Annotated in this window: 44 protein-coding genes; 26 read left to right on the forward strand and 18 right to left on the reverse strand. The window is 64.2% G+C overall.

Annotation, left to right across the window (positions count from 1 at the left end; translation table 11 throughout):
* Positions 1 to 473: 473 nt before the first annotated feature.
* Positions 474 to 1,118, reverse strand: coding sequence for a hypothetical protein (locus tag IRZ31_RS01975; RefSeq protein WP_297148987.1), 645 nt, complete (start codon positions 1,116 to 1,118; stop codon positions 474 to 476).
* 879 nt (positions 1,119 to 1,997) lie between these two features.
* Here IRZ31_RS01975 and IRZ31_RS01980 point away from each other — a divergent pair.
* Positions 1,998 to 5,384 carry a glucodextranase DOMON-like domain-containing protein gene (locus tag IRZ31_RS01980; protein ID WP_297148989.1) on the forward strand — a complete coding sequence of 1,129 codons (3,387 nt, stop codon included), beginning with the start codon at positions 1,998 to 2,000 and terminating at the stop codon, positions 5,382 to 5,384.
* A 348-nt stretch (positions 5,385 to 5,732) separates the two neighbouring features.
* Here IRZ31_RS01980 and IRZ31_RS01985 read toward each other — a convergent pair whose 3' ends face one another.
* From IRZ31_RS01985 to IRZ31_RS01995, 3 genes are all read right to left on the reverse strand, one after another.
* Entirely contained in the window at positions 5,733 to 6,377 is a 645-nt protein-coding gene (locus IRZ31_RS01985) for a GerMN domain-containing protein (protein WP_297148992.1), read from the reverse strand.
* A 262-nt stretch (positions 6,378 to 6,639) separates the two neighbouring features.
* Complete coding sequence (locus tag IRZ31_RS01990) at positions 6,640 to 8,004, reverse strand: D-arabinono-1,4-lactone oxidase (protein ID WP_297148996.1); 1,365 nt, start codon at positions 8,002 to 8,004, stop codon at positions 6,640 to 6,642.
* Between the two features lie 191 nt (positions 8,005 to 8,195).
* The gene (locus IRZ31_RS01995; RefSeq protein WP_363325623.1) at positions 8,196 to 9,386 is read right to left on the reverse strand and encodes an amino acid deaminase/aldolase; all 1,191 of its coding nucleotides are present in this window, start codon (positions 9,384 to 9,386) and stop codon (positions 8,196 to 8,198) included.
* 579 nt (positions 9,387 to 9,965) lie between these two features.
* Here IRZ31_RS01995 and IRZ31_RS02000 point away from each other — a divergent pair.
* From IRZ31_RS02000 to IRZ31_RS02020, 5 genes are read left to right on the forward strand one after another with little or no spacing between them, the layout of a single operon-like run.
* Positions 9,966 to 10,691, forward strand: a complete 726-nt coding sequence (locus IRZ31_RS02000; protein ID WP_297148999.1) for a sigma-70 family RNA polymerase sigma factor — start codon at positions 9,966 to 9,968, stop codon at positions 10,689 to 10,691.
* A complete protein-coding gene (gene ribD, locus IRZ31_RS02005) occupies positions 10,684 to 11,886 on the forward strand; it encodes a bifunctional diaminohydroxyphosphoribosylaminopyrimidine deaminase/5-amino-6-(5-phosphoribosylamino)uracil reductase RibD (RefSeq protein ID WP_297149001.1) in 1,203 nt (400 codons plus the stop codon). The genes IRZ31_RS02000 and ribD overlap by 8 nt, the downstream gene beginning before the upstream one ends.
* 22 nt (positions 11,887 to 11,908) lie before the next feature.
* Positions 11,909 to 13,243, forward strand: a complete 1,335-nt coding sequence (ribA, locus tag IRZ31_RS02010) for a GTP cyclohydrolase II (RefSeq protein WP_297149003.1) — start codon at positions 11,909 to 11,911, stop codon at positions 13,241 to 13,243.
* Entirely contained in the window at positions 13,221 to 13,748 is a 528-nt protein-coding gene (gene ribH, locus IRZ31_RS02015; protein WP_297149005.1) for a 6,7-dimethyl-8-ribityllumazine synthase, read from the forward strand. Before ribA ends, ribH begins: the two co-directional genes overlap by 23 nt.
* 6 nt (positions 13,749 to 13,754) lie before the next feature.
* Positions 13,755 to 14,471: a riboflavin synthase gene (locus tag IRZ31_RS02020; RefSeq protein WP_297149007.1), complete on the forward strand. Its 717-nt coding sequence runs from the start codon at positions 13,755 to 13,757 to the stop codon at positions 14,469 to 14,471.
* A gap of 111 nt (positions 14,472 to 14,582) precedes the next feature.
* Here IRZ31_RS02020 and IRZ31_RS02025 read toward each other — a convergent pair whose 3' ends face one another.
* Positions 14,583 to 17,207 (reverse strand): hypothetical protein, encoded by a 2,625-nt coding sequence (locus tag IRZ31_RS02025; RefSeq protein ID WP_297149009.1) that lies wholly within the window; start codon positions 17,205 to 17,207, stop codon positions 14,583 to 14,585.
* A 518-nt stretch (positions 17,208 to 17,725) separates the two neighbouring features.
* Between IRZ31_RS02025 and IRZ31_RS02030 the strand changes: the two genes are divergently transcribed.
* Positions 17,726 to 19,513, forward strand: a complete 1,788-nt coding sequence (locus IRZ31_RS02030) for a DUF2079 domain-containing protein (RefSeq protein ID WP_297149011.1) — start codon at positions 17,726 to 17,728, stop codon at positions 19,511 to 19,513.
* Positions 19,514 to 19,684: 171 nt separating this feature from the next.
* A complete protein-coding gene (locus tag IRZ31_RS02035) occupies positions 19,685 to 20,365 on the forward strand; it encodes a GntR family transcriptional regulator (RefSeq protein WP_297149013.1) in 681 nt (226 codons plus the stop codon).
* A 115-nt stretch (positions 20,366 to 20,480) separates the two neighbouring features.
* Here IRZ31_RS02035 and IRZ31_RS02040 read toward each other — a convergent pair whose 3' ends face one another.
* Entirely contained in the window at positions 20,481 to 21,896 is a 1,416-nt protein-coding gene (locus IRZ31_RS02040) for an MFS transporter (protein ID WP_297149016.1), read from the reverse strand.
* A gap of 343 nt (positions 21,897 to 22,239) precedes the next feature.
* Here IRZ31_RS02040 and IRZ31_RS21330 point away from each other — a divergent pair, with 343 nt between their 5' ends.
* A complete protein-coding gene (locus IRZ31_RS21330; RefSeq protein ID WP_052890408.1) occupies positions 22,240 to 22,398 on the forward strand; it encodes a DUF5679 domain-containing protein in 159 nt (52 codons plus the stop codon).
* 239 nt (positions 22,399 to 22,637) lie between these two features.
* Here the strand turns inward: IRZ31_RS21330 and IRZ31_RS02045 are convergent, their stop codons facing one another.
* The 7 genes from IRZ31_RS02045 to IRZ31_RS02075 form a co-directional block, all read right to left on the reverse strand.
* On the reverse strand, positions 22,638 to 23,180 hold the full coding sequence (locus tag IRZ31_RS02045) for a VOC family protein (RefSeq protein WP_297149018.1): 543 nt from the start codon (positions 23,178 to 23,180) through the stop codon (positions 22,638 to 22,640).
* A 191-nt stretch (positions 23,181 to 23,371) separates the two neighbouring features.
* Positions 23,372 to 24,415 carry an SMP-30/gluconolactonase/LRE family protein gene (locus IRZ31_RS02050; RefSeq protein WP_297149019.1) on the reverse strand — a complete coding sequence of 348 codons (1,044 nt, stop codon included), beginning with the start codon at positions 24,413 to 24,415 and terminating at the stop codon, positions 23,372 to 23,374.
* 54 nt (positions 24,416 to 24,469) lie between these two features.
* Positions 24,470 to 25,507 carry a fumarylacetoacetate hydrolase family protein gene (locus IRZ31_RS02055; protein ID WP_297149020.1) on the reverse strand — a complete coding sequence of 346 codons (1,038 nt, stop codon included), beginning with the start codon at positions 25,505 to 25,507 and terminating at the stop codon, positions 24,470 to 24,472.
* 3 nt (positions 25,508 to 25,510) lie between these two features.
* Positions 25,511 to 25,840, reverse strand: a complete 330-nt coding sequence (locus tag IRZ31_RS02060; RefSeq protein WP_297149022.1) for a putative quinol monooxygenase — start codon at positions 25,838 to 25,840, stop codon at positions 25,511 to 25,513.
* Positions 25,841 to 26,027: 187 nt separating this feature from the next.
* Entirely contained in the window at positions 26,028 to 27,029 is a 1,002-nt protein-coding gene (locus IRZ31_RS02065) for an NAD(P)-dependent oxidoreductase (protein ID WP_297149025.1), read from the reverse strand.
* Between the two features lie 446 nt (positions 27,030 to 27,475).
* Positions 27,476 to 31,285, reverse strand: a complete 3,810-nt coding sequence (locus IRZ31_RS02070) for an NB-ARC domain-containing protein (RefSeq protein ID WP_297149028.1) — start codon at positions 31,283 to 31,285, stop codon at positions 27,476 to 27,478.
* A gap of 414 nt (positions 31,286 to 31,699) precedes the next feature.
* Positions 31,700 to 31,852: a hypothetical protein gene (locus IRZ31_RS02075; RefSeq protein WP_189362037.1), complete on the reverse strand. Its 153-nt coding sequence runs from the start codon at positions 31,850 to 31,852 to the stop codon at positions 31,700 to 31,702.
* On the opposite strand from IRZ31_RS02075, the gene IRZ31_RS02080 reads away from it, so the two are divergent.
* The 3 genes from IRZ31_RS02080 to IRZ31_RS02090 all read left to right on the forward strand — a co-directional run bounded on the left by IRZ31_RS02080 (position 31,851) and on the right by IRZ31_RS02090 (position 35,248).
* A complete protein-coding gene (locus IRZ31_RS02080) occupies positions 31,851 to 32,882 on the forward strand; it encodes a VOC family protein (RefSeq protein ID WP_112432088.1) in 1,032 nt (343 codons plus the stop codon). The two genes, IRZ31_RS02075 and IRZ31_RS02080, sit on opposite strands and share 2 nt — an antisense overlap.
* Before the next feature lie 53 nt (positions 32,883 to 32,935).
* Positions 32,936 to 34,075 (forward strand): FAD-dependent oxidoreductase, encoded by a 1,140-nt coding sequence (locus IRZ31_RS02085; RefSeq protein WP_297149036.1) that lies wholly within the window; start codon positions 32,936 to 32,938, stop codon positions 34,073 to 34,075.
* 180 nt (positions 34,076 to 34,255) lie between these two features.
* The gene (locus IRZ31_RS02090) at positions 34,256 to 35,248 is read left to right on the forward strand and encodes an amidohydrolase family protein (RefSeq protein WP_112432092.1); all 993 of its coding nucleotides are present in this window, start codon (positions 34,256 to 34,258) and stop codon (positions 35,246 to 35,248) included.
* A 288-nt stretch (positions 35,249 to 35,536) separates the two neighbouring features.
* Here the strand turns inward: IRZ31_RS02090 and IRZ31_RS02095 are convergent, their stop codons facing one another.
* Positions 35,537 to 36,955 carry an FAD-binding oxidoreductase gene (locus tag IRZ31_RS02095; protein WP_297149038.1) on the reverse strand — a complete coding sequence of 473 codons (1,419 nt, stop codon included), beginning with the start codon at positions 36,953 to 36,955 and terminating at the stop codon, positions 35,537 to 35,539.
* 877 nt (positions 36,956 to 37,832) lie between these two features.
* Between IRZ31_RS02095 and IRZ31_RS02100 the strand changes: the two genes are divergently transcribed.
* The 13 genes from IRZ31_RS02100 to IRZ31_RS02160 all read left to right on the forward strand — a co-directional run bounded on the left by IRZ31_RS02100 (position 37,833) and on the right by IRZ31_RS02160 (position 52,487).
* The gene (locus tag IRZ31_RS02100; protein ID WP_112432094.1) at positions 37,833 to 38,594 is read left to right on the forward strand and encodes an SDR family NAD(P)-dependent oxidoreductase; all 762 of its coding nucleotides are present in this window, start codon (positions 37,833 to 37,835) and stop codon (positions 38,592 to 38,594) included.
* A gap of 161 nt (positions 38,595 to 38,755) precedes the next feature.
* The gene (locus IRZ31_RS02105; protein ID WP_112432096.1) at positions 38,756 to 40,465 is read left to right on the forward strand and encodes an ATP-binding cassette domain-containing protein; all 1,710 of its coding nucleotides are present in this window, start codon (positions 38,756 to 38,758) and stop codon (positions 40,463 to 40,465) included.
* A gap of 169 nt (positions 40,466 to 40,634) precedes the next feature.
* Positions 40,635 to 41,849, forward strand: coding sequence for an amino acid ABC transporter substrate-binding protein (locus tag IRZ31_RS02110; RefSeq protein WP_297149042.1), 1,215 nt, complete (start codon positions 40,635 to 40,637; stop codon positions 41,847 to 41,849).
* Positions 41,850 to 42,073: 224 nt separating this feature from the next.
* Positions 42,074 to 42,943, forward strand: coding sequence for a branched-chain amino acid ABC transporter permease (locus IRZ31_RS02115; protein ID WP_189362041.1), 870 nt, complete (start codon positions 42,074 to 42,076; stop codon positions 42,941 to 42,943).
* Complete coding sequence (locus tag IRZ31_RS02120; RefSeq protein WP_112432102.1) at positions 42,940 to 44,022, forward strand: branched-chain amino acid ABC transporter permease; 1,083 nt, start codon at positions 42,940 to 42,942, stop codon at positions 44,020 to 44,022. The genes IRZ31_RS02115 and IRZ31_RS02120 overlap by 4 nt, the downstream gene beginning before the upstream one ends.
* Before the next feature lie 76 nt (positions 44,023 to 44,098).
* Positions 44,099 to 45,100, forward strand: a complete 1,002-nt coding sequence (locus tag IRZ31_RS02125) for a fumarylacetoacetate hydrolase family protein (RefSeq protein WP_297149046.1) — start codon at positions 44,099 to 44,101, stop codon at positions 45,098 to 45,100.
* A 387-nt stretch (positions 45,101 to 45,487) separates the two neighbouring features.
* Positions 45,488 to 46,411, forward strand: a complete 924-nt coding sequence (yhfZ, locus tag IRZ31_RS02130; RefSeq protein ID WP_297149048.1) for a GntR family transcriptional regulator YhfZ — start codon at positions 45,488 to 45,490, stop codon at positions 46,409 to 46,411.
* 109 nt (positions 46,412 to 46,520) lie between these two features.
* Positions 46,521 to 46,907, forward strand: a complete 387-nt coding sequence (locus IRZ31_RS02135; RefSeq protein WP_297149050.1) for a hypothetical protein — start codon at positions 46,521 to 46,523, stop codon at positions 46,905 to 46,907.
* 182 nt (positions 46,908 to 47,089) lie between these two features.
* A complete protein-coding gene (locus IRZ31_RS02140) occupies positions 47,090 to 47,461 on the forward strand; it encodes a DUF2620 family protein (RefSeq protein ID WP_112432109.1) in 372 nt (123 codons plus the stop codon).
* Positions 47,462 to 47,667: 206 nt separating this feature from the next.
* Positions 47,668 to 49,062 carry a YhfT family protein gene (locus IRZ31_RS02145; protein ID WP_297149052.1) on the forward strand — a complete coding sequence of 465 codons (1,395 nt, stop codon included), beginning with the start codon at positions 47,668 to 47,670 and terminating at the stop codon, positions 49,060 to 49,062.
* Between the two features lie 119 nt (positions 49,063 to 49,181).
* Positions 49,182 to 50,144 carry a hypothetical protein gene (locus IRZ31_RS02150; protein WP_297149054.1) on the forward strand — a complete coding sequence of 321 codons (963 nt, stop codon included), beginning with the start codon at positions 49,182 to 49,184 and terminating at the stop codon, positions 50,142 to 50,144.
* Entirely contained in the window at positions 50,141 to 51,259 is a 1,119-nt protein-coding gene (locus IRZ31_RS02155; RefSeq protein ID WP_297149056.1) for an aminotransferase class V-fold PLP-dependent enzyme, read from the forward strand. The genes IRZ31_RS02150 and IRZ31_RS02155 overlap by 4 nt, the downstream gene beginning before the upstream one ends.
* Positions 51,260 to 51,263: 4 nt before the next feature.
* Positions 51,264 to 52,487 (forward strand): alanine racemase, encoded by a 1,224-nt coding sequence (locus IRZ31_RS02160; RefSeq protein WP_297149058.1) that lies wholly within the window; start codon positions 51,264 to 51,266, stop codon positions 52,485 to 52,487.
* Positions 52,488 to 52,579: 92 nt separating this feature from the next.
* Here the strand turns inward: IRZ31_RS02160 and IRZ31_RS02165 are convergent, their stop codons facing one another.
* Entirely contained in the window at positions 52,580 to 53,020 is a 441-nt protein-coding gene (locus tag IRZ31_RS02165) for an SIP domain-containing protein (protein WP_297149060.1), read from the reverse strand.
* Positions 53,021 to 53,130: 110 nt separating this feature from the next.
* Entirely contained in the window at positions 53,131 to 54,387 is a 1,257-nt protein-coding gene (locus tag IRZ31_RS02170; protein WP_297149062.1) for a hypothetical protein, read from the reverse strand.
* A 252-nt stretch (positions 54,388 to 54,639) separates the two neighbouring features.
* Between IRZ31_RS02170 and IRZ31_RS02175 the strand changes: the two genes are divergently transcribed.
* Entirely contained in the window at positions 54,640 to 54,963 is a 324-nt protein-coding gene (locus IRZ31_RS02175) for a hypothetical protein (RefSeq protein WP_112432121.1), read from the forward strand.
* A gap of 231 nt (positions 54,964 to 55,194) precedes the next feature.
* Here IRZ31_RS02175 and IRZ31_RS02180 read toward each other — a convergent pair whose 3' ends face one another.
* Both IRZ31_RS02180 and IRZ31_RS02185 read right to left on the reverse strand, forming a co-directional pair.
* Positions 55,195 to 55,725, reverse strand: coding sequence for a hypothetical protein (locus IRZ31_RS02180; protein WP_112432123.1), 531 nt, complete (start codon positions 55,723 to 55,725; stop codon positions 55,195 to 55,197).
* Positions 55,722 to 55,948 (reverse strand): hypothetical protein (locus IRZ31_RS02185; RefSeq protein WP_297149066.1); only part of this gene is annotated, 227 nt, incomplete at its 5' end. The genes IRZ31_RS02185 and IRZ31_RS02180, both read right to left, overlap by 4 nt.

The following is a 55,948-nucleotide window of genomic DNA, read 5'->3' on the forward strand; positions in this document are numbered from 1 at the left end:
ATGCTCCCTTGCTTTCTCAGGGGAATAATATTCTGTCATATAAATCTACTGAATTTCAATATATAGATCTTAGCGTGTTCGAGGAAAACGGAAGCTGGCCCCATACGGACTTTACAGGCGACCCTGCCAACGGCTGCCCGGCTAGTGGCCTGTGAGCTGGGGCAGAACCGACTTTTGCCATCTGGAGGAGCAGCCTTGTCGGTAGAAAAAGCCGACGGCTAGCGTGGCCTAGCCGCCGGCTTCGAAGGCTCTGGAGGAGATCGCTTCGTGTACCCCTGACCCTTTAATGAGCGTAGAGCGGGCGCCAGACGCCGCCGTGACCCGAGCAGGCGCCTGAGAGGCCGCCCGATTTACTGTACATGCCGTCGCTGCATTCAACTACGTAGCCCCTGCCGTTCCAGAAACTAGCAATGCAGTTGAAGTAGCTGCAAAAATCGGCGGGAGGCGAGTAGATGAGGCTGCCATTGGTGGGATCAAAGTTGTAGCCCCAGGGATTGCAATCGACTCCGGGGCAGGGTGTAGGCGTAGGAGCGGTCGCCTCGGTAGGCGTAGGAGTAGGAGTCGGGGTTGGCCTGGGCGTAGGTGTAGGTGAAGGCGTAGGAGTAGGTGAAGGAGTCGGGGTCGGCCTGGGCGTAGGTGTAGGTGAAGGCGAAGGCGTAGGTGAAGGAGTCGGGGTCGGCCTGGGCGTAGGTGTAGGTGAAGGCGAAGGCGTAGGTGAAGGAGTCGGGGTCGGTGAGGGTGTAGGCGAAGGTGTAGGCGTGGGTATAGGTGAAGGTGTCGGTGTGGGTGTCGGGGTTGGGGTTGGCCTGGGTGTAGGCGTAGGCGCTCGGGTCGGAGCAACGGTCGTGCCCGGCTTGCGTGCTGTTGGGGTTGGGGTTGCGATGCCGGCGGCGACGGTGCTGCCAGCAGTCGGTGAAGCCGCCAGGGAGACGGCGCGATTCTCCGACGAGACCGTGGGGGAAGCCGGGGACGTGCTCGCCTGAATGAAACTCTGGGTCAGCATACCCGCCATGCAGGAGCAGAGTGCGCAGGCCAGCAGCAATATGCTTCCTCCTACTCCGAAGGCCAGACGCCGCCTCGCTCCCCAGCCGCGCCAGATTTGCAGCAGTGCTCTCCACTGGGTTGCGTTGTCTGCATCAGGATAGTCACGCATGGCCTGGCGCAGGTAGACCAGGGGCATAACCACGAGGAGCAAATAGAGCGCCCCTGTCAGCAGCCTGCGCCCCCAACCGCGGGCTGTCCATCCTGCTTCTCCTCCCAAACTCCAGAAACGGGGGCCATCGGTGAGTAGTATCATGATGTTCACAAGCAAAAAAAGGAGTAGGCTCAGGAGGCCAAAAAGCACAATGCTGAGGCTGGCCTCGCTGCCCAGAGTGACGCTGACCAGGCTCGCCGCTAGCGCCAGAAGGGCGGCCAGCCCATATAGCAGGTTGAGAAGCAGCAGCCACCCACCTCGCTGCGGTAGCCGTTGCCAGGGAGTATGCCCTGTCGCGCCAGATCCCTCCGGCGGATACGCTGCTCCTGCCGTCGGCCACGATTGCATACTAGTTCTCCTCTCCTCGGAAGTGCTTGCACGACAATTCCTCTACCATTCGCTCTGCCTGGCACGACAATGACGAAGATATATATGCCCAATATATTGGTAATTGTCAATGAATAAGATATAAGTATTTTTATCTAGTTATTGTAGAGATGAGGAATATTTGTGGTAAGAAGCAATAAGCATGAAAAAACTGTCTTGAGAGCCAGCGGCGTCAGAGCGTCCGCTGCCCAGCTGGTATGTTGTGCTGCCAGGCAGCTATCTGCCTTCTGGGCAGCTCCATGTGTGTGCTGTGTGTAGCACAGAAATGGGCACGATTCTTGCAACCAGGTCTTTCCAGCAGGAAACTGCCTCAGTGGGGAGCAGGGAGGGAAAGGGCAGAAGGAAGAGCGGCCAGGAGGAGAGAGACGCATCTGGACGGTGCAGCTCCCGCCTCCGCTGGAAGGTGAAAGCTGCTATGATTGCCGAAGAGGTTCAACGCATGCAGTGTCTGATGCATGGAAGGAGCCAGAACGCCAGTTCAGGCTATGGTGCCTGGCTGAGGCAGCCGGCACCGACGCGCCTGATCCTCGCGCTACTCTGCTGTGCGCTGTTGCTGGTTCTCCCTGGAGGCTCTGCCAGTGCCCAGGCCCGGCAGCCCTATCGTGTGGCCGCCGATGGACCAGGCGCGCTCTCCTATTTCGACCTGGCGCGCAAGGACTGCGTTGGCACGGCCCGCAATACTACCTCGAAGGTCTGGTTTACCCTGGCCGACGGCGTGCTCAGCGACGTCTATTTCCCCACCATCGATAACACCAATGTCAAGGCCCTGCAGTATATTGTGACCGATGGGCGCACCTTTACCGACCTGCAGGAGCGCGATACCACCTATAGTGTGCAGCTGCTCGACGGGGCGGCGCTGGATTGCCGTGTCATTACCACGGCCCGCAGCGGTCGCTATCGCATCGTCACTGATTATGTGACCGATCCCGAGCGCAACAGCGTCGTGATGCACCTGCGCTTTACACCCCTGGTCGGCAGCCTGAGCGACTATCATCTCTACCTGTATTTCGATCCAACGATCAACGGTAACGGAGGCGGCGGCTCCGCTAACGGCGGAGCTGACAGTGCTCTGATCGATACCTCGACCGGCCAGCCGCTGCCAGTGGCCTTCGACACCAACACCCACAGTAACGCCGCCAATCGCAGCTATGCTGTGCCGGTCTATGCGGCCCTCGCCGCCTCGCGACCCTTCTTGCAGGTGAGCAACGGTTTCCTCGGGGCGGCCAGCGATGGCCTGGTACAGCTTGAGCAGGCCCACACCCTGACGCAGATCTACGACGAGGCCGACAACGGCAACGTGGTGCAGACGGCGCAGCTGGACCTGAGCCACGGCGCCGAGCTAACGGTCGTCCTGGGCTTTGGCACCACGCGCACGGCAGCCCTGCAGGCGGCGCGCGGCTCGCTGACTGTTCCCTTCGCGCGCCTGCGCGCCGACTATGCCGCCGGCTGGCTGCGCTACGATGCCGCGCTGCGTCCGGCTCCGCGCTTGCCGGGCGTCAATGATGAACAATGGCAGACGCTGCGGCGCGAATACTATCTGAGCGCCAATGTGATCAAAGCCTCCGAAGACAAGACCTTCCCCGGGGCCATCGTCGCCAGTCTCGCCTCGCCCTGGGGTCAGGCTGTCTCCGCCGGCGATCCCAACAATCTCTTCTTCGGCTCCTACCGTGAGGTCTTTGCGCGCGACCTCTACGAAGCCTGGACCGGTCTGCTCCTGGATGGCGACCTGCAGACGGCCCGCGATGCGGTCACCTTCCTCTTCTACCGTCAGCAGCGCCCCGACGGCTCGATGCCGCGCAATAGCCTGCTCAATGGGCAGCTGGCTCCCGATTCCTTTGGAACCCAGCTCGATGAGACCAGCTATCCGATCCTGATGGCCTATCAGCTCCAGATGACCGATGCCGATCTCTATCAGCATCACATCAAGCCGGCGGCCTATTTTGTGATGAGCCACGGCCCGGCCTACGGTGTCGAGCGCTGGGAGGAGCAGAGCGGCTACTCACCCTCGACGATTGCCGCCGAAATCGCCGGCCTGGTGGCAGCGGCTCAGCTTGCACGGGCCAATGGCGATGAGGCCAATGCGCGGCTCTGGCTGGGGGTCGCCGACGACTGGCAGCGCTCCCTGGAGCGCTGGACCGTGACCACCAATGGGCCACTGGCCAATCATCCCTACTATATCCGCCTGTCGAAAACGGGTGATCCCAACGCGGCCATTAGCTATAACCTGGGCAACGGTGGCCCGACTCTCGATCAGCGCAGCGTCATCGACGCCGGTTTCCTGGAGCTGGTGCGCCTGGGCCTGAAGCCGGCCAACGATCCTGTGATCGCCGAATCGCTGCCGGTCGTTGACGCCACCATCAAGAGTCAGACGAGCAGTGGCCCGGGCTGGCATCGCTATAACGGCGACGGCTACGGAGATGCAGCCAGCGATGGGCACCCCTGGGCGCCTTCGGGAGTGGGAACGGGCCATGTCTGGCCAGTGCTGGACGAAGAGCGCGGCGAGTACGTCCTGGCCAATGGTGATGTGAGCACGGCGAGCGAGCTACTCGCCACCATGCAGCGCTTCGCCTCGGGGGTGGGCCTCATCCCTGAACAGGACTGGGAGCTGCCCGATCTGGCCCCCTCGCCCTATGGTACCGATCCGACTGTGGCCTCCATCGGCTTCCAGAACGGTCATCCTGCAGGCTCGGCCTCGCCGCTGACCTGGGCCGAAGGGGCCTTTGTGCGCCTCTTCCTCGACCTGGGCGCCCGCACGCTGCTGGAGCGGCCCGCCGCAACCTACGCCCGCTATGTGCTCCAGCACCCGGGCCAGACCACGCTGAGCATCGCCGCCCCCGACGATCTGACGGCGGTCGATGGCTCGCCCGTCACCGTGCGCGGCAGCTCGGCCCCGGGCAATAGAATCTACGTAGCCGGCACCAATACTGATAACAACAGTCAGACAACGCTGGTGAGCACCGTGGCCGCGGCGGACGGTACCTTCAGCGTCCAGCTGCCCATCAGCGGCGGCACCACCGTCATCACCGTTGTCGCTGTCAGTCCGCAGGGGGCCACGGCCCACGCCACGCGCACCATTGTCTGGGACTACACCCCCGGCACCGTGCTGCTCGGCGTCAGCGATCCCGCCGGAGATGACAATGGGCCTGGCAACTACGCCTATCCGACCGCTGCCGATTTCCACGCCGGCGCCTTCGACATCCTGGAATTTCGCGTCATCGATAGCGGCGACACGATTGTCTTCAAGCTCAAGGTGCGCGATCTGACGCCGACCTTCGGCAGTCCGCTGGGGGCCCAGCTCATCGATGTCTATGTGCACGATCCGAACGCCGCTCCTGCTGACACCTCAACGGCCCCGTCGTTCCCGCAGCGCAACTATACCATTGCTGCCACGGCGGCCTGGAGCCGGCTCATCGAAGTCCAGGGCTTTGGGCAGCGCTACATCGATGCCCACGGCACAACCCTGGGCAGCGTCAGCATCAGCGCAAACAGCATCTCGCGTTTTATTACCTTCAGCGTCCCGAAGGCGACCCTGGGCCAGCCTGGACCGGGCTGGGGCTTCACGGTCACCCTGACGGGCCAGGATGGTTTCCAGCCGGACCAGGCGCGGGCTTTCACCAGCACGCCTGGCCCCTATACCTTCGGCGTCTGCGCCACAGCCAGCAGCGACCCGCACTGCACTGTTGATCCGGCTACGGTGCCGAAGGTGATGGATACCCTGACGCCGCCCGGGGTGCAGCAAGCCGACGAGCTGGACTATACGCGCCATCAGCCGGTGGTCTTGCAAGATATCGTCATCCCTTAGCTGTGCTTCTTCCTTCGGGTCGTCCTTTCCTACGGGGGTCATAGAGGCGCTCCTCGGCTCGGAACCCCGGTCCGAGGACTGAGGGGCGCCTGCTCCCCCTCTCGCCGGCAGAATCTCACCCTATCCTGTACAGGTACAGAGCAGTCGGAGCCGTCCCATCCACGCGAGATGAGACGGCTCCGCTGCGTTGCGTAAGGAAGCAATCCCCCTGTACAAGACAGGAAAGGAGCACAGCGTGGAGAGATGAAGCAATCTGCAACGGTGCCTGTGCGGCGCATCTCTCCTGCTGGCTGGCGGCAGCTACTTGCCGGTGAGGGCGCAGTGAGCCGCGCAGCCTGGTCTCAGAGACTAATTCAGGCAGCGATCAAGTCCACTGCCGTCACCAAAACAGTGGCCATCGCGCGTCAGAATGACGACCCTCCGAATGCTAGAGAACTGTGTCAGGGTTGCCGTGATCTCAGCCCGCACGCGCGCATCTGCGCCAATGCCAGGCGAGTTGAGCTGACGGCAGAAGCGCACAGTGGCCGTGCCAGGCTCGCTGCGGCTGCCGCGCTGGTTCAGGGTGAGCGTGAAATCGGGACCACCGATCGGCAGCGGAGCCGTGCAGTTCGAGGGTCCGCTGAGCAGCGTGTTCAGCTCGCTGAAGAGACCGGCACTGCGCTCGCTGGGGGTCGGTCCGGCGATCAGCATTTGCAAAGCAAAGGTGCCCACAGAAAGCGTCGGCGAAGTGCGCTGCACTGGATAGACAGCGGTTGGGTCGCTGGCGACAGAAACAGGGTAGCGCGAGAAGAAGACCTTGATTGGGTAACCTCCTGGTTGGGAGGTGCTGACCGGCTGACCCTGCACCATCGGGGCAGCATTGGCCTGACTTTGGAAATGACCTGCTCCGCTTGTTGGCAGCAGCCAGGCCGCCAGCGCCAGGCTGAGGGCACTGAGAGCAAGCAACAACAGACGCGGCGAGGCAGGGCGCCTTTTGGCTATCTTTCTAATCATTCAATTTTTAGCCTTTAGTTTTTGAGAGATGCTTTAAAAGAGAGTATACATGACAAAACAAGAGATGGATGAGAGATCGCTCCTGCCTCGACCGGGCGAGTGGAGCAGGCCACGACGGACCAGACGCTGTGCGGCCCAGATCTGATAAGAGCTTGCTTCCTCAGTGAAGTATGCCTGTTGGTGCCGGGAGCCAGCAATGGAGCAGCTCACAGTCAGGCTGTGAACTGGATCACACTACTGGCTCCGCTCCTGCCCTGGCCGGCTAGAAGCCATCTGGGTCTGGCTGACTGACTGGGGCGGGGATCGGGTCATCGGCGGCGAATAGCTCGCGCAGATAGGAGTTCAGAAAGACGCCCTGGGGATCAAGCTGGGCACGCAGGCGGCGGAAGTCATGCCAGCGGGGATAGAGGGTCGCCAGCTCCTCGGCGCGGCGCGTGTGGATCTTGCCCCAATGTGGGCGCCCTTCGTAGCGTCGGAAAATGGCCTCCACATGGCGAAAATAGGGCTTATATTCCATCCCTTTGTACATATGCACGGCCACATAAGCCGAGTCGCGCCCATAAGCTGGGCTGAGCCAGATATCGTCTCCCTTCACAAAGCGGCACTCGACCGGGAAATGCACCTTAAAGCGATGCTCATCGATGCAGGCGCGAATCTCCTCAAGCACGGGTCGCAGCTGGTCCGCAGGGACGCTGTACTCCATCTCGACGAAGCGCACCAGACGCGGCGTGGCGAAGATGCGATGAGGATAGTCAATTTCGTCGACGCTGGCCACGCCCAGGGCTGAAATGCGGCTGACCGTCGCTGAAAGAGCCGGCACCAGGCGATTAGCCTCCGATAGCAGCCAGAAGACGCCGTTCTCCAGTACGAGCTGGTTCAGGTTGCTCCACAGGCGGCCCCAGCGGCTGTTCTGGCGGACAGCCTCCTCCGTGGTATTGATCCATTTGGCCTGGACCCAAGGGGTATAGGGGAACCAGAAGAACTCGAAATGCTCGTTTTCCTGGCGATAGCGCTCCAGATTGTTCAGGCAATCCTCCAGCGAGGCGCGGCGCCCAACGTAATGCAGGGGACGGGCCGGCACGACGCGCAGGGTGACCTTGGCGATGACGCCCAGGGTGCCGAGTGAGACCTGGGCCGCTTTAAAGAGGTCGCGGTTCTCCTCTTCGGAGCACTCGATGAGATCGCCGCTGGCGGTGACCAGTGTCAGGGCCACAACCTGAGTGGAGAGTGAGCCAAACTGGATGCCCGTGCCGTGGGTACCCGTGCTGATGGCGCCGGCAATGCTCTGCACATCGATGTCGCCCAGGTTCTCCTGGGCCAGGCCGTGGGCAAGCAGCAGCTCGCCCAGGCGCCCAAGACGTGTACCGGCCAGCACGACTGCCGTACCGCGCTCGCGGTCAACCTTCTCCAGGCCCTGCAAGTGATCAAGGGAGAGCAGGACGTCGTCGCTCTCGACAAGAGGGGTGAACGAATGGCCGGCCCCGGCGACGCGCAGGCGGCGCCCGGCGCGCGCACACTCGGCGACGCTACTGGCTAGCTCTTCCAGGCTCGCTGGTTGGATGATCTCCGGTCGACAGGCAACAGTGCCTGACCAGTTCTGCCAGCTCTCTTTCTCTCCGGCAATCATAGCCTGCTCCTTCCTTCTTGCTTCTCTGCTCTCTCGCTTTCTTTCCGTCTTCCTGGCTGCTCTTCTCCCCATCACTGCCTGAGTGTGGGGATTTCCTATAGTTTAGAAAGGCCGGGGCTGGCAAGGACCTGGGGCTACCTCACAGCCAGTGGCTTCCGGCCCTTCGTAGGTGATGCCTGCTGGGCTGATGCTCAGAGAAAACACTGGCCATCGCCGCGGTAGGTGGTGACCTCGTCAACGATGGCGCCTTTGCTCACCAGCAGCAGGTGAGTGAAGCGTTCGCACAGCTCCCCGGCCTTGGCGTGACGCAGAAAGATCGGATCGCCCAGGGAGAGCGCCACGGGTCCGCTGTAGCGGATGGGAGTCTGGACCTCGCCGGCGCCTTCGGTAGCGATGAGCTGTGCGCCCTGGGGCAGATACGGCTGTGGCAGCTTGTCGGACCCCGCAGCGCCAGAGGCGACGTAGCCCCCGCCGAGGCAGGTATAGATCTGCGGATGTGGGCGGCGCACAATCTCAATGGCGAAGCCTGCCGCCGGCTGATAGCGGAAATCGCGATAGTGATCGAAGAGGGCCGGGCCATAGAAGGCCGAGCCAACGGTGATCTCAGTGACGCTGGCTTCCAGGCGCGTTGTATGCACGCTGCCAGTCCCGCCGCCGTTGACGAAGCGTACCTGGGGGGCATACTCCTTGATCAGGGCCACCAGGGCAGCGCGGCGAGCGGCGATCTCGCCCAACGAGCGGCGCTTGAGCCAGGTCACCAGGGCGTTCTTGAGCGCCTGGCCAGGATAGCGATCTCCCACGCCGGCGATCTGGGCCTCATAGCCCATGATGCCGTCCAGCCAGACATGAGGCGAGGACATGATCCGCTCGATGACCGGGCGCACCTGTTCCGCCGCACGCAGCGGCGAGCGCCAGACGCCGAAGTGCAGACCAGGGAAGTCGACGGCCATGTCAATATCGAGGCAGAGCGGCAGACGCACACCGTAGCGGCGGGCAACGCTCTCGATCTGTTCTACGTGAGCCTGGCTATCGACCATCAGCGTGATGTGGGCCCCATCCGCAGTAGCGCGCGCCACCGCGGCGAGGTCCTCAGCGTGCCAGGTCGGGTAGCCGATCAGTAGATCGTCCAGACCCTGGCGGGCCAGATAGACGGCCTCGCGAGCTGTGAAGGCCATGATGCCCTGAAAGGTCGGCTCGGCGGCCAGAATGCGCTTGATGATGGCAACGCTGCGCAGCGACTTGGAGGCAATGCGCACCCGCGTGCCGCCGGCGCGCTCGCGTGTCAGACGAATGTTCTCCTCCAGCAGGTCCAGGTCTACATAGGCAAAGGGCATTGGACGCCCACGGAAAACCTCGCGGTAATACTGGTAGTCGCGGAGCATGGCTTGCGCCTGCGCAGGGTGGCTCTCAGGCGCGCTGGCCGGGAAGGCGGTGCCGTTACCGTTACTGGTGTCGGGCAAGGCAGAAGGCCGCTCCGCGTCGGCGGTTGGCAAGGATGGCTGGATTTGAGGAGACTGAGGCTCTGTCATTGGCGGTTCCTCCTTGGGCCGGCGAGGCGAGGCGAGGCGAGACGCAACGCGACGCGAGAAGGCGATAGGCAGCGCTCTCCTCTTCTGAAGCTCAGTTCAATCGTAGCATTGTCACCTCGGGGAAATCAAGCGTATTGCTGCCGTGCTGCGATGGCATGGCGGCGGCGCTCTGGACGGAAGGGCTGAAAGCTGTCACAGAACAGAGGTCTGACTCGTCTCCTCTAGTAGAACGAAGAAAAAAATAGAACGCTGTCTTCGGGGCAGGGTGAGGGAGACAAGCCGACGCTCAGCAACTGGGTGACGGTCTCTCCCAATTCCCGATCGGCGGTATAGCCCGTACGCCCCCGCGCTCGCTGTCGCATGGCAGCGCGAGGGCATGACCTGGGGAAGTTCCAGGGCCGACGGTATAGTCCGATAGGAGAAGACTGACGATTGGAAGAGTTCGATCGTTATTATCCTCTACTCTTCGCTACTGCGCGTAGCCTGCTGGGCAGCTGCGATGAGATCGAGGATATTATCCAGGAAAGCTATATCCGCTATGCTACGGCAGCGGCGCAGCAGATAGGCTCGCTACGCGCCTATCTCCTGACCATTGTGACGCGCCTCTGTCTGGATCGCCTCAAGTCAGCCCGCGTGCAGCGCGAGCAGCCCCTTGGCCTCTGGCCGCCGGCTCCGAAGGGAGGGCCGACGGCAGCACCAGAGCCAGAGCCGGAAGAGCTGGTCGTCGAGAGCCTTGAACAGCGTGAGGCCCTGGCGCATGCGCTCTGGCTGCTTCAGGAGCGGCTCAGCCCCGCCGAGCGGGCCGTCTTTCTCCTCCACGAAGCCTTTGCCTGTCCCTATGAAGAGATCGCTCGCCTGCTCAACAGGAGCGCCAGCGCCTGCCGCCAGCTCCTGCATCGAGCCCGTAGCCGGCTGCGCGTCTCCCAGGCCCGTGCACGCTTTAGCGTAAAGCCCGAGGAGCATCGCGCTCTCCTGAACAGCTTCCTGCTAGCGGCCCAGGGTGGCCCAGTGCAGCCCCTGGTTGAGACGCTGCTGCCCGCTGCAGAGGCCCCCGGGATCGAAGCGAAGGCTGCGCTTATACAAGGAGCGACGCCGGTGCCCGCTGCCAGTGAAGAGGAGCCGCTGGCGCTGCCCGCTCTGGAGGAATGCCATGCCTGAAGAGCCAACCATCGTGCTAAGCGAACAGGAGCGGTGGATGATGCAGCGAGCGCTGGCGCTGGCGCGGGCCGTCGAGGGACGTACCAGCCCGCGCCCACCGGTGGGGGCTGTGCTCGTGCGTGACGGGCAGATGGTGGGTCAGGGGGCGACGGCCCCGCCCTATGGGCCACATGCCGAGGCAGAGGCGCTGCGCGAAGCCGGCTCCCATGCTCGGGGGGCCGATCTCTATGTGACCCTAGAGCCGTGCTGCATCGCACTACACACGCCGCCCTGTACCGAGGCCCTCATTGCCGCGGGCGTCCGGCGCGTTGTGGTGGCCGCTTGTGATCCCAATCCTCGCGTCGATGGGCGCGGGCTGCAGCAACTGCGACAGGCCGGGATAGAGGTTGCGCTCCTCGACGAAGACGATCCCCTGGCCCGGCAGGCTCGCGAGCTGCTGCGTCCCTTTGCCACCTTTGTACGTGGCAACCGCCCCTACGTCACCGCCAAGTGGGCAATGACCCTGGATGGGAAGATTGCCGCGCACACGGGAGACGCCTTCTGGATCAGCGGACCGCAGGCCCGTGCCTGGGCCCACGAACTGCGCGATCGCGTCGATGGCATCCTGGTCGGGGCCGGCACAGCGCGCCGCGACGATCCCTTGCTCACCGTGCGCCTGACCACTGACGCACGCCGGCCACGCCTCCAGCCGCCGCGGCGACTGGTCATTACCAGCAGCGGCCAGCTCCCGCCAGAGCTGCGGCTGCTGACAACACCCGAAGCCGGAGAGACCTGGCTGCTGATCGGCGAGCGGGTTCCCGCAGAGCGACGCGCGGCCCTGTCCCGTCCGGGGGTGCGCCTCATCGAGGTGCCTTGCGAGCCGACGGGGCGTGTTGATCTCCGCCAGGCTCTGCAGCGTCTGGCCGCCGAGGGCCTGATACATATCCTTCTGGAGGGTGGGGCAGCCCTCACGGGCAGCGCCTTCGACTGTCGCTGCATCGACCATGTCGCTGCCATCGTCGCGCCCCGGCTGATCGGGGGTGCCAGCGCTCCCGTCCCTCTCGCCGGCCAGGGCCTACCCCGCTTGAGCCTGGCGGCTACGTTGGACGATCAGCGCACGCAGGCTCTTGGCGACGACCTGCTGATCGAAGGCGAGGTCTGCTATCACCCTTCCTCATCCGTCGCTAGAGAAGCGGCGGAGGAGCGAAGAACCTGACGAGAAAGTGAGAAACCAGGCGATGTCAATCAACCAGCTGTTAGAGACAGACGACCTGTGGCTCTCAGTGCCTGCCGCCGTACGCCGACTGCAGGCCGGCCAGATGGTCTTGCTCTGCGACGATGAGACGCGCGAGCACGAGGCCGACCTCTGCCTGGCGGCCCAGTTCGCTACCCCTGAGCGCATCAACTTTATGCTACAGCAGGCGCACGGCCTGCTCTGTGTGGCCCTGGCCGGCGAGCGGCTCGATGTCCTGGCCATTCCCCTGGCCGAGCGCGCTAACGCTCCCCTGCAGGACACCGCCTTTACGGCCTCCGTCGACGCCCGCCGCGGCACTACTACTGGCATCTCCGCGCGCGATCGCGCCATAACCGCTCGTCTGCTTGTCGATCCAACCGCACAGCCGGAGGACTTCGCGCGCCCGGGCCACCTCTTTCCACTGCGGGCCCATCCAGCCGGTACCCTGGGGCGCCGCGGCCACACTGAGGGAGCGGTCGACCTCATGCGTCTGGCCGGCCTGGAGCCAGGGGCAGTCATCTGCGAAGTGCTCGATGAAGAAGGCGAGCCGGCGCGCGGTGCCACTCTACTGCGCTTTGCCCAGCGTCACGGCCTGGGTCTCATTACTGTGGACGCCATTGCCCGCTTCCGCCGCCAGCAGCGCGTCATTCTGGTCAATGAGACGCGCCTGCCGCTGCCTGAAGGCGACTTCCGGCTCCGCCACTATCGCGACACACGCCGGGGGCGCGACTACCTGGCGCTCATTTTGGGAGAGCTTGATCAGGGTGACCTGCCGCCGCTGGTGCGTCTCCATTCGGCCTGCACTACCGGCGAGGTCTTTGGCTCACAGCGCTGCGACTGCCAGGCTCAGCTCAGGCAGGCCCTGGCTCTCATTGGACGCGAAGGGCGAGGTCTGCTGCTCTATCTTCCCCAGGAAGGGCGCGGCATCGGCCTGGCCGGCAAACTGCACGCCTATCGTCTCCAGGACAACGGCTACGATACTGTCGAGGCCAACGAGCATCTTGGCTACCCCGCCGATGCGCGCTCCTACGACGAAGCCGTCGCCATTCTGGTAGATCTGGGCCTGCATCGCCTGCGCCTGCTCACCAACAATCCGGCCAAGCTCCAGGCCCTGCAAGACGCCGACCTCCAGGTCGAGCGTGTAGCGCTAGAGATCCCTGCCAGCCCCGAGAACCGTGCCTATCTCGACACCCGTCGCCGGCGCCTGGGTCATCTCCTCACAGCCTCGACAGAGCCAGGCCCAAACGCGATTGCAGCTATCAAGGCCATCAGTCAGGCGGTAAGCCACAATGGCAGGCGAACAGAGGAGGAGCACCATGTCAGAAGCTATCAGCGTTGAAGAGCGGCCTGACGGCAGAGGGCTGCGCATCGCCCTGGCCGTGGCCCGTTACCACCCGCAGATCACCGGCGCCATGCAAGAGACGGCGCGGCGCAGCCTGATCGCCCACGGTGTGGCCGAAGAGGACATTGACATCTGGCAGGCCCCTGGCTCCTTCGAGCTTCCCCTCCTGGCCCAGGCCCTGGCCGCCAGCCGGCGCTACGACGCCATCATCTGCCTGGGCTGCGTCATGAAGGGCGAAACGCGCCACGACGTCCTTGTCGGCGACGCCGCCGCTCAGGGCATCCAGCGCGTTGCCCTCGACAGCGGCCTACCCGTGATCTTCGGCGTCATCTGTGCCGCCAATCGTCTCCAGGCCCAGGCGCGCATTCCCCGCGCCGCCGAGTGTGCCCTGGCTGCCATCGAGCTAGTCTCTACCCTGCGGCGCGTCCGTCATCCAGGCGCGATGCACGTCTGCCAGCGCGATCAACAAGATATGGTGAGCACCAGCGAAAGGAGCGGCTAAGTCCTCATGTTTACCGGCATCGTCGAAGAAGTTGGCAGCGTCCTGGCGACCGGCGCCACCACCCTGGACATTGCCATACCAGCCACCTGGTCCGACGTCAAACTCGGTGACAGCATCGCCGTTGACGGCGCCTGCCTCACTGTCGTCGCGCGCGGAGAGGACTGGCTGCGTGTGGAACTTATGCCCGAGACCCTGCGTCGCACGCGCTTCGCCTCCCTCATTGCCGACGAAAGGAGCGGGCAGGATGAGCGCGCCGTCAATCTAGAGCGCTCGCTCCCTGTAGGAGGGCGTTTCGGTGGGCATATTGTCCAGGGACACGTCGAAGCGGTCGTCACAGTCCTGAGCACGCGGGAAGAGGGCAACTCGCTGGTCTGCGAGATGGCCCTGCCCGTTGCCCTGCGCCCCTATATCGTTCCCAAAGGCTTTGTGGCCCTCAACGGCGTCAGCCTCACCGTAGTCTCCTGTCTGGAAGATCGCTTTTCCGTTGCGCTCATCCCTTATACAAGAACCCACACCAACCTTGGCCGACTGCGTCCGGGCAGCCTCCTCAACCTGGAAAGCGACATCCTCGGGCGCTACCTGGTTCAGCTTGTGGGCCACTATGCTTTCTCGACTCAGCTCCAGCTCCCAGAAGCTGCGAGCGACGCCCTGGATTGGGTTTTCCCAGAGAGGAACAAGGCGGGTGAGGGCGAGGGCGAGGGAGCAAAACGCCAGGAAGGGTAACGAGGGGAGCAGCCTCCTTGCTGGCTCCTCCCCGCTACCCTTCCAGCCGGGGTGAACGACGCTCGCTATGAGGTGGGTCTGCTAAGTGAACAGCTAGCGTTGGACGAGACGCTATTGCAAGGCGACGGCGAAGACATGCATCCTACCGCCGCTCACCGCTGCCGGCAAGGTCACACTTTTCACGGTTTTTCCCTGCGGCAGGGCGATGCTCACATAGAACAGATAGCACTTCATCTGAACCGGACCGTTGGGACTATTAAAGTAGGGCATGCTCACGGCCTGGGGACTGCCCGGCAGGGGACGAGAGCCGCCGCCGTCCAGGGTCCAATCGCTGAAGGTGATGGGCACGGTCTGCGTTGTCCCATCGGTAAAGGTGATCAAAAGCTGACCACGGGCCACGCCGTGATCGGCAGCCCCGAGCAGGCCGAGCAACTTCGCGCGTGGCTGGTGCTCCACTGGCAGCGTCTGGCCCGCCGCCAGATAGTTATCCGGCTCGCCTGAAAGTACATTGGGCCAGACGAAGACGAAGCCACCTGCAAAGACATGGTCGCCAGGATTGACACCGGCCCGCTGGAGGGCCTGCGCCGAGTAGCTATTGCCTCCCTGATCAAAGTTAGCCGTCGTCGGACGATCGTCGTTGCTGACCCCCACATTGTTGTAAGCAGGGGTCGTGCGTGGACCAGACTGAGCCGGAGCGGGGGCGGGCGAACCGCCGCGCGCAGAAGCGCCGGGCGTCTGCCCCGGCTGGCCTGCACCGGGAGCCGGCGACGGGCGAACCGCTGCAGTCGGCACTGGTATCGCCGAGGCAGTCCCTGAGCCGCTGGCCGGCAGCCCGGTCAGCGAGCGCGGATCAGCTCTTAGATCGCTGGCCGGACGCCGATCCGGTCCCGGCTCCGATTGCGGCCCAGGCCGATTTTGAGGGCCAGGCTGTGTCTGCGGTCCAGGATGAGGCAGGCGCAGCGGCTGGACCGGGTGCGGTTCTAGCTGCTGGGGACTCCCCTCCGTCTGACCTGGGGACGGCGAGAGATGCACCGTTGGCAGCAGGCCATAGATTACCAATGCCTTCCCGCTCGGCACAAAGACCCGCCCGTCGGCTACCGTCGGAACGCTGAATTTCACATACCCCGGTAGGGCGTCGCGCTCGGGACTCTGATCGCTGCTGTACAATTCACGAGCCAGATTGCTGGCATCATAGGCGCGCAGTACCCCGCGGGGATCTACCAGCCAGAGAATGCCCGTTCCGGCGCGGTTGCTGCTGGAGGTCACCACCACGTTTGCACCCGGGAAAGGCAGCTCCTCGGGCGTAGCCGAGACCGGCTGAGACGAGAGGCGGCCATTGATGAGGCGGTAGGCCACCACTGGACGGTTCACACTGGCGAAGTAGACATACTCTCCATCGGGACCGTTCCAGTAGGCAGGTGTACTGAAGAGGCCGCCGATTGTCGTCGGCGGAAACTCCTGCACGATCTGATCCACATCGTTGCGTGCCTGGTGGTTGCAGGCGTCAGCGATGGTGTGGTAGCGGCCCAGGCGATTACGGGCCAGGACATAGATCCGTCCCTCTTTGCCCGAGGCGATCAGCTCGCCGACCGTCGGCAGCAACAAAGGAGCGGCGGAGCCGAGGTCGGCATCGGCATCGTCCAGACAGCGCTCATTGAAGGGCGTGAAATAGTCGACCAGGCGCAGATCGGGCGAGAGCTTCCCCACCGAATCGCCAGCGTTACGACCGTTCAGATGGAGATTAAAGGAGCCATTGCCGCTCGTAAAATAGAGAAAGCCATGCTCATCGGCGGTCAGAGCGCCGCCAGAACCCCAGATACCGGCCCGTGCGCCATCGGGCGTATCGTTAAAGACCGCCATCTGGCGGAAGGCGCTGCCGTTATACTGGTAGCTCATGATCCAGCCGTGGTACGGCATATTATCGCAAAACGAGCCCCAGGCGATATAGATCTGCCCATTGGCCAGCACCAAGGCAGCGCGCTGGCGCTGGAAGCGAGGATCGAACGTGAGCAGACCGCGGCGACTGCCGGCGCCTGTGCCGCGCACGCTCGCCTGGATCGTTACCGGACTGCCCTTGCGCTCCTGGCCGGTGGTGATATCCAGAGCATGGAGGCGATAGACCAGGCGACTGCCCTCTTTAGTGAAAGCCACCACGTAGAGCGTACGAGTGGCGGCATCGATGACCGGCGTACCGGTGATGCCGATCTCGGGCACCAGGTCATTGCAGGCCACGTCGTGGTTTGTCGGAACCTGCGCGCCGCGTCCCAGGAAGCTCGTCCGCCAGAGCAAGGCCCGCTCGGGCCTGGTAGCATCGGCGTCGAAGGCATAGACGCTGTCGTGCTCGGTCGCCACGAAGACCACGTTGCGCACCCGACCCTGAATCGGCAGACTGGGCACATAGAGCGGCTGGGCGTAGACCTGGCCATCGACTGCCAGCGTCAGACGCTTCCCGAAGGTACTGGCATTGACATTGCTCGTTGTCAGCAGCACCTCCGCGGGGTTGTGGCCGCTGTGCCGGTTATTGTACTTGAAGGTCAGCACGGCGGTACCGCTCGCGGGGGCAGCGTAGGCGGCAGGTTGCGACCCGCGGCCTGTGGCCTGCTGGTCGGAGGAGGGCCTCCAGGCCAGCGCTCTGCCGGTTCCGCCGGGTAGCCAGGAGGAAAAGAGCAGGCCCCCGAGTAGCAGCAGGGGCAGTACTGCCGCTACTCGGGGCAACAAGCGAGAGAGGTTGATCATCACGTCTCCTTCACCACTGCAGTGATAAGCAAGCAGGGGCATGGCGTCTACTGCCCGTCGGCGATCAGGAACGGAGTAGCAGCTCTTCCTCTCCTCGTGCTTGCTTGCTTCTTCCTTGCTTCAACTTGCGTCGGTCAACCCTTTGCTGGAGGCGATTTCGTGCGTCTACAATCTGTGGTTACTTGCATCACAGCCCGTACACCGGCTTACTTTCCTCAGAAGCCCAAAGCAGCTTACGCGCTGCTTCCATTACTTATGATACTCAAGACACAAAATGAAAATCAGTATCTCAATCATGATCAATAAATTGACAGGGGCAGGAAGATGATCGAGGTGAAGGACATATGAAATCGTCTGGTTGCTCGCAGGAAGCATTAGCCAAACGTCCTGGAGACTGGTCTGTTGAAAAGGATTTATGCTATCATAACAGAGCCAATCGTCTGAAGAAAGAGGCCTTTCCCAGTCGGCTCGTATTCGTTGCAGGGGCCTCGTTTTCATCCCCTTGAGAGTCCTGGACTATGAACAAAATTGGCAAGTGGCTCCATCTGGCACTGCGGCGCTGGAGGGTGGCCTGTGGGAAGGAACTCTATCCCCCCCCTGAACCGCTACCTCGGGGACGTGCCTTCTGGCTGGCCCTGGGCCTGGTCGTGTTGGCGATGCTCGCCTACAGCGTCTACTTCATCATCTTTGTAACCAGCAAGCAGGATGCTTTTGCCACCAACGGCGAAGACCTGGGCATCATGGACCAGGCGATCTGGAATACTCTGCACGGCGCCATTCTGCATCAGACGATCTGCAATGTACTGACCGATACGAATTGCTATGGGCTGGAGGGTATCAATCGCTTCGCCATTCACTATGAGCCGATTCTCTTTTTAATTGCGCCCCTTTATATTTTTTGGGCTGATCCGAAAACGTTACTGATTCTTCAGGTTCTGGTGGTGGCCACAGGAGCGCTGCCGGCCTTCTGGCTAGCCCGCCTGCGCCTGCGCAACGACCTGGCCGCTGTTCCCTTCGCCCTGCTTTATCTGCTCTATCCTGCGCAGCAGTACGCCGTCGACTATGATTTCCACGCCGTGACGCTGACGCTGGCCTTGCTCCTCTTTACGCTCTACTTTATGTATACCCAGCGCAATGGCTGGTTTCTGGCCTTTGCGATTCTCTCGCTGGCCTGCAAAGAGGAGATTGCCGGGATCATTGCCCTGCTGGGGCTGTGGATGGCGATCTTCCAGCGACGCTGGCGCGTCGGCCTGATTGTCTTTGGACTGGCGGTCGGCTGGACCGCCATCGGCCTGCTGATCGTCCACTACGCCAGTCCGGTTGGTCACTCGCTGCTGGCCTCCCGCTGGTCAGAATATGGGGACTCGCCCGTGGAGGTGGCGCTGAACATCCTGCTGCACCCGCTGCAGGTGATCCGCCAGCATGTGCTGGAGCCGCAACATCGGCTCTACCTGCAGAAACTGCTCGCTCCGGCGGGCTACCTGCCGCTGCTGGCCCCCTGGGTCCTGGTTCTGGCCTCGCCGACACTGGCCCTCAACCTGCTCAGTTCCTCGCCCAACATGTACAGTGGCCGCTATCAGTACAATGCGGAGATCGTGCCGATCCTGATCTTCGCCACCATCGAGGCGACGGTGCTGCTGCTCTGGCTGCTGCGCCGCTGTCTGCGACTGGGCCACGCTCTGCTCGCTCACAAGGGGGGGCCCGCCCTCAGCGCCTTTCCTGTCGCTGCCGAGGGCCAGGGAGAGGAGCGCCCCGCCCGGTCACCGTTGTCGTCGTCGGCACAGCGCTGGTTCGGAACGCAGCCTGCCCCGTTCGCTGGCGGACAGCTCTGGCCCATCCTGCGGGCCCTCTTCCTGTTGCTCCTGCTGAGCTATGTCATGGGGCAGGTTATCAAGGCCACTGCGCGCTACGATGTCTATAGTGCCATGCCCTATGCCGCGGGCTTTATCTGGCCCTCTCAGGATGCTCATGACCGCCTCGCCTATCATTTTCTGCAAGAAATCCCGCCCACAGCTTCGGTCTCGACCCAGACAATGCTAGTCCCCCATCTGAGCGAGCGGCGCAGCATCTATCTCTTCCCCTATGGCGCGGGCTATGCCGACTATATCCTGCTGAATGCTCCGGGCTACTATTATCCCTTCAAGACCTACGCTGACTATGAACACACAGTCGACGCCGTGCTTAGCAGCGGAGAGTATGGCGTGATCGACATGCAGGACGGCTATATCCTGCTCAAAAAGGGCGCTGCTCCCACGGCTAATCAGCAGGCGGTGCACATGGTGGCCCAGTATCGCCACACCGATTGATGCGCTTTTACACAAAGGGCGTCAGGCTCTGCTCGATCTCTTCCCTTCGTCTCTGCCTTGACGCCCTTTTTCTCCCTGACCTATACTAATCAATAATCGATTGTGCCTCTTTGTAGGTGAGGAGCAGCGTCCCGGAATACGGGGCCAATTTCTGCAGGATTTTCGACACCGATGAATATACGTACACCCATTCTTGGCAGACGCGTTCTGCGCGAGGATATCAAAGAATTTCTTATCGATGCCATTGTCAAGGGCCAGTATCGGCCAGGAGAGCGCATCGTGGAGAGCCGTGTGGCGCAGGAGCTGGGGGTGAGCCAGGGGCCAGTGCGCGAGGCGCTGCGCGACCTGGAGCTACTCGGCTTCGTCGTCAGCTCGCCCTATCGTGGCACGCAGGTGCGCAAGGTCTCGCGGCGCGACCTGCTTGAACTCTATCCCATTCGGGCCGCCCTGGAGGGCGTGGCGGCTCGCGCGGCAGCGGTGCGCATTGACGAGGCGACACTGCATCAGCTAGAGGAGCTGCTCGCCGAGATGCGTGATGCGGCGGCGCGCAATGAGCTGCATGCCCAGACGGCAGCCAATATTGCTTTCCACCGCCTGATTGTGCAGGCGTCGGGCAATCGCCTGCTGCTGCAGTACTGGGACAGCATGCAGCTCTACACGACGACCTTTGTGACGGTGGCGATGGCGCAACGTACGCCCCAGGAGCTGGCCGAGCGCCATCAGATCATCATCGAGGCCCTGCGGGAGCATAATCCGCAGCGAGCCGAGCAGGTAATGCGGCGCCATATCGAGGAGGCCGGCGAGTGGCTGCAGGCAGCGCCTCCCTCCGAGGAAGAGCAAGAGCAGGAGTGAGCCGGGCCGGCCAGGGCTTCGGCCTGACTCAGCCCAGCCCAGCGGACAGGTTCACCCTCCTCAGCAGAGGCGACACAGAGGAGGCTGGCCTGTCCGCTGATTCTGTAGTGCTCCGTCAGAGCTGGCGCTGGGCAGCGGTCTCTTCCTGCACCTCTGCGGCGATCTGGCCGGCGAGCTGCTCAGCCGGATGGCTCTGGTCTTCAGGCGCGAGCGCTCCAAGGAGGCGCATCTCGGGCCAGATGAGGGCTACGCAGAGCACTACCAGGATGGTGCCCAGGCCGCCGCCGACGACCGCCAGTACGGGACCGAAGAGCTGGGCCGCCAGGCCCGACTCGAAGCCACCGAGCTTGTTAGAGGCGGCGATGAAAATGGTGTTGACTGCCGCCACGCGCCCGCGCATGTGGTCTGGGGTGCGTGTCATCACCAGGGTGCCACGAATAACCACGCTGATGTTGTCAAGTCCGCCCAGAATGAAGAGCATGAGCAGCGAGAGCCAGAAGGAGCGCGAGAGGCCAAAGACGATGGTGGCCAGGCCGAAGCCCGCTACCGCCAGCAGAAGAGTGCGTCCGGCTCGCGTAAAGGGCGGCAGGTGAGCCAGCAGGAAGGCCACGCAGACAGCTCCAATAGAGGGCGCGGCCTGAAGCCAGCCCAGGCCGGTGGGGCCAACCTTGAGGATGTCGCGCGCGTAGATCGGCAGCAGGGTGGTGGCGCCGCCGAAGAGGACGGCGAAGAGATCGAGTGTGATGGCTGCCAGGATGACCTGGGTGCGCCGCAAGAAGCGCAGACCCTCGGCCAGCGAGCGCAGGGTTCCCTCCTGGCCCTGATCATCGCCCCGAGAGGGAGCCGCGTTGACCGGCTGCAGGCGCAGGAGGGCCAGCAGCACGAGATAGAGGACAATGGCCAGGGCATTGAGGCCATAGACAGGCGTGGCCCCGCGGAAAAGGGCCACCAGGAAGCCGCCCAAAGCCGGCCCAACGACTGACGCAAGCTGCCAGGCGCTGCTCTCCCAGGTGGCGGCATTGGCGTACAGAGCCGCTGGCAGGGTCTGCGGCAGAAGCGCGGCGCTGGCCGGCTCGTTGAAGGCGGTGGCTGTGCCTATGAGCAGCAGACAGCCGTAGATGAGCCAGAGCGGGCCGCGCTGCCAGGAGAGGAGCATCAGCCCCAGGGAGCAGAGGGCAAGAACGGTCTGGGCCAGCATGACCATGCGGCGCCGATTCAGGCGATCCGCCAGATGGCCGGCCAGCAGCGAGAGGCAGAGCACGGGCAGCACCTGTACCAGGCCGACCAGTCCCAGGGCTAGCGCCGAGTGGGTGCGGTCGTACAGCTCCCAGCCAATGGCCACCGTGACCATCTGCTCTCCGATCGAAGAGAGAAAGATGCCAATAAAGAGCAGGCGAAAGTTGCGGTAGCGCAGGGCACGATAGGGATCGTGGCGGGCCTGCGCTGCGCTTTCTTCCGCGAGCGGCTGCCCACTCGCGGTACTGGAGGCGTCGGATGCGCCTCGTTCCGGGTCGAGATCCCTCACTGACATTCCTCGTATCTTGCCAACAGTAGCAGTAGAGTCACTTGTCGCCGTTTTCTTGTCGATTACAACAGTATTCTCTGTCTCTCTTGTTTTGAGGCATAATATGCCTTTTTCGGCTATCACAACCGGGCGGCAAGGCTCCGAATTTTACTATAGCACAGCGAGAGAGACACTTTGCATAGCCAATCCAGCCCTATGCTTTCGGGAAATGAACCAGAGAGAGTAATATTGTCGTGTACCTAGATAGCCTCTGTCCTTCGTGAAGTACGAAGGGCAGGGCACGATTAACTACCGTGACTGACGGTCGTTTGTCGTGTACATAAGTTTTAGACGGAAAGGATTGTGAGTTATGGCAGACATGGCGTATTGTGTCAAGTGCAAAGAGAAGCGGGAAATCAAGGACGCGCATCAGGTGACGATGAAGAATGGTCGGGCGGCGCTACAGGGTACTTGTCCCGTCTGTGGCACGCGCCTGAACCGCATTCTACCTGGTGCGAGCAAGAAATAAGGCCGCGAGGCTCGCGATTCTTCCTGTTGCGGGAAAGCGAGGGGGTGGCCCGACCGGTAGCGTCGCCGCCGCGTAGGAGGCCCTTACGTCCGCCTGCCCTGCTGAGGCAAGACGGGCCGGGGGTGAGCAGCCGCCCACGCCGCGGCGGCGTTTGGTTGGGCTGCTCCCTGCAGGGGAGCGGGCTGCCTGCCTCCCCTTCCTCTCTGGCTGGCCGGCTGGCGCCGTCCGGTGCGGTCCGGCTAAAAGTCGCCGCGGCGAATGCGCTCAAAGAGGGCGCGATTCTCTTCGTCGAGGGCGACCAGCTCAAGATAGGTGCCGCTGCTGGCCAGCGTGTCGAGAAAGGCGAAGCGCGTGCCCTGGCCAGCGATTCCACTCTCAATAATGGCCACTCTCTCCATCTCCTCTGGCTCCGACCCTCCCTGGAGCGCTCGTAGAACCTGCTCAAGATCGTCGACCTCTAGCCCCAGATGGTGCACTCCTGGACCGCGCTGGCGCAGGAACGCGGCCAGGCTATTCTCTCCTTCGAGCGGCTGCATCAGCTCGATCTGCAGAGGACCAGCGTAGCCAAAGGCCACGTTCTGACGGCAGAGCGCCGGCTGCCCGCGATAGGTATAGGCGCGAAACTGGATATCTTCAATGACGAAGAAGCGGGGTACGCCGAGGGTCGCTTGAAAGAAGCGCTGGGCCTCGGCGAGGTCATTGACGGCGTAGGCGATCTGGAACCAGCGTGCGCCTGCCGCTGTCAGGGCGGCGAGGGAAGACGGGGGTTGCTGCCTGGTCATGAGTGTTGGGCCTCTCCTTTTTTATGATGTTGCTGGTGAGTCTTTTGCCATTTTTGCCTGCGCTTTGGCTGGTCAGAGGGGCAAGGCGGGCTGCCGGGATTGACCAGGCTTGTTCGGGAAGATAGCGAAGGTGGCCTCTAGTCTGTTCCCAGCAGTCCGCTGGCTTCCTGTGCGCTGTCTGTGTTTGTGGCTTAGCGCCAATGGATCATTGGCTGGCCAGGAACCGGGCTGCGGAAATAGGGAATGGTTGTTCCGCGCAAGCTGCCAAGATAGACGGTGCGCAGGTCCGGCCCGCCGAAGGTCAGGCTGGCCAGCCAGGGGGCAATGGTGCCGTGGGTGGCTGCCAGGATCTCGGGTGTTAGCGTATGGCTCTCGTAGTGGGCGAAAAGGCGGGCCTGCGTCTCGGGGTTGCTGTCGTCGAGCAGGGTCAGGATCTCGCCCTCGGGGGTGATGGCGATGAGCTGGTCGGTGAAGATCAGCGTCACCCAGAGATTGCCGTAGGCGTCGAAGGCGAAGCCATCGGGAAAGCCGGGCAGGCGCGAGGGACCGTAGATCTCGCGATCGGTCAGGGAGCCGTCGGGTTGGACGCGCAGGCGGCTGATGCGCCAGGCCGTGCTTTCGACAACGTAGAGCCACTCCTCGCGCGCGTCGAAGCGGATTTCATTGGTGCCGCAGAAGCCCTCTGCGACGATACGAATGCCGCGCTCGTCGATGAGGGCGATGTAGCCGTCGGCGGTGCGTGTGTTCAGCTGGTTGGTCCAGGGGTGCTCGCGGGTGTTGACGCTGAGCCAGATACGATTTTTGCTGTCGCGCAAGACAAAGTTGGCCTTACCCAGCGGCTGGCCGTCGATCTCGCGGTAGAGGGTGCGCAGGCGTCCGTCGCGCGTCATGATCTCGACGGCGTCGGTTCCCCAGTTAGCGATGATGATATCGCCGTTCTCGGCGAAGGCCAGGCCGTTGGGCAGCGATCCCTGGGCCTGGACATAGCGCTCTTCGAAGCTGGCGCCGCTCCCCGGGGTCGGCCCTGCACCTGGCTCACGCTCGACCACGGGCAAGATCAGCTGCTGGCTGCCATCGGGGTTGATGCGCATGACGCCGCCGCGGGCATCGGCGACCCAGAGGGTGCCATCGCGCTCGGCCAGAATGCACTCCGGGCGCTGCAGATCCTCGCCGATGGTGCGGATGCTGCTGCGATCGACCTGCCAGTCTTTGAGTGGATTGGCTGAGGACACCATACTGTTGCTCTCCTCTCCTCTCCTTTGCCAGGGTCTCACCCGGCCTGGCTTGGCTTAGCTGCTGTGTTCCTCCTCGGCGATACAGCGGTTGCGCTGGGTGCCGAGGCCGCTGATGCTCCCTTCCAGCACGTCGCCAGGCTGGAGGAAGCGCTGGTAGTGCATGCCATTGCCGCGTGGCGAGCCGGTGCAGATCAGGTCGCCGGGCCAGAGTTGCACATAGTGAGAGATATACTCGATCAGGCGCGCGACGCCGAAGATCATGTCATCGGTCCCCTCGTCCTGCATGGCCTGACCGTTGAGCTTAAGGGTCAGGTGGAGTTGCTGAGGATCGGGGACGAAGCTGGCTGGTACGAGAAAAGGCCCGGTCGGAAGGAAGCCCGGCGGGCATTTGCTGCGCAGCCAGTCGCTGCCGATGGCCTCCAGATCGGGACGGTAGACGCGATCTCGACAAGTCAGATCATTGACAATAGTGTAGCCAGCGACGTAGGTCAGCGCCTCCTCGCGTCTGACGCGGCGTGCGGCCCGTCCAATGACGACGCCCAGCTCTAGCTCCCAGTCCGGTTGCGTGCTGTCGGCAGGCAAAGGGATGGGATCGTAAGGGCCAGTGATGGCCGATGGGATTTTGGTGAAGACGTAGGGGATGCCGTTGGCGATGCGGGCATCCATAATGCGCTCGGCCAAAGCCCGCCGCTCGGCTTCGTCGCGGGCGTCGTGGGCGCCGTGGCCCTGGGCGGTGGCCAGCTCGATGACGTGCTGACGGTAGTTGGCACCGGCGCAGAAGATCTGGCGCGGATACAATATCGGGGCGTGAACATGAACGGCTTCCAGCGGCAGCCAGCTCTGATCGGAGATGGCTGCGGAGGCGGCTGGCTCTGCCAGCACGTCGACGGCTCGCTGCAAGGCGGCCAGGTTGCGTTCCCACTGCTGCAGCAGGCCAAGGACGCTCTCGTCAGCGCTCAGGGGCTGACCGAGGCGCTCGCAGAGCGGCTGCAGGGCGTGGACGGCGATCACGCGCTCGTCCAGAACCAGGCCCGCAAAGGGCGGGCAGCCAGCTACGGAAAAGGTGCCAAGGGCAAAGAATCGGGTACTCATCTGCTACTCGCCTGCTCTCTGCTCTGTGGAGGCTGGTGGCTGACCAACGACCAGCGTGTAGAGATCGCGCTCGCGCTTCTCCAGCAGCGGCAGAATGGTCTCTTCGACAAACTGGCGGTAATGCGGCGTTTCTCGATGGTGCTGCAGGGCGGCCTCGTCGACGTACTGCTCGTAGAGCAGGAACTGGTCGGGATGCTCCTGCGAGCGACAGGCGTGATAGAGCAAGCAGCCAGGCTCACTGGCGGCGACGCGAGGCGCCATCTGTTTGAGGGCGGCCTCAATGGCGTCGCCCTGACCCGGCTTGCCGTAGTAACGTGCCACGAGCACAATCATTAGCTCTTCTCTTCCTTTCTCATCTGCTTCCTGCTGATCGTATGCAGACCCTCTGCTCCCCGTCGCGCTTGGGCAGAGAGGTGCGGATCTCACGGACATGGGGAGCATCGTCGCAAGTGTCCTGGAACAGGGCACAAAGGCGAGAGCCGCGCTGGCTTGAGCTGCTGGAGCGCTTCGGTGCCTCTTTTTAGCTGCCGGCGCTGCCCTCTTGCAGTGCCTGCTCGTTTAGCTCGCCGCGCGCGACCCGCTCCCGAAAGAGGGCAAGAGTGGCGGCGATACCCTCGTGCAGCGGAGTCTGTGGCGGTGTTCCGATGACGCGGCTCAGGGCCTCGGAAGAATAGGCCTCGGGCGAAGGAAAGGCCGGCTCGGCGAAGGTGATCAGGCCGCGACTCTCTGGCAGCAGTTCCTCGATGAGGGCCACAATTTCGCTCATGTGGGCGACGGCCCCGTGCAGATTGAAGACCTCGGCGCCCTCGAAAGGCGCGCGGGCACAGGCAATGAAGGTTTTGGCCACATCATCGGCGTATTGGAACTCGCCCCGTCCCCCAAAGGGTATGTGGAAGGGTCGCCCAAGCACTGCGGCCAGCATGGCCCGAGTGGGAGCTGAAGTCAGACCCTGGTCGCGTCCCGGACCGTAGACGGTCGCCGGACGCAGGCCGATGCTGGTGAGGCCATGCTCTTGCCAGTAGATGCGCGCCGTGCCCTCGTTCGCTTGTTTGAAGACGCCGTAGAGCGAGTTGGGGCGCAGCGGCGTATCGTGCTGGACGATGCCCGCTGGCCCACCAGCCCCGGGATCGTAGACGGCCACGGAGGAGGCATAGACGATGCGCCTGATCTGGTCCGCTCGGCGACGGCTGGCCTCGAAAACATTGACGGTACCGACGACGTTGACGCGCGCTCCCAGGGAGGGATTGGCGCGTACAGAAGGCATCTGGAGCGCGGCCAGATGGATGATATGGGTGATCCCGTACTGGTCAATGACCTGCTCCACGGCTGCCAGCTCGCTGAGGTCGCCTTGCACAAAGGTGATGCTGGCCAGCTCCGCGGGCGACATGATCAGCTTGAGTCGCCGCGCTTCCTGGCCCAGGTCGAAGGCGACCACGGGAGTGCCTTCGCGCACAAGGTTGCGCACGGTCCAGGCCCCGATACAGCCCAGGGCCCCGGTAACAAGAAAGCGTTCTTGGGCCATGCTCGCTCTATTCCTCCTCTGCTGCCTACCGCGTTGCTGATGAGATGGCGGTCTCTACCGGCCAGTGCTGTGCGCTGTGCCCGATCGCTGGCGGTATGCTGGCCGCAGGCGCCCGGCGCGCTGGTGAACGGGGAGAAGCGCCCAGGAAGCCAGCGGGGCCGCTCCTGGGGAGCGGGAGCGGCAGGAGCGCAACCGACGGCGATGGAAGGCCCACAAAGCAGCGCAGGCCCAGGCACAGCACAGCGTAGCACCAGCCATCTGTTCCTCCACTCTATTGCCCAGTGTAGCCGGACCGGGACCAGAGTTCACTACCGTTCGCTTCCGTTTTCGCTTTTCCGGTTGCTTCCGGTCCGGCCCTCCAACTCAGTTGCAGAGGCTCTTTGGAATGGGGGAGACAGAAAGAAAGGCAGTAGAGCAGAGAGGCCAGCGCTTGAGGAAATCGTGGCCTAGCTGAGGGGAGCAATCGGCGTGGCCTCGCCTCCCTCGCAGGCGCCAAGGGCTTTGAGAGAGGCTTTCTGCGCCTCGCTGAGGCCGCGCACATGGCGGATGTTCATGCCCTCATAGGGGCGCTCGCTTCGCAGGACGTAGAGGCAGGCCCCCGTTCTGGCCTGAGAGACGAAAATGACGCCATCATCGTCGCCACTGGCGAGCAGCTGGCCGTCGGCGCTGAAGGCCACCGACCAGACCTGGCCCCGGTGGCTGGCAAAGGTCTGCTCGCAGAGATGGTAGCTCAGGCCGTCGATCTGGCCCAGGCGCAGGCTATGCTCATCGCCGCTGGCGAGCAGGCTACCATCGGGGCTGAAGGCGATGGCCCGGAACCAGGTGAGCGTCCCGTGGCCGGGCCAGCGCTGATAGCGGTAGCCGCTGCTCACCTCCCAGAGACTCAGGCTGCCATCGTTGCTGCTGCTCAGCAGGAAGCGGCCATCGGAGCTGAAAGTCAAGGCTCCGATCGGGCTGGCCTCGCCCTGGAGCGTCCGCAGGCAGCGCCCGCTCTCGACCTCCCAGAGCTTGATCTCGCCGTCGTTGTCGCCGCTGGCAAGCAGGCTGCCATCGGGGCTGAAAGCCACCGACCAGACCATCGAGCCATGACCGTGGAGGGTCTTCAGGCAGGCCGCCTGGCCCTCGCGGCGCAGGTCCCAGAGCTGGACGGTGCAATCGTGGCTCCCGCTGGCGAGCAGCTGGCCGTCGGGAGCGAGAGCCAGGGACCAGATGACGGCGCTGTGGCCATGCCAGGTTTTCAAGCAGCGCGCCCCTTCCTGGTCCTGCTCGCCCAGGGACCACAGGCGGATCGCCTGATCATCACCGCTGCTGATAAAGGTCCGGCTGTCGCGGAAGAGGATCGACCAGATCGGGCCGGCATGGCCCTGGAAGGCGCGCAGGCAGCGGGCCTGGCCCCCAGGCTCCAGGAGCCAGAGGCGCAGCAGGCCGTTGTCGTCTCCGTGCACCAGATAGCGACCATCGGGACTGAAGGCCATTGAGCGGGCCACGCTGCTATGGCCCTGCAGCGTGCGCAGACACTTGCCGCTCTCCACATCCCAGAGCTTGACCTTGCCGCTGTAGGAGACACTGATCAGCAGGCCGGAAGGACCGAAAGCCACAGCACTCACAAAAGTTGAGTGCCCGTGCAGCATGCGCAGCCGCTGAGCCTCGCCGCTGATCCGCCAGATCTCGACCGCCCCGTCGTCGCAGCCGCTGGCGAGCAGCGTCCCCTCGGGATTGAAGGCGATGGTGGCCGCGCGCGTCGTGTGCAGGCGCAGCGTGGTCAGGCGGCGCCCGCTGGCCACGTCCCAGAGATTGACCAGGCCATCTTCGCCGCCGCTGGCGAACAGTTCGCCCTGGGGATGGAAAGCAACCGCCATGATATCGCCGCTGTGGCCGCGCAGAATGCGCAGACAGGCGCCCGACTGGATGTCCCAGAGGCGCACCGTCTCATCATTGCCGCTGCTCACCAGGAAGCGGCCATCGGGGCTGAATGCCAGATCCCAGACGGGTCCGATGTGGCCGTAGAGCACTTTCAGGCAGCGACCCGTCTCGATCTCCCAGAGGCGAATCGTCTGATCCATGCCGCTGCTGGCGAGCAGGCGCCCATCGGGGCTAAAGGCCACGGCTCGCACCCATTTCTCATGGCCCTGGAAGATACGAAGGCATTGTCCACGCTCCTCGCCGCTTACATGCCAGAGCTTCACGCTGCGATCGTAGCCGCCGCTGGCGAGCAGGCGCCCATCGGGACTAAAAGCCAGGGCCCAGGCCATGCGACTGTGACCACGCAGCGTCAACAGTGGACGCCCTTCCGTCAGGTGCCAGAGGCGAATCTGCCCGCTGAAGCTGCCCACAGCCAGCAGGCGCCCGTCGGGGCTGAGGGTCAGCGAGGCGATGCTCTCGACCGGCTCTGTGAAGAGCGAATCGCTGATCCAGGCCGAGGCGAAGCTGGCCCGCTGGGCCTCTATGCCCTGTAGATAAGCCTGACGCACGGCCAGGCCAGAGAAATCCTTGTCGCGCAGATGGCCGCCCAGCGTTGCCATCAGATTGACCAGGTTGCCGCCGCCATAGCCCTGCACAGCGTACGGCAGGCCGCGCAGGCTCCTTGCCAGCGCCATCAATCGCTCCTCTACCCGCTGCTCATCGCCGCAGAACGATAGCAGACGCTCCAGCAGCGGCTGCAGTAGCATACGGACCTGGCTCTCACGGATATAGTCCTGGCTGCTGGCCTTCATCAGCGCGTGCGAGAGCAAGAGCCGCGGGCGCTCCTGCAGGATCTCGCTGCAGACCTCCTCAACCAGGCGCTCGCTCGCGTACTCCATCACCACCGGCTGCAGCGTGAAAATCGCTCCCTGCTCGGCGCGCTCTACCAGGCAGCGCCAGCGCAGCGACTTGAGAGCAGCCAGCACCTCGCGACGCGAGACCGCCCCCAGCAAGTTCTGGCTCAGCTCCTCCAGAGGGACCATCTCGCGCTCGATCGCCAGCCAGTACATCAAATCGCTCTCCAGAGGAGAGAGGCGCTCAAACTGATAATCGAGCAACTGACGCACCGTGTGCAGCAGCATTGGCCCCTCGCGCAAGAAGGCCTCGATCTGGCCGCCAAAGACCTCCTGCACAGTAGCGGCGGCGATTTTCAGCGCCAGGGGATTGCCGGCGTAGTGGCGTACCAGCTCATCCCAGGCGTGCGGCGTGCCCGAGAGGCGACGCTCCTCTAGCAGCTGCTGGATGGCCTCGCGCTCCAATCCAAACAGCTTCAGGATGCGCACCGGCGAGAGCGGCCCCTCCAGCGGCTCCAGCTCGCCGGGCAGCTCGCGGCTGGTCAGCAGCAGGCAGCTCTGATGCGTACACTCCGCCACGTGGCGTAGCAGGCGGCCATAGCCCTCATAGCCCTCGCGATAGCGCCCCTCGAAGCTGCCGGGCTGCAGCAGGGTCTCCACGTTATCAAAGACCAGCAGGCAGCGTCGCTTGCGCAGCAGGTCGAGCAGCAAGGTCATGCGTCCTTCGAGCTGCCCTGGAAGCGTCAGACCCTGCTGCTGAGCCAGGGCCTGGATGCAGTCGGCCAGCAGCTCATCAAGCGGTGGAGCGTTGCGCAGCGAGCGCCAGAGTACATACTCGAAACAGGGCGCCACCTGCTGAGCGAAGCGCACCGCCAGGGTTGTTTTACCGATGCCGCCCATGCCGAGGAGAACGACCAGACGGCAATGATCGGAGAGCAGCCAGCGCTCCAGGGTAGCCAGCTCCTGCTGACGGCCATAGAACGCAGATGCGTCGGGAGCCTCGCCCCACTCGGCGTGAGTGGTGGTCGCTGGAGCCGAAGCAGGAGAGGGGCGCGCCGACTGGGCCGGCAGGGGTCCGGTGGCGGCGGTCGCCGGCTCCTGCGAAGAGGAGATCAAAGCTGGGGTCAATACAGAAGAAGAAGAGGAACGGACGTGAGCAGGCGAGCGGCGCTGTGTCTGAAGCAGCTCCTCAAACCATAGCTCATCGAAGGGGATCGAGCGCCGGGCCGCGCTCTCAGCGGCCTGATGCCAGAGCGTACGAGCCTCGTCGCGCGCGTGCTCCTCATGGAAAGCACCGTACTGCCAGTAAATCTCGATGAGCTTCTTCAGATTCTCGCTTGTGGGGAAGGCCGTGCCGCCCTCCCAGTGGCGGATCGTGCGCTCCGACACTCCGAGCATGGTCGCGATCTCAGTCTGTGTCAAGCCGGCCTTCTCGCGCAGCGTGAGTGCCAGCAGACCGAAGCGGTCATCTTTGAGCTTGTATCGACGGTGATAGCCCACTTTCAGTATCCTCTTGTGGACAGAGCGCAGCGGGTGCTTTCCCTCACCGGAAGCAACCGGAAAGAGAAAAGCGGAAGCGAGTGGTAGTGATCTTTCCCCCGCCCTTCGCTACACTGTGAGCGAGTCTGGCGAACGGGAGAGAGGAACGAACAGATCGCTCCACCAGGCACAGCCTTCGGTCAGACGAGGCGCCAAGCTCGATGCCCGTCGCTTGCAAACGGGAAGGAAGCAGGCCAGGCCCTTTCACAGCGTTGTGAGAGGCATGACGGGCACTCAGCAGCGTCCTGGCTGTTATGGTAGCACAGAACTGGCTGAGCGTCAATCAAGAGCGGTGCCTCTCTCTCTGCTTGCTTGTATGATTGCTAAGTGGCTGGGATTGGCCTGGTATCGGCCTGCCACCACCAGAGAGGCGCCTTATTGAAGCCCGCGCTGCCGGGCGCCAGTGTGGGCCGGCGCCGGTCGGATCGGCGATGCCAGCGGGGGCGAAGGCGCCACGCCAGACGGCACGCTGCTGCTGCTACCGCTGTTGGTGCTATCGATCACCCAATGAGGAGAGAACGAGACCATGAGCAAACACCTGCTTGCCCACCTGGCCCATGTGGAGATCATCACGCCAGCCCTGGAGGATTCGCTGCGCTTCTTCACGGAGGTGATGGGGATGGAGCTGAGCGAGCGTGTCGGGGACTCCTGCTACCTGCGCTGCTGGGGAGAATTCTACCACCACAGCCTGGTGCTCACCGCTGGTGAGCAACCAGCCCTGGGCCACATTGGCTGGCGCACCTGGGGACCGGAAGAGCTAGAGCAGGCCGTCAAAGAAATCGAAGCCGCTGGCCAGCAGGGCCAGTGGATCGAACGCGGACCGGGGCACGGTCCGGCCTATCGCTTCCGCGGGCCCGGCGGCCACCTCAACGAAGTCTTCTGGGAGGTAGATCGCTATAGCGCGCCGCCCGAACTGCGCTCAACCTATCCCGCCCGCCCGCAGCGCTTCACCGGGCGGGGTGTGGCTCCACGTCAAATCGATCACGTCACCGTCGCCTCGCTCGATGTCATGCGAGACACGCACTGGTACTGCGATACCCTCGGCTTCCGCTTCATGGAATATACCGTTCCTGACGAAATGCCGGACATCGTCGTCTTCACGCAGATCACCACCAACGAGAAGTCGCACGATCTGGGCTTTGTCGCCGACTTCTCAGGCATTCCGGGCCGTGTCAATCACGTGGCCTTCTTCCTGCCGGAGATCAAGGACCTGCTGCGGGCTACCGATATCCTGCTGGAGGCCGGGCTGAGCATGGAGTACGGCCCCGGGCAGCATGGGATGGGCGAGCAATACTATCTCTACTTCCGCGAGCCCGGCGGCATGCGTATCGAGCTAAACTCGGGCGGCTATCGCAACTACATTCCGGACTGGGAGCCGGTGCGCTGGGTGCCCTCGCAGGGATCGAACACCATGTATCGCAATGCTGCCATGCCCGACTCGATGACGGAATCCTTCCCGCTGGCGCCGGGTGGCTCCTTCCCCGAGCCGGCGGCCACCGGGGGTACGCAGATCGATCCTGATCTGGTCAATCCTTTCCGTCGGCGCGGGCGTGGCTAACCAGCTCGCTCGGGCGGTGGGAGAATCCTCAGCGAAAGATGGAGTGTCCTACGATGGACAAAAGCGCGCAGAAGATATTGATTGTCGGCGGCGGCATCGCCGGCCTGACGGCGGCAGTGGCGCTACGCCAGATCGGCTGCGAGGTCGAGGTCGTTGAGCTGAATCCCCAGTGGTCGGTCTACGGGGTAGGCATTATCCAGCAAGGCAACGCCCTGCGGGCCCTCGATCGCATCGGCCTGGCCGAGAAGTGCATTGCTGCCGGGCACCCGATGGGGGGTGTTCGCTTCTACGATCTTCAGGGGACCTTTCTCTTCGAGGTGCCCCAGCCTCCGATTGCAGGGCCGCACTATCCCCCAGGGAACGGCCTGACGCGCTCCCGTCTGCACGCCATTCTGCAGGATGCCGTGCGGCAGTCCGGCGCGACGATCCGCCTGGGCCTGACGGTGGCGACCCTGGCGCAGTCCGAGAGCGAGGTCTCGGTGACCTTCTCCGACGGCTCCTTTGCCAGCTACGATCTGGTCGTGGGGGCCGATGGCCTGAAGTCGCTGGTGCGCCGCCTGGTCTTCGGCTCCGAGTACCAGCCGACCTACGTGGGCCAGGTCTGCTGGCGCTGCAATGTGCCGCGTCTGCCCGACGTCACCACTGGCTGGCTCTTCGATGGCGGCCCCCACGGCAAAGCTGGTTTTATTCCGCTGGCTCCCGATTTGATGTACATCCTGCTGGTGGAGACGCCTCCTCCGGGGCCACCGCCGCGCTTCCCGCGCGAATGCTTACCGGCGGCCTATCGCGAGCGGCTTGCTCCTTTCGGGGGACCGGTGGCTCTGGTGCGCGATCGCTACATTACCGATGAGTCCGAGGTTATCTATCGTCCTTTCGAGACGCTCTTGCTGCCCTCGCCCTGGTATCGTGGGCGCGTGCTGCTGATCGGCGATGCGGCCCACGCCATGACGGCCCATGTGGCCCAGGGGGCGGCGATGGCCATCGAGGATGCGATCGTCCTGGCCGAGGAGGTGGAGAGCGGCGACCCGCTTCCACAGGCTCTGGACCGCTTCATGCAGCGTCGCTACGAGCGCTGCAAGGCCCTGGTCGAGATCTCATCACAGCTGAGCCAGTGGGAGCGCGATCAGACGCCCGATGCCGACGTGGAGGGCCTGACGCGCCGCTCGTTCGAGATTGCCGCGACCCCTATCTGAGGGGCGAGCCGCCGACCACTGGCACCGGCCCGCGCTGAGGGCCTGGCGGCTCCGCTGTCCTTGCCTGGGCCAGGGCAATCGCCGCTGACCTGCCAGCCTGCCTGCTACCTGCCTGTCCGCACCAGGCCAGGCAGCCGAGACCGTCGTGCCAACAGTGACCGCAGACAGAGGCTCTACGCTATGATTATCGATTTTCATGCCCATTATCTGGCGCGTGAGCATCTCCAGATGCATGCCCGCGCCCCCGACGGGCGCATCCTGGGGGCCCGCTGGCGAGGGGAAGGCCAGGCGGCCATACTGGAGACCGGCGGTATCCCTCTGGGCAGCGCCTGCCGACCCGAGGAGTTCTACGATCTCGATGCGCGCCTGGAGCTACTGGCGACGGCGGGTGTCGATCTGCAGGTGCTGTCGCCGCCGCCTTTCATGGCTTTCTACGAGCTGCCGGGCGCAGAAGCGGCCTCCCTCTTGCGTGAACAGAACGAGGCGATCGCCGCGGTGGTAGGCCGCTATCCACATTCCTTTCACGGCCTGGGCCTGGCCCCACTGCAGGAGCCGGAGCGGGCCGTGGAAGAGATTGCCTATCTGATGGATCAGCTCCACCTGGCAGGGATCGAGATTCTGACGCGTGTCAATGCCTGGAACCTGGATGCGCCCGAGCTGGAACCGGTCTGGCAGGCCCTGGACGCCCGCCAGGCTCTGGTGCTGATCCATCCGCTGGAGGTTCTGGGGGCCGAGCGGCTAACGCGCTACTACCTGCGCAATCTCCTGGGCAACCCGGCGGAGACGGCCTTTGCCCTGGCTTCGCTGCTCTTCGGCGGTGTGGTGGAGCGCTATCCGCAGATCCGCTTTGTGGCGGCCCACGGCGGAGGTGTGGCCCCCTTTGTGGTGGGACGCTGGCAGCATGGGGCGCGCGTGCGACCTGAATTATCCCATCTACGTGAAACACCGCTCGATCTGCTGCGCCGTATCTATGTTGATTCACTGGTGCATGGCGCTGAGCCGCTGCGTTACCTGGTGACGCTGCTGGGAGCGGAGCGCGTGGTGCTCGGCACGGACCTGCCTTTCGACATGGGAACGCGCGCGCCAACGGCTCTCTTTGGGGCAGAGCTGGCGCCACAGGTGCGCCAGCAGATCTTGAGCGGCCACGCCGATCTGCTTCCCCGCGCGCCCTGACTGGCTGTGAGCGAGCTGCAGACTCCCTTTCTCCTTCTGGTCCTCAGCGGACGGTGAACGGCTGCGTCAGGAGGCCAACCCGCCGCGGGCGGGCGACTTGCCTTCCTGACTGAGCCGCGCCGTCCGCTCGCCATTGCTGGGGCCCGCTGTCCGCCGCTCTGGCCTGACCAGGCAAAGGAACAGTGAGAGAGGGCTGGTCGGGACGGACGGGGTAGGCTGCCCGAAGGGACCGCGACCAGCCCCAGCCGGCTCTGGATGGAGAAAGGACCCGTGTGAGGTGGATGCTGTCTAAGCTCCGGGCTGGCTCCAGGGATTGACGTTGATGGGGGTCTCGGGATTGATCAGATAGGAATGGAAGAGGCCCGTGGGATCGTAGCGGGCGCGCACTGCCTGCAGACGCTGCCAGTGGCTCTCGTCCATAAAGCGTGCTGGGCGCGTGGTAAAATCCGAATCGGCCAGAAAGAGACCCTCGCTGAGCGGCTCGATGCGGCGCATCTGCTCGGCCAGCCAGCGGCGGCAGCGAGCGTCATCCGCGGGCTGTTTCCAGATCACGTAGCTGGCGAAATAGACATCGGCTTGCAGCGAGAGGGCCATATCCGGCAGCGGATGCAGGGGGGCCATGCCGAACCAGAGCGAGAACGATTGCGCGGTGGGCAGGCTAACGAAGGCCTCCCGCAGGGCCGGAATGGCCGTCGTCGCTGGCGCGTTGAGCCAGGCATTATCGACGGCGTAGCGGTGCTCCTTGGGATTGGCGCGCCGCTGCTCGACGTATTCCGCGGCCAGGGTTGTGGGAACCAGCACCTGCTCCAGCAGGGCGCGCGAGCGCGCCGGACAGCGCTCGAAGGGAGCCAGGGCCTCGCGCGCCTCGGTGGGCGTCTCGGCAAAACTCAGGCCCTGGACCAGCAAGACCGGGGCTGCGCTGGCTGTCAGGTCGCCGCCGCTGCCCATACCTACAGCTACTACTTCGACGCTGGGGGCTAGCCGTGGATGCTCCTCGTAGAGCCAGCCCATGACCTCATCAAAGAGGGCAGCGGGATAGAAGAAGCTGCTACGTGTCAAGGCTCCCGGCAGGGGACGCACCCGCAGATAGAAGCGCGTGACAATGGCAAAGAAGCCCGGGCCGGCGCCGCGAGCCGCCCAGAGCAGATCAGGATGATGCTCCTCGTCGGCGTGAACCAGCTCGCCGTCGGCGGTCACGGCATCGATGGCCACAACGCGCTGACAGGCCCAGCCCCAGCCGCGGCAGTTCCAGCCCATGCCGCCCTGCAGTAAGAAGCCGCCCAGACCGACATCGGGACAGTGACCGCCGGGGAACATCAGACCCTGCTGCGTCAGCAAGCCATTCAACTCGCTGCCGGTGACCGCCGGACTGACGCGCACAATACCGGCCTCGCGGTCCAGCTCGATCTGACGCAGGCCGCCCAGGTCGATCAGCAGAGCTTCGTCGCGCAGGCTCCAGGCGGCCCAGCTATGGCCGCCGGCGCGCACGGAGACCTTCAGGCCGTGCGCACGTGCCAGACGCACCCCTGCCACCACATCATCCTCGCTGGTGGCCAGCAAAATGGCGGCGGGATAGCGCTCAGGTCGGCGCCCATTGAAAATGCGCCCGCAGCGCGCCTCTTCGTAGCCGCTCTCGCCCCGCCAAAAAAGGCGGCCCTGCAGCGTCTCCGGCGTGCTGCCGGGTCTCCATCGATTGTGCTCGCTCATGCCCACCGCCTTTCTGGGTGTACGCTCGTCTGACTGGCGGCTCTCACGGCTATCCTCCAAAAATAGAGTCCGATCATGATGGCGTGCGCTCCTCTCGACTCCTCACCCTTACGCTTGTCCTTGCTTCTTTGTGTGGTGTTTGTTCATCCAGATGTGTCCTGGAGAGGCTGTCTTTAGAACAGCGCTGGCTGGGGCAGACGGGCGCCGCCTGCCGAGCTGCGCACGGCCTTCCTCCCTCTTACCAGCTTCTCCCATGCGGGGAGAGGAGTAAGCCCGCACCAGGGGAAGGGGAGAGGCGTGCGCAGCCGCACAAGCAAGCTCTCTCGTCTGCCCTCAGTCATGCAGTGTAGCTAGTCTGGCCCGGGAAATCACTACCACTTGCTTCCGACTTTCTCTTCCGCTCGCTTCCCGCGACTAACTGAGCGCGGGGCGCCACCTGTGGCCCCGACGGTCAGCTCCCGCCCGAGGCAGTAGTAGCGAGCAGCGCCTGACGAAGAGCGGAGCCGGCTGCTCTGGCGGAGGGCACCGCCTGGCTGGCGATGACCCTGGTCGTGCGGCGTGCTCAACCGGAAGCGACCGGAAAGGAAAAACGGAAGCGAGTGGTAGTGATTTTGTCCTACGCCTCCCCTACACTGCAGGAAAGACAGAGTCACAGGCAGGTCACAGGTCTACAGGTCAGCAAGCGCAGTCCTCGACCGACGCCAGTCGGTGACCGCTCTGCCTGGCTCAGGGTAGTCGAGCCGCCTGCCCTGACCTGTCTGGCGGCCCGTCCGTCGCAGTCGGTGATGCTTGCTGCCTGGCGGTCCGCTGACCGACAGGGTCAGGCGTGTCGAGACAGCGAGCGGGCGAGCATGTGCCTGGAAGGAAGAGCGCAACGATGAGTGGGCGACTTCAAGGAAAAGTAGCCATCATTACGGGAACAGCCAGCGGCCAGGGGCGCGTTGCAGCCCTGCGCTTTGCCGCCGAAGGCTGCAAAATTGTCGGCTGCGACCTGAACGTTGCAGGAGCCGAGGAGACCGTGCGCCTGGTGCGCGAGGCCGGCGGTGAGATGGTCTCGCTACAGCCTTGCAACCTGAGCGATCCCGAGCAGGCCCAGCAAGTCGTAGAGCTGGCCGTCAAGACCTACGGCGGCTTCGACATCCTCTACAACAACGCCGGCACAGCCTGGATCGCGCCAATCGAGCAGATGACGACGCGCATGTGGCACGATACCCTGCGCAGCGAGCTAGATACCGTCTACTACATGTGTAAGGCCGCCTGGCCGCACCTCATTGCCCGTGGCGGCGGCTCCATCATCAACGTCGGCTCTGTCTCTGCCAAGTTCGGGAGCGAGGATGTCCCCGGTCTGGCTCATGCCGCTAGCAAAGGCGCCGTTATCGCCATGACGCGCCAGCTAGCCGCCGAGGGAGGCAAATACGGCATTCGGGCCAACACTATTTCGCCGGCCCTCATTCGCACACCACAAACCGAATGGGCGATCAGCTCCGGCGCTCTCGACGGCATCATGCGCAAGCTGATGCTCAAGCGTATCGGTACGCCCGAGGACGTGGTTTTCTGCGCCATCTACCTGGCCTCCGACGAAGCCTCGTGGGTCACGGGGGCCGACTTCGCCGTCGACGGTGGGGCCAGCGCGTTCTAGCCCCAGAGAGCGACCAGAGCGGCCCGCCTATTGGGCCAGCCTGAGTGAGCCGCAAAAGCAAACAGCCAGCCAGTCAGCAATGGCGGATCGCCACGATCAGGCAGGCAGACCAGAATACCATCGAGCTAGACAGCAAGTAAGCTCAAAAGAGAGGGAGGGGCATGATGCAAGCAGCTTCCACTGTGGGAGGGGAACCGCAGCGGACCGATGAGGCCCCGCTGCTGGTGTTGCGTCATGTGACCAGGCGCTTCGGGGGCGTCACGGCCCTCAACGATATCAGCTTTGAAGTGCGCAGCGGCGAGCTGCTCGGCGTCATTGGACCCAATGGAGCGGGCAAAAGCACCCTCCTGAGCCTCATTTCTGGGGCCCAGCGCGTTAGCGAGGGGGAGATCCTCTTTGCCGGGCAGCGCCTCGATCGGCTGCCCGCGCACGCGATCGCCCGCCTCGGCATCGGGCGCGCCCATCAGATTCCCCGCCCCTTTGGGCGCATGACCGTTCTGCAGAACGTCTTGATCCCCGTGCATGCCCGGAAGAACGAGGCCCCGGGCCGGCGAAGCCTCAGCGACGATGCCGAGGAGATCCTGCGCCTCTGCGGCCTGCTCGACCGCAAAGATCGTCAGGCCGGCTCTCTCACCCTCCTGGATCTCAAGCGCCTGGAACTGGCGCGCGCTCTGGCGCTGAAGCCACGGCTGCTGCTGCTGGACGAGGTGGCCGCCGGTCTGGTCGGCCAGGAGATCGAGGAGATCACCCGGCTGATCGCTTCTATCCATGCCCGTGGCGTCACCATTCTCCTCGTCGAACACGTCCAGGCTGTGGTCCGGTCCCTGGCCAGGCGCGTCATTGTGCTGGACTGGGGGCGCAAGATTGCCGAAGGGACGCCTGATGAGATCGCTCGCCATCCCGAAGTCATCGCCGTCTACCTGGGCAGCGAGCAAGGAGAGCAGCCGTCGACCCCGGCAGCGATCCACCAGGCTGTAGACGAGCAGGCGGCGACAGGAGCCGAGGTGAACGCCAGCACTAGCAGCAGACATTCTCTCCCTTCTGCCCGAGCCATGTCGACAGCGGCGGTTCGGCCTTCCCCGCCGCCGCTGCTCGACGTGCAGAACCTCAGCGTCGACTACGGTAAGCTGCGCGCTCTGCGCTCCCTGGACTTCAGCGTTGGGGAGGGTGAGATTGTGGCGGTCGTGGGAGCCAACGGAGCCGGCAAAACCACCCTGACCCAGGCGATCAGTGGCCTGGTGCCCGTCAGCGAGGGCCGCGTCCTCTTTGCTGGCCGGGAGATTACACGCGTGCCGGCCCACCAGCGCGCTCGCCTGGGAATCGCCCTCTGTCACGAGGGAAGGCGGCTCTTCCGCGAGCAGACGGTCCGCGAGAACCTGGAGCTGGGAGCCGCCTATGCCACCCGCGGAGCAACCACCACCTTCGCTCAGCGCCTGGAGCGCGTCTACGACCTCTTTCCGGTGCTGCGCGAGCGCGCGAGCAGCCAGGCTGGACGCCTCTCAGGCGGGCAGCAGCAGATGGTCGCCATCGGGCGGGCGCTGATGGCGGAGCCGCGTCTGCTCCTGCTTGATGAGCTATCGCTGGGCCTGGCGCCAGCGGTCGTCGACCAGCTCTTCGCGGCCCTGCCACGAATCCTGGCCTGGGGGATCAGCGTCGTTCTCATCGAGCAGCATATCCAGCGCTCGCTGGCAGTGGCCGACCGTGTCTACGTTCTGGAGCGGGGACGCGTCGTCTTCTGCGGTACGCCGGACCAGGTGCGCGCCCACCCGGCGCTGCAGCAAGCCTATCTGGGCGTCGCGGCGGCCCCTGCCACCCCTGCCGACTCGCCGGCAGTCAGCGAGCAAGAACAGCATCCCGTCTCGGGAACCTGAGCCAGACCACGCCCGGCAGGCCATGCTGCGCCTGCTTTGGCTCTCCAAGAGCATCGGCAACAGACGAACGCACGAGCAAACGAGCGCCCACGCGAGCAGAGAAGGTCGCCAGCGTTCAGTGGCGAACGTCTCCGGTCGAGAGACAGACACTGCAGAGGAGGAGAAGTACATGAGCACAGTCTCTAAGGCAGCGCGGTCCTTATTTCTGATGGCCATGCTGGCCCTGAGCATGGTCGCCTGTGGTGGCACGGGCGGCTCCGGCAACCAGACAATTGTGATTGGGGCAACGCTGCCCTTAACGGGATCTCTGGCCGCTGTCGGCGTCCTGCTGAAGGCCGGCTATCAGGCCGCCGTCGACGATATCAATGCCGCCGGGGGACTGGAGGTCAACGGGCAAAAGTATCACGTCAACCTGATCATTCTCGATAACACCTCCGATCCCAATACCGCCAGCAACCAGGCGACAACCCTCTATTTGCAGGATAACGCCGTGGCTCTCCTGGGGCCATTCACACCGCCGCTGGTCATCCCGGTCTCGCAGGTGGCCGAGCGCGTCAAGCGCCCGCTGATTTCGACCACGGCCCCCATCGAGGCCTGGCTCTCGGCTCGCCCCTCTGGCTGGCAATATTCCTGGGATGTCTTCTTCGATGAGAAGCAGCAGACCAGCATGAGCTTCCAGGTGGCTAACATGGTGAAGACGAACAAGCGCGTGGCCCTCTTCACCGACAACGAGGAGGATGGGGTGACGATGGGCAAGCTCTGGACCGAGGAGGCGCCGCAGTTCGGCTACACCATTGCCTATCGGGCGATTTTCCCCGTCGGCACCACCAATTTCTCTAGCCAGATCGCTGCTGCCAAGGCCGCCAACGCCGAGGTGCTGATTACCCAGATGACGCCGCCCGATGCGATGGCCCTCTGGAAGCAGATGAAGGCCCTGGGCTACCATCCGATTGTGGCCGAGAGCGAGAAAGGATCGTCGACCACTACCTGGATGCAGGCCCTGGGCAACGTCGGCGAGGGCGCCCTCATTGCCAACTTCTGGTCGCGCTCCTTTACCTATCCAGGCAGCCAGGAATTGGCGGCGCGGGCCGAGAAGGCCGGCATCAAGGCTACCATCGAGCAGGCCGGCTACATCATGGGCTACTCGATCACTGAGGTGCTCTTCGATGCCATCAAGCGTGCCGGCTCAACCGATCCCGATGCCATTAACCGGGCCATCGGCCAGACCAACAAGACCTATCCGGTTGGCCCGATCCACTTCGGCAGCAACCACGCCGATCCCGTGCAGGCCATTATGCTCCAATGGCAGAATGGTGACACGGTCCAGGTCTATCCACCGGTCTCGGGTGTAAGCCTGGAGGCGCCCGCCAAAGGTCTGGCCTGAGCAGACCACGTCAGACGACCGACCGGCGGACGAACGCGCGGACGCGGCGAGTGAGCCTGAGCAGATGCGCCCACAGTGCTCTGTTGCCTTACCATTGAGTTGTGCGAAGGTCAGCGGGGCCGGGCCTGATCGAGCCTGATCAAGCCTGGTCCCGTCTGCCGCCGCTGTGATGCTGCTCCATGCCGTGCCGCTCGCTGTTTGTAGAGGGAAGGAGAGGGACCCCTATGTTGTTCTACCATCTGATCGATGGCTTTTTTCTGGGCGGCCTCTACGTGACCATCGCCCTGGGGCTGACGCTGGTCTTTGGCGTCATGAATACCGTCAATCTGGCTCAAGGCGAGGTCCTGATCGGCTCCGCCTACCTCACCTATACGCTATCAAGCCTCACCCATCTGGACCCGCTGCTCTGCCTGCTGCTGGTGGCCCCCATCATGTTTGTCATCGGCTACCTGGTGCAGCGCCTCCTGCTCAATCCGCTCATTCCCCGCGGACAGGAGACCCTGCTGGTGGCGACCTTCGGCCTGCTGCTGGTGGCCGAGACACTGTTTGGGCTGATCTATGGCAATAACACGCTCTCGTTGAGCGCTTCCTATACCCTGACGGGCCTCAACATCTTTGGCGATACCGTGCGCACCGTCTACGTGATCGCCCTGGTGGCCGCCCTGCTCCTGGTGGTGGGAACCCATCTGCTGCTGAGCTACCTGCCGCTGGGGAAGGCTATTCGAGCGGCGGCGGAAGATCCAGGGGCGGCGGCTTCCATTGGCATCAATGTGCCGCTGGTCTATGGGATCACCTTCGGCCTGGCGGCGGCTATTTCTGCCGTGGGCGGCACGCTGATCGGCCTCTCCTTTGGCTTTGGCCCAACTACCGGCTCTAGCTGGTTGCTACGTAGCTTTACGGTGATCGTGCTGGGCGGCATGGGATCGCTGTGGGGCACACTCCTCGGCGGCCTGCTCATTGGCGTGCTGGAGGAGGTGGCCGCCAGCATTGTCGGGCCGCAGTTTCGCGATTTGATTGTCTTCGCCTTCCTGGTGATTGTCTTGATTGTGCGGCCCGAGGGCTTCTTTGGTCAGCGCGTGGGGGTGGCCAAATGAAGACGCAACCCGCTTCCTCCGACCAGCTTGCTCCGTCTGTCGCCAGACGCCAGCCCCTGCGCCACCTGGCTCCCTGGCTTGGCTGGAGCGTGCTGGGGGTGCTGGTCCTCCTGGCGGCCCTGGGACCACTCTACTTGAGCGCTTTCGATCTGGTGCTGGCCTTTACGCTCTTCAACTATATGACGATGGCCCAGTCCTGGAACCTGTTGGGCGGCTACGGCGGTCAGTTCTCGCTGGGCCACTCGCTCTTTGTGGGGGCCGGCTCCTATACTATTGCCGTGCTGCTGCTGCACACCGGGCTGCCGCTGCTGCTGGATCTCGTGCTGAGCGGCCTGCTGGCGGCGGCTCTGGCAACGCTGGCGGCCCTCTTGCTGATGCGCCTGCGCGAGGCCTATTTCTCGATCGGCTCGCTCGGGCTGGCGATGGCCGCCCTGACCTGGATGCTCAACTGGTCCTTCACCGGCGCCACCAGCGGCCTCAATCTGCCGCCCGCTGCGACCCTGGACTATTCCACGCTCTACTATCTGGCCCTCGGCTTGCTGGTCGCGACCACCCTGACCATCGTGCTGCTGGTGCGCAGTCCCTTCGGCCTGCGTCTGATGGCCATCCGTGACGATCAGGAGGCCGCCGCCGAGCTGGGGGTCAATAGTTTCCCGGTGAAGCTGGTGACCTTTGCTATCAGTGCCTTTTTTGTCGGGCTGGCTGGCGGGCTGATCGCCCTCAACAAGCTGGAGATCGAGCCGGACTCGGCCTTCAGCATGAACTGGGTCATTACGATGATCATTATTACGATCATCGGCGGCATCGCTACCTCAACGGGGCCACTAGTGGGAGCGGTCGTCTTCTTTACCTTGCAGCAGGTGCTGCAGAATTCGCAGGCCCTCAGCAGCCTGCTGACTGGTCTGCTGCTGATCCTGATTATTCGCCTGGCACCCGAAGGACTCTGGCCACTGGCCCTCAAGCTCGGGCGCCGCCTGGGCGAGATCTTCGTGAGCCGCTTCGCCCACAGCAAGCAGGCTGTGACCGCTCTGGGCGCCCAGGAGGCCGTCGGAGGACGGTCAAGGCTGGGCGAAGGCTAGCCTGACTGGTTGTCTGGTTGGCGCAGCGGGTGCGGATTCAATCAGGCCAAGAGAGATAGAGAGGAGAGAGGTCGTCGTGAAATTCGCTCGTATTGCTGTCACTGGTGTTGATGGAGAGGAGGCGCGCCTGGTCGTGGTGCAGCCAGAGGCCCAGCGCGTCATCGATCTGGCCACGGCCTGGCGCCTGCGGCTCGAAAGGCGGGGAGCCACGCGCGAAGCGGCGCGCCGCCTGGCCGCAGCGCTCTTTCCGGCCAGCATGAGCGCTGCCATTGCCCTGGGCGAGACCTTTCGCGAGGCGGCTGCCGAGGCGAGCGCCGCCCCAGCGGAGGAGGCCGTGCACCCCCTGGAAAGCGTGCGCTGGCTGCCGCCCCTCGATCCTCCCACGATTCGCGACTTTACTGCCTTTGAGCAGCACGTGCGCAATATGGCTGCGCGCCAGGGAGGAAGCGTCTTCCCAGAATTTTACCAGCGCCCACCGTACTTTAAGATTAATCCCCTGACCATCGTGGCCCCCGAGGCCGAGGTACCCTGGCCGCACTACACTCACCACCTGGACTACGAGCTGGAAATCGGACTGGTCATCGGCAGGCAGGGCCGCAATGTCTCCCCCGAGGAGGCCCGGAGCCTGCTCTTCGGGGTCACCATCCTGAACGATTTCAGTGCGCGCGATGTCCAGGGACCCGAGATGAGCAGCGGCTTTGGTCCGGCCAAGGGCAAAGACTTCGCGACTGCGCTCGGCCCCTGGATTGCGACCTGCGATGAGCTTGATCTCGACGACCTGACGATGGTGGCGCGCGTCAATGGAGAGGAGTGGTCGCGCGGCTCAAGCGCTAGCCTGACCTGGAAGGTCGAGGAGCTGGTGGCTTACGCCGCCTGCGGTGAGACCCTCTGGCCGGGCGAGCTGCTCGGCTCGGGCACCGTCGGCACAGGGAGCGGCGCCGAGCATGGGCGCTCTCTACAGCCAGGCGCGGTGGTCGAGCTGGAGATTAGCGGCCTGGGCGTGCTGCGCAATCGCATCGGCCAGCCAGAACCGCCCGGCTGGCTCCCGCAGCCACGCCGCTCCTCCGCTACGGACTGAGGACCCGGCGCGCACGTCTCTCCGCTCAGCAGACGGGAAGGTCGTGGGCGAGCGGCTCTGCTTCTGCCCCTACCTCTGCATTCGCTGTCAGTCAGTGCGTTCTGCGTTCCGTCCCTTGCGCGCTGCCTGCGAGCCGTCCATCTCCGCGGCCTTCCCTTTTTTCCTGACTCCCCGGCGCCCTTTTCTTCCCCCCTTATGCGCCGGTCTACTGCTACTGCTTGCCGCTGTTCCCTCCTCCTGTCCTTGTTCAGAAGGCCGCTCCAGTCTCTGGCCAGCGACTGGCGGCACTGGCGGCTTGACAAGGTGCTCGCTGGTCAGTTATACTCTATCCAGTATTCTGGATATTGAGCGAGCAAGGTGAGCAGAGCGAAGGAGAGCGCCAGCGCGATGGCCCTGCCAGACACCGAAGACTTCCTCTCCCAGACGGGCAAAGTGACCATTGGCTTAGCGCGTCTGCTGTTGCGCTATCGTCAAGGCGAGCGGCTGCCGCGCATGGTCGACGTCGCGCGCCGCCTGCGCTCGGGCAACGGCACCGTTCAGGAAGCCTTCAGCTATCTGACGCGGGCGGGGGCCATTGTTGTAGCCGCGCATGGCGCCCAAGGCTCCATTCTGGAGCAGGTCAACTATCCGCTGCTCTGGCGCTATGCCGGCAACGAATGGATCATCGGCTCGATGCCTCTGCCCTACACGCTGCGTTACGAGGGGCTGGCCACGGCCCTCTACGATCGGCTGGAGGCCTCGGGCCTGCCGTTCAACATGACCTATCAGCGCGGCTCGCTCTCGCGGGCCGAGATGGTGCGCCAGGGGCATTACCACTACGCCGTCATGTCGCTGCTGGCCGCCGAGCACCTGGTTGAACGTTATCCCGAGCTGGCCATTGTCACTAGCTTGCCCCCAGGTTCCTACGTCAGCGAGCATATCCTCATCAGCCGCCTGCCGCGCGAGCAGATCCGCCGCGTTGGTATTGATCAGACCTCCCTCGATGAGATCCTGCTCACTGCCGAGGAGTTCCGCGCCCGCCAGGACTGGGAGAGCGTGCCGGCCACGCGCCTGCAGGTCCTCGATTTGCTGCGCGAAGGGCAGTTTGATGCCATCATCTGGAATCGCGAGGGTGTGGGCAGCCTGCCCCCCAACCTGCAGCTGCTACCGCTGCAGGGCGAGGAACGTCTGCGTACTCTGGCCACGCAAGCCGCCATTGTGGCCCTGCGCGAGGCCCCCGTCTACCAGGTGCTCACCAGCATCTTCGCGCCCGAGGAGATCACCACGGCTCAGCGGCAGGTCCTTGATCAGCGGCGCCTGCCCCGCTATTGAAATCGCTGATCTGGGGCTGGGCTGACCGATGGTTACAAAGCAGACGTGAGCGGTCCCTGCTGGCAGGCCGTAGCCCGGACCTGTGGCCCGATCAAGGAAGGAGCAGGACATGGAGCAAGATCTTGAGCAGCGCCTGGCCATCTTTGAGCGCGAGGGCCTGGCCGCTCCGGCGATCGTGGCCTTTGTGCGCCAGATCCTGAAGTGGCTGGAGCAGGAAGCCCAGTGCCCTGGCGATGAGGAGCACATGGGGCCGCTGGCCAGTCACCTGCTGCTGGCTCTGGAGCGCATACGGCGTGGCGAAGGTCTTGGCTCGGCCTGGAGTCCGCTCGTGCACGAGGAGGCCAGCGCCCTCAAGGTCCTGCCCAGGCTGCAGGACTGGGCGGGACAGATCCGCGCGCAGGCTCTCCAGCAGCTTGACCTGAGCCTGCCCGCCGAGGAGGAGGATTTTCTCCTGCTCCATCTCGGGGCCCTGGTGCTCCGCGGTCAGGAGCCGTAGAGCGCCCTGCCCGATCCGAGAGACAGGCTGCTGACTCCAAAACAGGCCCGACAGGGGGTGAGAGGCGTAACCCATAACCAGCAAGTAACTCAGTCGATCAACGACATGACCGGACGACAGTAAAGCCTGGCACGGGCCTGCCGGTCAGGCTTGCCATCAGAGAGGCAGGAGGTGCGCGAACGATGGCAACCATCTACATTGGCGGTGTGGGCAAGGCCGATCTCAAGCGCCTGCTCGAACAACGCCGTGATCCCACCCTCAACGTGGTCGTCAGCAACGATCTGGAAGCCGGGCAGCTCCTCAAGCGCCGCAGCGACGCCTACTACATCGGCACCTGCCACACCGGGGCCGGTGGCTCGCTGGGTGCCCTGATGGCCTTCCTTGGGCGGCAGCGCTGCCACACCTTTGGGAGGCAGGCGCGGGTCAGCGTCGAGGAAGTGCAAAAGCTGCTCGCGGCAGGTATTCGCGCCTTTGGCGTCTCCGTCGACCAGATCAATACCGTTGTCCCCGTGCTGGTCGAGGCCATCCAGAGTTACCAGCCTCCACGCTCGTAGCTCCGCGGCGCCCAGTCTTCAGTCTCCAGCCTCTGCCAGCACCGACAGCGATCAAGCGAACGCAGCAAGCCAAGCGCAGCGGCAGCGGCTTGCTCCCCGCAGCGCAGAGACAAAACGACGCCGCGCCATGCCGTGCCTGCTCTGCCTGGTGCTGGTGCCGGGCGGGAGGCGCAGGCCGCCGGACGTCGTGAAAGGAAAGGACCGCTATGAGTCTGCATCTGACGCCCCTGGTCATTGTCTTCACCATTCTGGCAACGGCCTTTGCCGCGCTCCTCTCGCAGATGGCCCTGGCCGTCTTCAACGACGGCGTACGGCCCTTCCTGCTCGACTTTTATCGTGGCGAGCTGGCGCGCCCTCAGATGACCGCCATTGCCTTCGGCCTCTCGGCGGGCTTCATCTTTGGTCTTGGTGTCCCCGTCGCCTTCTCCTCTGGCGTTCTTAATCCCTGGGTCCTCTTTCTGCCGTCGGACATCCTCGGCATCCTCTCGCCGCGCAAGTGGATCGCCCCCATCCTGGGCGCGGCCTGGGGCGCGGTCGTGGTCTTCGGCCTCAGCGCCGCTACCACCGCCGCCAACAGCCTGCCGGTGAACTTCCTGACGGCCATGCAGCAGATGTCGACGCCTATCCTCTATCTTTTCTCCTTCTTCCCGACGGTGGCCGTGACGATGCAATTCGGGCGCCTGCGGGGAATCATCACCTTTGTGGTGAGCATCTTTGTGATGCTGATTACGATGAAATGGCTGCCCTCGGTTTTCCCTGGAGCAACCACGATGGCGATCGGCGTCATTCTGCTGGTGGCCTTCGCCGTCGCTGAGGAGGTGACGCGCGCGCGCAGCGAGCGACAGAAGGCCCAGGCGCTTCAGGCCACCGAGGCGGCCTCGCCGGGAGCAGCGTCGGCTGAGGAAGATGATCCGCCGGCCTCGGCCAGTGCCCTGGCCAGCGCTGCCGATGCCGATGATGAGACCTCCTCGATCTTTGCGGCCAACGCGGCGCGCCTGCGTCGCCACGCCCCCTATTTTATGATCATGGGTCTCCTGCTCGGGGTGCTGGTGAATACCCACATGTTCGCTGGCGGCGAGGCGACCAGCTACGTTATTGCCAAAGGCCAGTTTGCCAATGCGGCCCAGATCGACTTTTATCGCGCTCTTGGTTTCATTCCTCTGATTGTGACGACGGCGGTAGCCTCTGGGGCCTTCCAGATCGTGGGCTTCACCCTGATCTACCCGGTAGCCTATCTGCTGCCCAACCCGATCCTGGCGGCCATTGCCGGCGCTTTGCTCTTCGGCATCGAGGTCTTTATCTTGAGCTATATCGCCAAAGGCATTGCGGCCCTGCATACGATCCGCGATGCTTCCGATAACATTCGCAATGCCATCAATCTGACGCTGGAGGTGGCCATTCTCTTCGGCTCGCTGGCGGCGGGCAATGCAATGGCCAGCGGCCTGGGGATTGCCATTGTGGGTGGCCTCTATGCCCTCAACGAGGTTCTTGGGCGCCCGGTGGTGCGTATGGCAGCGGGGCCAGTCGGCGTTATCATCGCCGGCATCGCTCTGAACCTGCTGGCCTACGCCCATCTCTTTACGCCGATCCCGATCAAGTAGGATCGCGCGATCGGGGCTGCCTGTTGGCCCGGGTTGCTGGCCTGGCCGGTTTCTGAAGCGCCATGCCAAAACCCGGGCAACGGGAGTCTGAGTCTTCTCTCTGAGGAAAGGAGCGGTCATTGTCTGTAGCCAGTGCCTCTGCAGGAGTGCCTGAGCGGCTGCTGGTGCCGACGGCTGCCGGGGTGCAGCCGCTGGCCGATGGCCTCATCTATGCCCACGAGCACCTCTGGCTCGACCTGTCGACGCCCGAGGACCCGGCGGGCAAGCTGGACCGCCTGGATCTGATTGCCGAGGAGCTGAGCGAGCTGAAGCGGCTGGGAGTCGCCGCGCTGATCGAGCAGACCTGTCGTGGCATGGGGCGCGACGTCGGACGCTTGCGCCAGCTGCAGCTTGCCAGCGGCGTGCAGATCATTCCAAGCACCGGTTTCTATCATCAGCGCTTTCACCCGCCGGAGCTGGCGCGTCTGAGTGTGGACGAGATTGCGGCCCTGCTGGAGGAAGAGCTAGGCACGGGTCTCGACGGCACCGGGGTGCGTCCGCTGGTACTGGGGGAGATCGGCGGCTCAGGGAGCGTGCTCCATCCTGACGAAGAGAAAGTCCTGCGCGCCGTGGCCCGGGTCGCCAGACAGCAGGCGGTCGTCGTGGCGACGCATGCCCATTTAGGGCAGGGGGGACTGCGCCAGCTCCAGATTCTCTGTGAGGAAGGGCTGGAGCCGGCGCGCATTCTGATCGGTCACCTGGATCTGGCGCCCTCGCTGGAGGAGGTGCTCGCTGTGGCGCGCCAGGGGGCCTATGTGGGCTTCGATACCGTCGGCAAGGAGCGCTATGCTCCCGATGAGCGGCGTCTGGCCTGGATTCTGGCCCTCTGTCAGGCCGGGCTGGCGGAGCGCCTGCTGCTCTCCTGCGATATCTCGCGCAACAGCTATCTACAGCGCCTCGGCGGGCAGGGCTACACCTATCTCGTGCGCGACTTTCTGCCGCGCTTACAGGCGGCGGGTCTGCCGGCGGCCACCATCGAGGGGCTGGTCGTGCGGAATCCGCGGCGCTTTCTGGCCGCCGCCCTGGAAAGGAGGCAGGCGTGAGCGTGGTGCATGCGGGGGCGCGCCTGCCGCCGTTGAGGCTGGAGGAGGCGCGGCGCCTGCAGTTTCGTCTGATCGAGACGCTGCGTCGTCACTTCCCCGGCCAGGAGTGGCTGACACGGGGTGAGCTGGGCGTCGGTGTCGATGGCGAGGGCAGCCGCTTCACGCGCCATGTCGAGCGGGTGCTGGCGGCCTTCTTCGGCAGTGAAGAGGCTGTACTGGTAACCGGGGCCGGCACGGGAGCCATTCGCGCGGCCCTCTTCGCCCTCCTGCCGCCGCTGAGCCGCATTCTGGTACACGAGGCGCCGCTTTACGCTACCACGGCGGTCACCTTTCGCGCCGCCGGCTACGTGCCCGTGTCCGTCGACCTGCACGATCGAGAGCGGCTGCGCCAGGTGCTCGGCGACGCAGCCTTGCAAGCCGTCTATCTGCAGCACACGCGCCAGCGCCCGGACGATCACTATGATCTGGGGGCGGTCATCGCCGAGGTGCGGGCCGTCAGGCCAGAGCTGCCGATCGTTGTGGACGACAACTACGCCGTCGCCAACACGCCGCGCATCGGCGTTGAGTTGGGGGCCGATGTCAGCGCCTTCTCCGCCTACAAACTGCTTGGGCCAGAGGGGATCGGGGTTGTGCTCTGCTCGCAGCCGCTGGCGCGGGCGATCCGGGCCGACATGTACTCGGGCGGCAGCCGCGTGCAGGGATTTCAGGCTCAGGAGGTCTTGATGGGGCTGGCCCTGGCCTTTGTGGCCAATGCCCTGACTCAGGAGAGCGCCGAGGCCGTGGTGGAGCGCCTGCGCACCGCGCCGCCGCCGGCCTGTGCCCGTCACGTTGTTGAGGCGCATGTGGCCAGTCTGCAGTCGCCGGTAGTGCTCGTGCGCCTGCGCCAGCCCCTGGCGGAGAGGGTCGTCGTGCGCGCCGCCGCTCGTGGGGCTGCGCCTTTCCCTGTGGGGGCGATGGCGCGCTACGAGCTGGCGCCCCTCTTTTACCGCATCTCGGGCACGATGAGCGCGAGCCTGGGGGCGGAAGAGGCGCAGCACTGGCTGCGCATCAATCCCATGCGGGCCGGTCCCGAGACCGTGCTTGCCATTCTGGAAGAGGCACTGAGCGAGGTATGACTGTATGTTTCTCGACGCTGTGCGCCGGCGCAATCCCGGGCTGCTGCGCTTCGCGGCCCTGCTGCATCGCAGCGGCGTGATCCCCCCCAATACCTTTGTCTTCGACCGCGGCGCAGTGCGGCGTAATGCGGAGCGCCTGGCGGCGCGGGCGGCAACGCTGGGGCTGGGTCTCTACTACATGGCCAAGCAGATCGCCTACGATGCCCAGCTGGTGGCGGCCATCCGCGCCTCTATTGCAGGGGCGGTAGCGGTCGACTGGATGGGGGCCGAAGCGCTGCTGGCTCAGGGGGCGACGGTGCGACACGTGGGCCATCTGGTGCCAGTGCCTCTGCGCCTGGTGCCGACCCTGATGACTCAGGCGCAGCCCGAAGTCTGGACGCTCCTCGATCTGGAGGCGGCGGCGACCATCAACAGGGCGGCGCTGGCCTTGGGGCGGGTGCAGCCGGTGCTGTTACGCGTCAACGGCGGCGACTTCTTTCCCGGCCAGGAGGGCGGTTTCGCGCCGGAGGAGGTGCTAAGGGTGGCGCAGGCCGTTGCGCGCTTGCCCGGCCTGCGTCTGAGTGGGGTGACCAGCTATCCCTGTTTCACCTGGGACGAAGGGGCGGCCTGCTATCGCCCGACGGCTAATCTGGAGGCCCTGATCGCCTCTGCTGAGCGGCTGCGGAGCGCGGGGTTTGCTATCGAACAGATCAATGCTCCAGGCAATACCTCGCTGAGTGTGCTGCCGCTGCTGGCGCAGTATGGGGCCAGCCACGGGGAGCCGGGCCATGCCCTGACCGGCACGACGCCTGAGCAGAGCCTTGGGAGCAGCGAAGAGGAGCCGGCGGTGGTCTACGTCAGCGAGGTCTCGGCCCAGCTTCCTGGGGGGCAGGCCCTGGCCTACGGCGGCGGCCTCTACGCTCGGGCCCATGCCCGCCAGGCTCTGGTCGGTGAGAGTCCAGAGGAGCTGGAGGAGCGCGCGCCCGTGGCGGTGCGCTTCCCGCCGCCGCAGTTCATCGATTATCAGTGCTTGTTGGAGCCGCCCCCTGGGCGCCGCCTGCCGACTGGGGCAACGGTGATCATGGCCTTCCGCTTCCAGCTCTTTGTCTTGCGCAGCTATCGGGCCGTGGTCGAGCAGGACGGCCAGGGAAGCTGGCGACTGCTTTCCCTGACGCCTCCTGCCTGGCAGCCTGCTTCCTGGCTGACTGATTCATCGGGGATAAAGGATGATGAGCGCGACGCCCACTGATCGAGTGGACGCCGCGCTCACGAAGCTGCAGAGTAAGGGGCACGCAGATTGAGGTGGCGGAGGTTTTTCTGCTCGCTGATTTCACCTCGTCCTTACAGACCTCGCTTGCCGTCCGCCCAGTAGGGTTTCGTTTTGAGGCGCTGCCGTTCGAGGTGGTAGCGCTGCATCAGGACTTGGCGGATGGCTTGAATGCTCTGGGCGTGACCGACCAGGTAGAAGGTCTGCTCTGCCAGATTGATTCCCTCTTGCTCATGCTCAAGCCAGCGCAGGTGAGCGGCCCCAGGCTGGCCGTCAAGGCGTGGGATGATGGTCAGCTGAGGAAATAAGGTGCTGACGTCTGGATGTTCGGACGCACTGACCTCAATGACTGGGCGGAATAGGTCTGCCTGCGGGTGGGCTGCCTGGAAGGCCAGGCCAAGGCCAAGGGCGGTTTCGTCGCCGAAGAAGAGAGCGGGCGCCCCGCCTCTCTCTCGACCGCCTCGTTGCGGTGAGAGCAGAGGACGGGGTGCCCGTGTGCACAGAGAGCACCGCATGCAGCACCAAGGCCGGTGGTGCCTGTAGGGAGAGGGATCTGACTTGTCGGTCTCAGGCGTGGGTCTTGCAGAGCCGGCCCGGCGCGTGTCAGGGGGGCCGTAGCCACCTCCTATGAGAACAGCCCCAGCTCGACCCCGAGATGGAGCACGTGGGGATTATTGCTATCCCGCTCCTGTAAGCGCTCGTAGAGCTGTTGCACCTGCTCCTTTCCCTGTCGAGATTGCATAAAGCGGGCCAGTCCCAGGGCTTCCTTGGCGCTGTGGGCGCTGGCTTCCAGTTCGTTGGCCGCCAGGTGCAGGCGGGCCTCGGTCAGAGAGAAATAGAGCTGCCAGAGCACCAGGTCTGGGGTCAGGGCTTGCCAGGCCAGGGCCAGCTCCTCGCGCGCCTGCTGCAGGAGCTGGCGGTCGCCCTGCTGCTCTCCGAAGACCAGCAGGGTTTTGGCGCGCTCGTGGTGGACGCCGGCCAGGTTCAGCTTCAGAAAGGAGCCGTCGTCTTCGGGAGGCCGGCGATAGGCCAGGGTGGTGGCCTGCTCCTGCCAGCGCCGGCATTGGCTGCGCAGCGTCTCGTCCTCGACGGCAAAGGGGGCGTGGGCGGCGGCGCTCACCAGATAGATGTTGCCCCGGAGCACCGGCTGAACGCGCTCGCTGTACTGTAAGGCGCCTTCAGCAGCCCGCTTAGCCTCGGCGGGGTTGCCATACTCTAGCTGCGCTTCGGTCAGGCTCATCCAGGTGGCGCCGGCCAGCTGGGGGTCCTCCAGCTCCTCAGCCAGGCGCAGAGCCGAGGCGTAGTAGTCGAGTACGCGCTGGCGGGCATGGGGATCACTGGCTCCCTGATCGCGCTCGATTTCGGCGGCCAGCCGGTAGTAGCGGCAGAGGAGTGCCTGCCAGGCTTCGCGGTCGTGGGATGGCGCTTGCCGGGTGGCCAGCTCCAGACGGCTCAGGCAGCGTTTCAGACGGTAGAGGTAGCTGACGAGGGTGCCCTGTCGCCGGGCCTGCCAGGCCAGGGTCAGGATGTCTTCGTAGTGGTAGTAGGCGTCTTCGGCGGCCAGCTCGCTGAGCGATTCCTGGGCGGTGGGGGTGCCGTGGGCGTCCTGGTAACCAAGGAGACGCCAGTCGAGGCCGAGCAGGGCTGGCGGAATGCGCAGGAGCTTTGCCAGGAAGATCCGACGCGCGGTATCGTTGAGCATGGCAATCGCCTCCCATTCGCGCACCGTGCGCCACTCGACGCCGGCGGCGATGGCCAGGTCTTGCTGCGTCCATCCACGTCGCTTACGGTAGCAGCTGATGACCGCACCGTGATGCGGCTGGTTGAAATCGCCGGGCGGGAAGTCGCCGTAGCGAGACCACCAGTACGTGCCAGTGATCATCTTTCTGGGCCTCCTCCCTTCACTGTAAGCAGTATAACCGCAATCTTTTAAATTGAAAAGACGGTACTTATGATGCTCACTTCTCCAGTGACATTTTCTGGGTATTGTGAGCACGTCATTTCTGACTTATAATTGTTGAGAGAGGTCGATTTATGATCTCTCACTAAATTATGAATTATTGTTTCATTGCCGATCATGGCCCTCTGGCCCACACGGCTGTGTCGGGCCGGCCAGAGGCAAAGAGAGGAAGAGATGGAAAGTGATTGTCCACCGAGAGCGCCCCATGATGGCCCTGAGCCGCAAGCCGAGCGGGTGACCTCTCTCTTGCAGCAGCTAGCTGCTGAGTACGAGGCGGCGCGTCGAAGTTTGGCGCGAGCCTCGTGCGACTACAGCCGCCGGGCTTTAGTTGAGGCGCATTTGCGGGCGGTAACAGCCTGGCAGGCTGAGCTGAGCCAGATGCTAGGGGAGGCCCTGGCTCTGGCTTTGGTCAAAGCCCGTCTAGAGGAGGTTGATCGGCGGCTGGCTGCTGAGGAAGGGGACAACGCTGTGGCGCCGGGTGAAGAGCCGTCGCTCTGACTGGGTCCCATCGGCACGGCCACGCCGGTTGGTCGCTCCTGTGTTGGCTGTCTGGGCTTCTGGTCCGGTTCAGACCGGGAAGGCTCCTGCGGCTTGCTTCTGTCGAAGTGGAACATGGCGAGGGCTGGCCTCCTGTCTTCGTTGAGTTGCTACTCTTCTCTGCTGCTCTGGGTGTCTCTACCTCGGTCTTGTCAGCGATCTTGCTAGCCGGCCTGGGCGGAACGAGAGCGCTCAATTGAGGCTCTCGCGCCGCGGGTAGTAGCGTAGGATGCGGGCGAGGTAGCGGATGAGGCGTCGCCCCATGCGTAGCTCCAGAGGGAACGGCTGGAGGCTGCGGCAGGTCTGCAGCCGGCCCAGAGCATTTTCGCTCAAGCCCAGCAGCCAGCGGAGCTGGCGGATCTCCGGTTCACTGAAATAGAGCAAGGAGTCGGGGGCGTGTTCCAGAACCTCCTGAGTGCGGGTCTGCAGGAGTTTGATTCCTCGCTCTAGTTCGGCCAGGATCTCTAGCGTGTTGTGGTCGGCGCTATATCTTGGGGAAAGGAGGATTTCCAGCTCGCTGGTCTCCTGGGTTTCTTCCCAGCGCTGCCAGTGCTTCTGGGCGCCTGGTGAGAGCAGCTGGAAGGCCACTGTCTGGAGGTCTTCGAGGGTGCGCCCGGCGAGGACCCACTCCAGGAGCCCTGGTAGAGGGAAAAGCTGCGAGTTAGCCAGGAGCGGTCGAGGGCGCTGGCGCCTGGATGGCTGGCGACGTTTATGGCGGCTCATCGCTTGCACCCCCAGACGGTCAGAAGGCCGCAGCGCGTGCCGTATTGTTCCCATTCGGCGGGCAGGGCGGCCAGGGTCTCCTCGATCTGCTGCAGGGGGAGCTGGTTGACGCTGGCCAGGGCGGGGGCGACGCTGTGCAGGGAGGCGAGCAGGCCCTGTCGGAAGAGGGGGGCGCCGCCGGCGTTGGCCGGGCGGGGGGCCAACCACTGGGCCCCCGAACGGT

The sequence above is a fragment of the Thermogemmatispora sp. genome (assembly GCF_019683635.1).
Taxonomy (GTDB): Bacteria; Chloroflexota; Ktedonobacteria; order Ktedonobacterales; family Ktedonobacteraceae; genus Thermogemmatispora.

Coding starts and splice junctions, on each gene's coding strand:
- IRZ31_RS01980 (WP_297148989.1), top strand. CDS start 1,998: ATGATTGCCGAAGAGGTTCAACGCATGCAGTGTCTGATGCATGGAAGG.
- IRZ31_RS01985 (WP_297148992.1), bottom strand. CDS start 6,377: ATGATTAGAAAGATAGCCAAAAGGCGCCCTGCCTCGCCGCGTCTGTTG.
- IRZ31_RS01990 (WP_297148996.1), bottom strand. CDS start 8,004: ATGATTGCCGGAGAGAAAGAGAGCTGGCAGAACTGGTCAGGCACTGTT.
- IRZ31_RS01995 (WP_363325623.1), bottom strand. CDS start 9,386: ATGCTCCGCGACTACCAGTATTACCGCGAGGTTTTCCGTGGGCGTCCA.
- ribD (WP_297149001.1), top strand. CDS start 10,684: ATGCCTGAAGAGCCAACCATCGTGCTAAGCGAACAGGAGCGGTGGATG.
- ribA (WP_297149003.1), top strand. CDS start 11,909: ATGTCAATCAACCAGCTGTTAGAGACAGACGACCTGTGGCTCTCAGTG.
- ribH (WP_297149005.1), top strand. CDS start 13,221: ATGTCAGAAGCTATCAGCGTTGAAGAGCGGCCTGACGGCAGAGGGCTG.
- IRZ31_RS02020 (WP_297149007.1), top strand. CDS start 13,755: ATGTTTACCGGCATCGTCGAAGAAGTTGGCAGCGTCCTGGCGACCGGC.
- IRZ31_RS02025 (WP_297149009.1), bottom strand. CDS start 17,207: ATGATCAACCTCTCTCGCTTGTTGCCCCGAGTAGCGGCAGTACTGCCC.
- IRZ31_RS02030 (WP_297149011.1), top strand. CDS start 17,726: ATGAACAAAATTGGCAAGTGGCTCCATCTGGCACTGCGGCGCTGGAGG.
- IRZ31_RS02035 (WP_297149013.1), top strand. CDS start 19,685: ATGAATATACGTACACCCATTCTTGGCAGACGCGTTCTGCGCGAGGAT.
- IRZ31_RS02040 (WP_297149016.1), bottom strand. CDS start 21,896: ATGTCAGTGAGGGATCTCGACCCGGAACGAGGCGCATCCGACGCCTCC.
- IRZ31_RS21330 (WP_052890408.1), top strand. CDS start 22,240: ATGGCAGACATGGCGTATTGTGTCAAGTGCAAAGAGAAGCGGGAAATC.
- IRZ31_RS02045 (WP_297149018.1), bottom strand. CDS start 23,180: ATGACCAGGCAGCAACCCCCGTCTTCCCTCGCCGCCCTGACAGCGGCA.
- IRZ31_RS02050 (WP_297149019.1), bottom strand. CDS start 24,415: ATGGTGTCCTCAGCCAATCCACTCAAAGACTGGCAGGTCGATCGCAGC.
- IRZ31_RS02055 (WP_297149020.1), bottom strand. CDS start 25,507: ATGAGTACCCGATTCTTTGCCCTTGGCACCTTTTCCGTAGCTGGCTGC.
- IRZ31_RS02060 (WP_297149022.1), bottom strand. CDS start 25,840: ATGATTGTGCTCGTGGCACGTTACTACGGCAAGCCGGGTCAGGGCGAC.
- IRZ31_RS02065 (WP_297149025.1), bottom strand. CDS start 27,029: ATGGCCCAAGAACGCTTTCTTGTTACCGGGGCCCTGGGCTGTATCGGG.
- IRZ31_RS02080 (WP_112432088.1), top strand. CDS start 31,851: ATGAGCAAACACCTGCTTGCCCACCTGGCCCATGTGGAGATCATCACG.
- IRZ31_RS02075 (WP_189362037.1), bottom strand. CDS start 31,852: ATGGTCTCGTTCTCTCCTCATTGGGTGATCGATAGCACCAACAGCGGT.
- IRZ31_RS02085 (WP_297149036.1), top strand. CDS start 32,936: ATGGACAAAAGCGCGCAGAAGATATTGATTGTCGGCGGCGGCATCGCC.
- IRZ31_RS02090 (WP_112432092.1), top strand. CDS start 34,256: ATGATTATCGATTTTCATGCCCATTATCTGGCGCGTGAGCATCTCCAG.
- IRZ31_RS02095 (WP_297149038.1), bottom strand. CDS start 36,955: ATGAGCGAGCACAATCGATGGAGACCCGGCAGCACGCCGGAGACGCTG.
- IRZ31_RS02100 (WP_112432094.1), top strand. CDS start 37,833: ATGAGTGGGCGACTTCAAGGAAAAGTAGCCATCATTACGGGAACAGCC.
- IRZ31_RS02105 (WP_112432096.1), top strand. CDS start 38,756: ATGATGCAAGCAGCTTCCACTGTGGGAGGGGAACCGCAGCGGACCGAT.
- IRZ31_RS02110 (WP_297149042.1), top strand. CDS start 40,635: ATGAGCACAGTCTCTAAGGCAGCGCGGTCCTTATTTCTGATGGCCATG.
- IRZ31_RS02115 (WP_189362041.1), top strand. CDS start 42,074: ATGTTGTTCTACCATCTGATCGATGGCTTTTTTCTGGGCGGCCTCTAC.
- IRZ31_RS02120 (WP_112432102.1), top strand. CDS start 42,940: ATGAAGACGCAACCCGCTTCCTCCGACCAGCTTGCTCCGTCTGTCGCC.
- yhfZ (WP_297149048.1), top strand. CDS start 45,488: ATGGCCCTGCCAGACACCGAAGACTTCCTCTCCCAGACGGGCAAAGTG.
- IRZ31_RS02135 (WP_297149050.1), top strand. CDS start 46,521: ATGGAGCAAGATCTTGAGCAGCGCCTGGCCATCTTTGAGCGCGAGGGC.
- IRZ31_RS02140 (WP_112432109.1), top strand. CDS start 47,090: ATGGCAACCATCTACATTGGCGGTGTGGGCAAGGCCGATCTCAAGCGC.
- IRZ31_RS02145 (WP_297149052.1), top strand. CDS start 47,668: ATGAGTCTGCATCTGACGCCCCTGGTCATTGTCTTCACCATTCTGGCA.
- IRZ31_RS02160 (WP_297149058.1), top strand. CDS start 51,264: ATGTTTCTCGACGCTGTGCGCCGGCGCAATCCCGGGCTGCTGCGCTTC.
- IRZ31_RS02165 (WP_297149060.1), bottom strand. CDS start 53,020: ATGCGGTGCTCTCTGTGCACACGGGCACCCCGTCCTCTGCTCTCACCG.
- IRZ31_RS02170 (WP_297149062.1), bottom strand. CDS start 54,387: ATGATCACTGGCACGTACTGGTGGTCTCGCTACGGCGACTTCCCGCCC.
- IRZ31_RS02175 (WP_112432121.1), top strand. CDS start 54,640: ATGGAAAGTGATTGTCCACCGAGAGCGCCCCATGATGGCCCTGAGCCG.
- IRZ31_RS02180 (WP_112432123.1), bottom strand. CDS start 55,725: ATGAGCCGCCATAAACGTCGCCAGCCATCCAGGCGCCAGCGCCCTCGA.